The sequence below is a fragment of the Butyrivibrio sp. FC2001 genome (assembly GCF_000424125.1).
GTDB lineage: Bacteria > Bacillota > Clostridia > Lachnospirales > Lachnospiraceae > Butyrivibrio.
This window is the reverse complement of the sequence record NZ_KE384133.1, coordinates 81880-139550: the sequence shown is the minus strand read 5'-3', so window position 1 is coordinate 139550 and position 57671 is coordinate 81880. Positions and strand designations below refer to the sequence as shown.

General features: G+C 42.6%; 47 protein-coding genes and 1 riboswitch (1 of these 48 running past the window's edge). Of the genes, 39 read left to right on the top strand and 8 right to left on the bottom strand.

Going from position 1 to position 57671, the window contains the following annotated elements; genetic code table 11:
- The 18 genes from G601_RS0118300 to G601_RS0118210 form a co-directional block, all read left to right on the top strand.
- Positions 1-1993, top strand: the 3' portion of a protein-coding gene (locus G601_RS0118300) for an Ig-like domain-containing protein (protein ID WP_026666192.1). Its footprint begins 2216 nt before the window's first position; the window shows 1993 of its 4209 coding nt (coding positions 2217-4209); the start codon falls outside the window, past its left edge; it ends in the stop codon at positions 1991-1993.
- A gap of 3 nt (positions 1994-1996) precedes the next feature.
- Positions 1997-2800, top strand: coding sequence for a PP2C family protein-serine/threonine phosphatase (locus G601_RS0118295; RefSeq protein ID WP_026666191.1), 804 nt, complete (start codon positions 1997-1999; stop codon positions 2798-2800).
- Positions 2801-2816: 16 nt separating this feature from the next.
- A complete protein-coding gene (locus G601_RS0118290) occupies positions 2817-4523 on the top strand; it encodes a serine/threonine protein kinase (protein WP_026666190.1) in 1707 nt (568 codons plus the stop codon).
- Positions 4524-4526: 3 nt separating this feature from the next.
- Complete coding sequence (locus G601_RS0118285) at positions 4527-4970, top strand: hypothetical protein (RefSeq protein WP_026666189.1); 444 nt, start codon at positions 4527-4529, stop codon at positions 4968-4970.
- A gap of 20 nt (positions 4971-4990) precedes the next feature.
- Complete coding sequence (locus G601_RS0118280; RefSeq protein ID WP_026666188.1) at positions 4991-6046, top strand: AAA family ATPase; 1056 nt, start codon at positions 4991-4993, stop codon at positions 6044-6046.
- Positions 6047-6064: 18 nt separating this feature from the next.
- Complete coding sequence (locus G601_RS25420) at positions 6065-7807, top strand: DUF6382 domain-containing protein (RefSeq protein ID WP_051206029.1); 1743 nt, start codon at positions 6065-6067, stop codon at positions 7805-7807.
- A 24-nt stretch (positions 7808-7831) separates the two neighbouring features.
- The gene (locus G601_RS0118270; RefSeq protein WP_026666187.1) at positions 7832-8548 is read left to right on the top strand and encodes a prepilin peptidase; all 717 of its coding nucleotides are present in this window, start codon (positions 7832-7834) and stop codon (positions 8546-8548) included.
- Positions 8549-8562: 14 nt separating this feature from the next.
- Positions 8563-9921 (top strand): WG repeat-containing protein, encoded by a 1359-nt coding sequence (locus tag G601_RS0118265; RefSeq protein ID WP_196808922.1) that lies wholly within the window; start codon positions 8563-8565, stop codon positions 9919-9921.
- A 10-nt stretch (positions 9922-9931) separates the two neighbouring features.
- Entirely contained in the window at positions 9932-11170 is a 1239-nt protein-coding gene (locus G601_RS0118260) for a CpaF family protein (protein WP_026666185.1), read from the top strand.
- A 14-nt stretch (positions 11171-11184) separates the two neighbouring features.
- On the top strand, positions 11185-12063 hold the full coding sequence (locus tag G601_RS0118255) for a type II secretion system F family protein (RefSeq protein WP_242834451.1): 879 nt from the start codon (positions 11185-11187) through the stop codon (positions 12061-12063).
- Between the two features lie 13 nt (positions 12064-12076).
- Positions 12077-12946 (top strand): type II secretion system F family protein, encoded by an 870-nt coding sequence (locus tag G601_RS0118250; protein ID WP_035791067.1) that lies wholly within the window; start codon positions 12077-12079, stop codon positions 12944-12946.
- Between the two features lie 70 nt (positions 12947-13016).
- Positions 13017-13229: a Flp1 family type IVb pilin gene (locus G601_RS0118245; protein WP_026666182.1), complete on the top strand. Its 213-nt coding sequence runs from the start codon at positions 13017-13019 to the stop codon at positions 13227-13229.
- Positions 13230-13292: 63 nt separating this feature from the next.
- Positions 13293-13973 (top strand): TadE/TadG family type IV pilus assembly protein, encoded by a 681-nt coding sequence (locus G601_RS0118240; RefSeq protein WP_026666181.1) that lies wholly within the window; start codon positions 13293-13295, stop codon positions 13971-13973.
- Positions 13970-17473: a DUF5702 domain-containing protein gene (locus G601_RS0118235; protein ID WP_026666180.1), complete on the top strand. Its 3504-nt coding sequence runs from the start codon at positions 13970-13972 to the stop codon at positions 17471-17473. Before G601_RS0118240 ends, G601_RS0118235 begins: the two co-directional genes overlap by 4 nt.
- 12 nt (positions 17474-17485) lie before the next feature.
- Positions 17486-18337, top strand: coding sequence for a leucine-rich repeat domain-containing protein (locus G601_RS0118230; protein ID WP_026666179.1), 852 nt, complete (start codon positions 17486-17488; stop codon positions 18335-18337).
- A gap of 42 nt (positions 18338-18379) precedes the next feature.
- Positions 18380-21139 (top strand): polymorphic toxin-type HINT domain-containing protein, encoded by a 2760-nt coding sequence (locus G601_RS25415; RefSeq protein ID WP_051206028.1) that lies wholly within the window; start codon positions 18380-18382, stop codon positions 21137-21139.
- 10 nt (positions 21140-21149) lie between these two features.
- On the top strand, positions 21150-21596 hold the full coding sequence (locus tag G601_RS0118215) for a YrhA family protein (protein WP_026493207.1): 447 nt from the start codon (positions 21150-21152) through the stop codon (positions 21594-21596).
- A gap of 64 nt (positions 21597-21660) precedes the next feature.
- Positions 21661-22161: a GNAT family N-acetyltransferase gene (locus G601_RS0118210; RefSeq protein WP_051206026.1), complete on the top strand. Its 501-nt coding sequence runs from the start codon at positions 21661-21663 to the stop codon at positions 22159-22161.
- 435 nt (positions 22162-22596) lie between these two features.
- Here the strand turns inward: G601_RS0118210 and G601_RS0118205 are convergent, their stop codons facing one another.
- A complete protein-coding gene (locus G601_RS0118205; RefSeq protein WP_026666177.1) occupies positions 22597-23256 on the bottom strand; it encodes a Crp/Fnr family transcriptional regulator in 660 nt (219 codons plus the stop codon).
- Positions 23257-23391: 135 nt separating this feature from the next.
- Here G601_RS0118205 and G601_RS0118200 point away from each other — a divergent pair, with 135 nt between their 5' ends.
- The 6 genes from G601_RS0118200 to G601_RS25880 all read left to right on the top strand — a co-directional run bounded on the left by G601_RS0118200 (position 23392) and on the right by G601_RS25880 (position 28936).
- Positions 23392-24126 carry an ATP-binding protein gene (locus G601_RS0118200; RefSeq protein ID WP_026666176.1) on the top strand — a complete coding sequence of 245 codons (735 nt, stop codon included), beginning with the start codon at positions 23392-23394 and terminating at the stop codon, positions 24124-24126.
- Between the two features lie 35 nt (positions 24127-24161).
- On the top strand, positions 24162-25109 hold the full coding sequence (locus G601_RS0118195) for an L-lactate dehydrogenase (RefSeq protein ID WP_026666175.1): 948 nt from the start codon (positions 24162-24164) through the stop codon (positions 25107-25109).
- A 410-nt stretch (positions 25110-25519) separates the two neighbouring features.
- Positions 25520-26533 (top strand): ribosome small subunit-dependent GTPase A, encoded by a 1014-nt coding sequence (gene rsgA, locus G601_RS24060; RefSeq protein ID WP_035791065.1) that lies wholly within the window; start codon positions 25520-25522, stop codon positions 26531-26533.
- A 16-nt stretch (positions 26534-26549) separates the two neighbouring features.
- On the top strand, positions 26550-27557 hold the full coding sequence (locus tag G601_RS24055) for a GNAT family N-acetyltransferase (protein ID WP_081673618.1): 1008 nt from the start codon (positions 26550-26552) through the stop codon (positions 27555-27557).
- A gap of 543 nt (positions 27558-28100) precedes the next feature.
- A complete protein-coding gene (locus tag G601_RS25885; RefSeq protein ID WP_081673617.1) occupies positions 28101-28769 on the top strand; it encodes a DUF998 domain-containing protein in 669 nt (222 codons plus the stop codon).
- Positions 28769-28936 (top strand): HAD hydrolase-like protein, encoded by a 168-nt coding sequence (locus tag G601_RS25880; RefSeq protein WP_081673616.1) that lies wholly within the window; start codon positions 28769-28771, stop codon positions 28934-28936. The genes G601_RS25885 and G601_RS25880 overlap by 1 nt, the downstream gene beginning before the upstream one ends.
- Before the next feature lie 52 nt (positions 28937-28988).
- On the opposite strand, the gene G601_RS0118165 is transcribed toward G601_RS25880, so the two are convergent.
- On the bottom strand, positions 28989-29282 hold the full coding sequence (locus G601_RS0118165; RefSeq protein ID WP_026666174.1) for a hypothetical protein: 294 nt from the start codon (positions 29280-29282) through the stop codon (positions 28989-28991).
- Positions 29283-29458: 176 nt separating this feature from the next.
- On the opposite strand from G601_RS0118165, the gene G601_RS0118160 reads away from it, so the two are divergent.
- From G601_RS0118160 to G601_RS0118105, 11 genes are all read left to right on the top strand, one after another.
- Entirely contained in the window at positions 29459-29824 is a 366-nt protein-coding gene (locus G601_RS0118160; protein ID WP_026493215.1) for a YccF domain-containing protein, read from the top strand.
- Between the two features lie 16 nt (positions 29825-29840).
- The gene (locus G601_RS0118155) at positions 29841-30059 is read left to right on the top strand and encodes a hypothetical protein (RefSeq protein ID WP_026666173.1); all 219 of its coding nucleotides are present in this window, start codon (positions 29841-29843) and stop codon (positions 30057-30059) included.
- Between the two features lie 194 nt (positions 30060-30253).
- Positions 30254-31006: a hypothetical protein gene (locus G601_RS0118150; RefSeq protein ID WP_155834567.1), complete on the top strand. Its 753-nt coding sequence runs from the start codon at positions 30254-30256 to the stop codon at positions 31004-31006.
- A gap of 36 nt (positions 31007-31042) precedes the next feature.
- A complete protein-coding gene (locus G601_RS0118145; protein ID WP_026666171.1) occupies positions 31043-33100 on the top strand; it encodes a M13-type metalloendopeptidase in 2058 nt (685 codons plus the stop codon).
- A gap of 849 nt (positions 33101-33949) precedes the next feature.
- On the top strand, positions 33950-34888 hold the full coding sequence (locus tag G601_RS0118135) for a hypothetical protein (RefSeq protein WP_242834450.1): 939 nt from the start codon (positions 33950-33952) through the stop codon (positions 34886-34888).
- A gap of 769 nt (positions 34889-35657) precedes the next feature.
- Positions 35658-36026, top strand: coding sequence for a hypothetical protein (locus G601_RS0118130; RefSeq protein ID WP_026493221.1), 369 nt, complete (start codon positions 35658-35660; stop codon positions 36024-36026).
- Between the two features lie 91 nt (positions 36027-36117).
- Positions 36118-37044, top strand: a complete 927-nt coding sequence (cysK, locus tag G601_RS0118125; RefSeq protein ID WP_026666168.1) for a cysteine synthase A — start codon at positions 36118-36120, stop codon at positions 37042-37044.
- Between the two features lie 13 nt (positions 37045-37057).
- Positions 37058-39004 (top strand): ATP-dependent helicase, encoded by a 1947-nt coding sequence (locus G601_RS0118120; RefSeq protein ID WP_026666167.1) that lies wholly within the window; start codon positions 37058-37060, stop codon positions 39002-39004.
- Positions 39005-39067: 63 nt separating this feature from the next.
- Positions 39068-39157: riboswitch (cyclic di-GMP riboswitch) on the top strand.
- 131 nt (positions 39158-39288) lie between these two features.
- Positions 39289-40221, top strand: a complete 933-nt coding sequence (locus tag G601_RS0118115) for a hypothetical protein (protein ID WP_026666166.1) — start codon at positions 39289-39291, stop codon at positions 40219-40221.
- A 162-nt stretch (positions 40222-40383) separates the two neighbouring features.
- Positions 40384-41418 carry a fibronectin type III domain-containing protein gene (locus tag G601_RS0118110; protein WP_196808921.1) on the top strand — a complete coding sequence of 345 codons (1035 nt, stop codon included), beginning with the start codon at positions 40384-40386 and terminating at the stop codon, positions 41416-41418.
- A gap of 123 nt (positions 41419-41541) precedes the next feature.
- A complete protein-coding gene (locus G601_RS0118105) occupies positions 41542-43326 on the top strand; it encodes a sensor domain-containing diguanylate cyclase (RefSeq protein ID WP_026666164.1) in 1785 nt (594 codons plus the stop codon).
- Positions 43327-43443: 117 nt separating this feature from the next.
- Here the strand turns inward: G601_RS0118105 and G601_RS0118100 are convergent, their stop codons facing one another.
- Both G601_RS0118100 and G601_RS0118095 read right to left on the bottom strand, forming a co-directional pair.
- A complete protein-coding gene (locus G601_RS0118100; RefSeq protein ID WP_026666163.1) occupies positions 43444-44049 on the bottom strand; it encodes a hypothetical protein in 606 nt (201 codons plus the stop codon).
- A gap of 58 nt (positions 44050-44107) precedes the next feature.
- Positions 44108-44602 (bottom strand): CinA family protein, encoded by a 495-nt coding sequence (locus G601_RS0118095; protein WP_026666162.1) that lies wholly within the window; start codon positions 44600-44602, stop codon positions 44108-44110.
- Positions 44603-44775: 173 nt separating this feature from the next.
- Here G601_RS0118095 and G601_RS0118090 point away from each other — a divergent pair, with 173 nt between their 5' ends.
- From G601_RS0118090 to G601_RS0118080, 3 genes are all read left to right on the top strand, one after another.
- Positions 44776-45657: a transporter substrate-binding domain-containing protein gene (locus G601_RS0118090; protein ID WP_026666161.1), complete on the top strand. Its 882-nt coding sequence runs from the start codon at positions 44776-44778 to the stop codon at positions 45655-45657.
- Positions 45658-45677: 20 nt separating this feature from the next.
- Positions 45678-46334: an amino acid ABC transporter permease gene (locus G601_RS0118085; protein WP_026493229.1), complete on the top strand. Its 657-nt coding sequence runs from the start codon at positions 45678-45680 to the stop codon at positions 46332-46334.
- A 64-nt stretch (positions 46335-46398) separates the two neighbouring features.
- Positions 46399-47154: an amino acid ABC transporter ATP-binding protein gene (locus G601_RS0118080; protein ID WP_026666160.1), complete on the top strand. Its 756-nt coding sequence runs from the start codon at positions 46399-46401 to the stop codon at positions 47152-47154.
- Here the strand turns inward: G601_RS0118080 and G601_RS0118075 are convergent.
- The 4 genes from G601_RS0118075 to G601_RS24035 all read right to left on the bottom strand — a co-directional run bounded on the left by G601_RS0118075 (position 47151) and on the right by G601_RS24035 (position 56236).
- Positions 47151-48329, bottom strand: coding sequence for a PAS domain-containing sensor histidine kinase (locus tag G601_RS0118075; RefSeq protein WP_026666159.1), 1179 nt, complete (start codon positions 48327-48329; stop codon positions 47151-47153). The two genes, G601_RS0118080 and G601_RS0118075, sit on opposite strands and share 4 nt — an antisense overlap.
- Positions 48330-48454: 125 nt before the next feature.
- On the bottom strand, positions 48455-50572 hold the full coding sequence (locus G601_RS24040; RefSeq protein ID WP_051206022.1) for a TaqI-like C-terminal specificity domain-containing protein: 2118 nt from the start codon (positions 50570-50572) through the stop codon (positions 48455-48457).
- 86 nt (positions 50573-50658) lie between these two features.
- Complete coding sequence (locus tag G601_RS0118065; RefSeq protein WP_026666158.1) at positions 50659-53400, bottom strand: YfhO family protein; 2742 nt, start codon at positions 53398-53400, stop codon at positions 50659-50661.
- Complete coding sequence (locus G601_RS24035) at positions 53393-56236, bottom strand: transglycosylase domain-containing protein (RefSeq protein ID WP_081673613.1); 2844 nt, start codon at positions 56234-56236, stop codon at positions 53393-53395. The genes G601_RS0118065 and G601_RS24035 overlap by 8 nt, the downstream gene beginning before the upstream one ends.
- Before the next feature lie 153 nt (positions 56237-56389).
- Between G601_RS24035 and G601_RS0118055 the strand changes: the two genes are divergently transcribed.
- A complete protein-coding gene (locus tag G601_RS0118055) occupies positions 56390-57022 on the top strand; it encodes a YigZ family protein (RefSeq protein WP_035791060.1) in 633 nt (210 codons plus the stop codon).
- Positions 57023-57671 lie beyond the last annotated feature (649 nt).

Genomic DNA, 57671 nt, shown 5'->3' with positions numbered 1-57671 from the left:
AGAAGCAAACATTGCAGACAACGGTATTTCGGTAGAGATATCCGGAGAGGATTTAAAGGGCGGTGATAAGAGCCATCACCTTTCTCTTTCGGATTTTGAGACAGATGGTGAAAAATACGTTGCTACCTACAATATCACCGAAGAGGGTAAATACTCAGTAACTGCTACAGCAACTGATAAGTGCGGATACAATGCTACAGCAGATGCAGGAAAATTCATCATTGATAAGACAGAGCCCAAGGTTACAGTAAGCTTTGATAATAACGAAGCGGTAAATGAGCACTATTACAAGGCTGCACGAGTAGCAACCATTAAGGTCGAGGATCTGTCCTTTGATGAAGGCAGTGTAGAACTCAATATTGATGCTCTGGGAAATGCTCCCTCTCTTAGCGGATGGTCAGGATCTGAGGGTGAGCACACAGCAACACTTGATTTTAGTCAGGACGGAAAATATAAATTCAGCTTCTCATGTGCAGATAAAGCGGGAAATTTATCGGACACCTTTGAATCTGAAGAGTTTATCATCGACAGAACTGAGCCTAAGATCAAGATCGATTTTGATAACAATGCTGCGGAAAACGAATTCTATTACAACAAGGCTAGAACAGCCACTATCGATATCGAGGATATTTCCTTTGATGATAAGGCGGTTCAGGTGAAACCTATTGAAGGTGAGGAGTGTGATGCACTTCCCGAGGTGGGAGCATTCTCCGGCGGAGACACCAATCACAAGGCCAACATATCATTTGCAGCTGATGGAAAATACGGCTTTGAGGTTACCTGTAAGGACCTTGCAGGCAATGAATCTGAAAAGGTTTCAACCAAGACCTTCATTATCGACACAACAATGCCGGAGGTTACGATTACCGGAGTTGAAGATAAGTCGGCTAACAATGGCGAGGTTGCACCGATCATCACTTACATGGATAAGAATGTTGACACCAACAATTCCGGTGTTACAGCAGTAGGAAAGAATAACGGAGATATCTCAGCTTCAGCATCACTCACAAAAGTTGATGATGGCTACAGAGTACAGATAGCCGATTTTCCTCATGAGAAAAAGTACGACGATGTATATGTCATCACAGCCAAGGTAAGAGACCTTGCAGGTAATGAGACAAATGATGAGATCATGTTCTCCGTGAACAGATTCGGATCTGTCTATTACATCGATGATAATACTGAAAAGGTTATAGAAAATTACTACACAAACGAAGCACCTGAGATTTCCATAACAGAGGTCAACATCGATGAGCTGGAGTGGAAAAATGTCAGCGTGGGACGAGACGGTGATGTAAAGGAGCTCAGATCAGGAAAGGATTACACAGTATCCGAAAATGAAAATGAGAAATCCTGGAACTCATTTACTTACACATTGAAGCCTGCAAATTTTGAGAAGGACGGTAACTACTCAGTTGTTATCTCCTCCAAGGATAAGGCCACAAACGAGCAGGACAACGTGGTAAAGGACAAGGAGATCGAGTTTGCGGTAGACGGTACTGAACCCGGAATTGCGGTATCAGGACTTGAAGATAACGGAATCTACGAGGAAGAAAGTCATCCGATATCCTTCAATGTAACGGATAACATGGGCGTGACAGGAGCCACAGTCTATGAGAATGACAAGGTTCTGGCTGAGTATTCCGAGGAGCAGCTTAAAAACGATGGATTTACAGAGCAGATAGTTCTGGATGCACTGGATAAGAGCCGCAATATCAGAATTGTATCAACCGATGTTGCAGGAAACGAAAGTGCAATGAAGTTTGACAATGTCATCGTTTCACTTAATGCAACTGCAGTTAAGAACTCTGAGGAAGAGGCAGAAGTCCTTGGCGCTAACAGAGACCAGGAAGGCGAGGAAAAGGAAGCAATCCCGAGGAACAAGCACATCCCGGTAGTTCCTGTCGCCGGAGGCTCAACCGCAGCAGTTGTGGGCGGCTACGCACTCTTTGAGTTCCTGAAAAAAAAAAAATCTTTAAGTAAAGACAGGTAGAGCATGAACATTTTTACAGGTGTTAGAACAGATACGGGAACCACGAAGGACCTCAACCAGGATTCATGCCTTCTGAAGGTCGCAAGAATGGTGGACGGAAGACGGATAAGTCTCGCGGTCATCTGCGACGGAATGGGAGGTCTCTCCTGCGGAGAGATGGCAAGTACGGTATTTGTCAGAAGGATGGAGAAATGGTTCTACGAGGAGCTGCCGGAAATATTATCCCAGAAGGCAGTGACAACCCAGCTGGATAACGGCGAGGACGAGAACAGGATATGGGCCAATGTTCAGTACAGCTGGAGCAATATCGTATCGGATATGAACAGGGAAATCGCCGGGTATGGTTCCAGCAGAGGAATAATGCTGGGGACGACAAACGTTTCACAGCTGATCATAGATAACAGATATATAGCCATGTGGATCGGAGACAGCAGAATATATGAGACTTCGGAAAAAGGGATAAAACTCCTGACCCATGACCACAGCCTGGTACAGCATCAGATTGACAGAGGTCAGCTCTCTGAGGAAGAGGCGAAGACCAGCAATCACAAGAGTGTACTTCTTCAGTGCATTGGGGCATCGGAAGAGGTAAGACCTGATTTTATTACAGGCGAGATAGATGATGATGTGTCATACATCCTTTGCTCAGACGGACTTTGGAGAGAGCTTGACAGGGAGGAGCTGCTTACTATTTCAAGGGAAAACAGCAGCCTTAACGCAAGCGCTGATAAGATGATAAGTCTCGTCAAGCAGAGAGGGGAAACAGATAACATCACTGTTGTCCTCATAAATTGTAAAGCGGCATGAGAGGGATAACTTAGAAATGGTTGGAGTTGGAAGTCTTGTAGATGGAAAATACAGAATTCTACATAAGATAGGCCAGGGAGGAATGAGCACCGTTTATCTTGCACTCAACGAGAGGGCAGGTAAGCAGTGGGCTATCAAGGAAGTAAGAAAAAACGGTGTTTCCAATTATCAGGTGGTACGACAGAGTCTGATAGTGGAAACAGAGATGCTAAAGAGCCTCTCTCATCCTTATCTTCCAAGTATCGTGGACATTATCGATGAAGAAGACAGCATTCTCATCGTAATGGATTATATAGAGGGAAACACATTGGGAAAGGCGCTTGAAATCTACGGCGTGCTCTCCCAGGAATATGTAATAGAGTGGGCAAAGCAGCTGTGTGATGTACTGGGATACCTTCATACCAGAAAGCCCGCCATCATATACAGGGACTTAAAGCCGGACAACATCATGCTTCGTCCGGACGGAACAATAACACTTATTGATTTTGGAACAGCCAGAACCTTCAAGGAACAGAACGTATCGGATACCACATATCTGGGAACCAGAGGATATGCGGCACCTGAGCAGTTTGGAGGATATGGGCAGACTGATGCAAGAACGGATATCTACTGTCTGGGAGCAACACTTTATCATTTGGTGACAGGCAGGAATCCATGTCAGCCGCCCTTCGAATTCTTTCCCATAAGGGATATTAATCCGCAGCTGTCACGAGGCCTTGAAAAGATCATTGCAAAGTGCCTGAGGAACAATCCCGATGAGAGATATTCCTCCTGTGCTGAAGTGCTCTACGACTTAGAGCATTACAAGGAGCTGGATACTGTTTACAGGAAAAAGGAAGCGCGAAAGGTTTTTTCATTTGGGATGTGCGCTTGCCTGTCAATTTTCTGTGCAGGCAGTTCTGTTTACACCAGCGTAAAGGCGAAGGATCTTGAAAAGAATTCCTACAAGAAAATGATCGTGGAGGCTGAGGGAACGGACGGCGCACCTAAGCAGGCCGCAACCTATCAGGAGGCCATAACACTTAATCCTTCTGAGCCGGATGCTTATCTGAAGCTGATAAACAGTGTGTATCTGGCGGATGATAACTTTTCACCCGAGGAGGACCAGGAGCTTAGGACGATACTTATCACACCCTATGATGACAAAAGGACCTTCGAAGATGTTCTTATGGAAAACAAGGCAGGCTATGAGGAGGTCGCCTACAACATAGGACTTGCTTATTACTACGACTACAATGAGGACGGCAACAAGGCCATGGCAGTTAAATGGCTGGGAGCGGCAGCAGGCTCTGAGAACCTCGATGAAAATAAAGTGGTGCGTGCAGAGAGACTTGGAAAAATCGCTGAGTACTATTCAGAGCTTGGAAGAGTCAATAAAACAGGAGATCTCAAAGCCGATTATCTCGGATATTGGGATGACCTTAAGTTCATAACAGAGGGAGATATAGCAGAGATAGATAACACCACCACAGCACTGATGATATACAAGGAAATGGTAGGTCAGATCAACACCCACTCAATTGACTTCGTCAAGGCGGGAGTTGCGAAGGAGGATATGACAGGGCAGATAAAGCTCATAGAGACTGCTCTTAATGAAAAAATCCTTGTCCGTGAGGATGCAAAGAGCGAGAGAGTCACAGGGCTTATAGCGGAGCTTACGGATGGAATAGAAAAGGCGAAGGGCGCCGTAGAGAGAGCCTATAAATCATCAGCAGGGGAGTAATGCATGACAGATGCAAAAACACTTATAGAAACAATAAACAGATACAATCAGCTATCGATGATACTGCTTGCGATGGCAGTAATGCTGATGGTTCTGTCAGTGATCCTGTGGCATAAGCTGAACATCAGGAACTCGCTCAGAGTCCTTACGGGAATGGGCGCGGGAAGAGCCGTTGCAAAGCTGAGAGCTGATACCGAGAGAGATGGAATTCACCAGACGGAGAATTTTGACAAGGTATCTCCGGTCATCACCTGGAGCTCACTGTCAGGGCAGATGGTACCACAGCCAGCGCCGCAGATACAGCCCGAAGAGGCGAGACCTGTGGAGCAAAGGAACATTGCGTCCGGTATGAATTTTAATATAAACAAAAATCCTGCCTCAGTGGTTTTTGTAGTTGAACAGGATATTGTATACACAGCAATTTCAAATGTGAATTATGCACAGTAGGAAAAGTTTGGAGGGACTATATGAGATTTAAGGTAGCAATTGTAGATAAGGACAATTTATATCTACAGAGAATCGCAAGAGTTTTCAGTGAGAAATATGCGGACAACATGGATCTGTACTCATTCAGTTCACTGGAGGCATTTGAAAACAGAAATGTGACAGCCAGATTTGATATGGTGCTGTACGGCGAGGGAATCATTCCTGTTGAGGATATACCCAATGGCCAGCATGCAATGTACCTGGTATCACAGGCGGACATCGATAAGGTGGAAGGCGTATCAGCCATCTGCAAGTATCAGAAGCATGAGATACTTTTCAAAAAGATAGTCAGCTTCTGTATCGATCAGGACAACACAAACTACATCAAGAAGAACGTAATGGGCAACGCCTGCAAGGTAATATTGGTAGCAGGAGCCAGCGGTGGAAGTGGAACCACAACAGTGGCGACAGCCCTTTCAAGATTCTATGCAAGAAACGGTAAGAAGGTACTTTATATCACCTTCGAGAAAAATCCCGCAACATCACTTTTCTTCGGATCAGAGAGTGAGAGCAGCTTCAGCGATGTTATCTACATGCTCAAGAGTAAGAAGAGTAACATCATCAGCAGACTTGAGAACATCGTTCAGAGAGACGAGACAGGAGTTTATTTTTTCAATCAGTGCAAGACCATTTTTGATATGGAAGAGCTCACAGACACAGACAAGAAAACTCTCATTGAAGAGATCTGCTCCTTTGGCGAATATGACTACGTTATCATGGATGACTCCATCACCTGCAACAAGTCAGGCTATGCCATCTGCGATTACTCAGACTACATCGTTCTGGTATCAGACGGCAGCAAGCTGAGTGAATTAAAGCTTGATCAGATCAGCACGGTTATCGGAATCTGGGATGCTGAGAAGGATGCGAGATTCAGACCTAAGGCAAGAGTGTTCTACAACGGAAACTTAAATCCGTCAGAGTCCGATGAAGATCGTTTTGTAATAATGGGAGCCGCTCCGAAGTTCGAGGGACTTACAGAAAAGGGAGTATCCGAAAGAGTATCAGAGCTTGGCGTGTTCCAGCAGTTAGCATGACGAATGAGGTGAAAAGGTATGATTACATTTAAAACAGAGACTGAAGGTTTTGAAACATATAGAGTTTGTGAGATAGAGGAAAACGAAGCACTTGATACAGTGGCTATCGGAATGCTCAGGAACAACCATATCAAGGGACTTGCAAGCCTTGCATATTCCAGAATGAACGACAAGAGGGCTCTCAGATATAACGTATCCTCCAAGATATCCCTCAAGCAGTTTTTCATGGGAAGGGTTGATAAAAAGAGATTCCTCACAGTTGTAAGAAATATCGTAGGTGCAGTTGATATCCTTACAGATTACATGATGGATAAAAATCAGCTTATCACCGATAAGAGTGAGATATATGTAAATGTCGGAACACTTGATGTTGAGATGCTCTACTGTCCACTTCTTAAGGAAAACAAGGAGCTTGATCTGACTACACTTGTAAAGAGTCTTATCACAGAGACAGAGTTTGAGAAAAATGATGGCGAGTATGTGGCAGAGCTCATCAACTTCCTGAACAGACCCGGCGGCTTCGCACCGGCTGAGCTTAAGGAATATATCGATACACTTCTTGGAAAGCCGGTTGTTAAGAGAAATGCAGATCCTGCTCCTGTAATGGAGACTGCTCCTCAGGGACAAAGTCTTCAGAGTGCTGCGTCCATGAATATGCAGGGCAGCATGGGAGCTGCTTTCACAGGAAATAGCAGACCTTCCTACGCAGGTGGGGTGACAGGGCAGCAGTTCCAGGCACAGCCCACATATGCGCAGCCATCTTACGCACAGCCTGCATACGCGCAGCCTGCTTATGCACAGCCTGCAAATGCAAAGCCTCAGAGCGCTGTAGTAAGCCAGCCCTTTGCAGTACCGGGAATGCCTGAGGGAATTCAGGGTACAGTTCCTGTTCATACAGAGAAGAAAAATATTTTCTCACTTTTTGGTTCAAAGAAGAAAAAGGATGATACAGATGAAAACGCGGCTGCCAAGAAGGAAAAGAAGGCAGCAAAGTCCAAGGCATCCAAGAAGAAGTCCAAGGATGTTGTCACACCTGAGGGAATTGTTATCCCCGGTGTGCAGGAGAAGGGAAGTCTTCCACTTCCGCCAAAGCCCGCAGGAGCAGCTATCAGACAGGATGCTTCAGCTTATGCAGGAATGCTTAATTCGCAGCCTCAGATGCAGGGTGGAATGCCGCAGTATATGCAGAGCAGTCCTCAGCCTGTGATGCAGAGCAGACCTGAACCTCAGGTTCAGCCTCAGATGCAGCCCCAGGTTCAGCCCACTTATGTATCACAGCCTGTAATGAACCTTGCTAAGTCTGCATACTCACAGCAGCTTGGCTTTGGACATGGTGATAATAATACGACACCTTCAATGAACACAGTTCTTTCCAGAGGCCCCGAGACTACAGTTCTTGGTGGCTCAATGAACAAGGCAGGAGAGACAAGCGTTCTCGCAGAGGGCTACAACACCATGGAGAAAATGAGAAGACCCTATCTCATCAGAAAGAGGACAAACCAGAAGATAGATATCAGCAAGGATATTTTCAGAATCGGAAAAGAGCAGTCCTATGTTGACTACTTCGTAAATGATAACTCTGCAATCAGCAGAAGCCACGCAGACATAGTTAAGAGAGGCGATGAGTACTTCATCATCGATAACAACTCCCTTAACCACACCTATGTAAATGGTGAGCAGATTCAGAGCCAGTGTCCTACACCTCTTAAGGACTTCGACACAGTAACATTAGCCGACGAGTTCTTCGAGTATAGGCTTTAAATTCCGGGGAAGGAACGAATAAATATGGTTATTAGAATGGCCGCAGCGGCAGTTTTTGCCACTGTGTGGAGTATTTTTTGCACTTTTTTAGTAAAAAGTGAACTAAATAAAGTATATAAAAAGTTGTTATCCGGTGAAAATGACACCGAAGATAACACCGAAAAATCACCTGTCGAAGATAAAACCTTCAACAAAAAACAACAGATCACCTTCGGAATAATCACCGCAGTTCTGAACATCCTGTTATCTCTGGTGCTGGTATATGTCTATAAAGATACACCGGTTGCTGAGCATATAAAGAGACTTGGCCTTATCGGCATTATCGAGGTGGCAGCAGTAACTGACAGAAAGTACAACCTCATACCCAATGATCTCATCAAGGTCGGACTTATCTTCAGGGCACTGATGCTTATCTGGGAGATATTCCTTTTCAAAATGGATGTGCTCTCAATCCTCATCTCTGATGGTGTGGGCATCCTTGCAGTTGTGATAATCGTCGTTCTGTGCCTCCTCTTCATGAAGGGAAGCGTTGGAATGGGCGACCTTAAGCTCATGATGCTTATGGCATTGTGTCAGGGGATTGATGGACTTGCTGCTTCCGGAATGCTTTCACTTATAGCTGCCTTTTTTGCTGCTATTTATTATCTCATTACTAAGAAGAAGGAAAGAAAGGATTCCATGGCATTTGCACCATTCCTTGCTGTAGGAACATATTTAGGAATCTTTTTAACAGGATTATAGGAGTAGTAATGAAAATGAAGGGTTTAGATGATTATAAGAAGCTGGCACCAATACTCATGGGAGTTCTTCTTGTAGGAAGTATCTATGGTCGTGTTGATGCAGCGCAGGAAAAATCACTTACATATTCTGATTATGTTACTGAGGCAAGGAATTTCAGAGATGGGAAGATATACGCAACATCTTATGAGAAATATCAGGAAGCATTAAAAATGGATGAGTCGCTGAGTCTTTATTGCGAGACAGCGGAGATGCTTTTGGAAGAAGGCGATACTTATAAGATAGAGAACTTATGCAAAAAGATTACTGATAAGTATCCGAATGAACCGGCAGGCTACGAATATCTGATCAGTCATTATAAGGATATCCAGGATTATAGCGGATGCTTTAAACAATACGAGATTGTGAAGAAGCGACACATAAAGTCTGAAGACATAGAGAACATAATCGCAAGTATCAGATATGAGTACAGGATTGAGCCACATCGATTTGAGGAAATCTCAGATTTTGCATCCGGATATGCAACGGTTTATGAAAATGATAAATGGAGTCTGATTGATGAAAACGGCAAAGAAGTACTGAAAAATCCCTACGTTGATATGGATGCCTGTAATGGCGAATTTGTAGCTGTTACTGATGAATTTGGTGAAAGCTATTTTATTGATCTCGAAGGCAACAGAAGGTTCAATTACCCGAAGGACGTTGACGTAAAGAGACTTGGAAGAATGTATGAAGATATTATTCCTGTCTACACAAATGGAAAGCTCTTTTATTACACAGCGTCAGATGGAAAGCAGGTGCTTGGTCCTTATGAAGACGGATATGGATTTGCCAATGGTGTAGCAGCTGTGGAAGACCAGGGTAAATGGTATCTGATCACTCCTGATGGAACAAAGATTACTGAAGGCTACGAGGGATTCTACGTAAATACAGCAGGTGGTGCCGTTTTTGATAAAAGAATTTTTGCTGACACAGGAAGCGGATATGTGATGCTTAACGAAGAGCTTAATCCTGTAACAGATGCAAAGTATGAAGATGTAAAAGGCTTTGTGGAAAATACAGGCGAGGAAGAGGATTCAGAAGAGAAGAAAGAATCCTACGCTGCAGTAAAGGTTGATGGAAAATGGGGATTTATAGACAGGAATGGTAACTATATCATAAAGCCCCAATACGAAGATGCATGTTCCTTTAGTTGTGGACTTGCTGCGGTTTCTGAAGGCGGTCTGTGGGGATATATAGATGTTAATGGCAGATGGGTAGTAGAGCCATATTTCAGAGAAGCAAGAACCCTCAACAGTAAAGGCTGCGGTTTTGTGGTAGAACCGGAAGAAATAGGTTGGAGCGTAATAGAATTCTGCGAATTTAATTACAATTAGAGGTTAAAAAATGACTAATGAAGAAATGCTGGATTTCGTAAAGGAAACAAAACTTTACGTATATAACAACTTTAATCTGAACGGAATGACAGATGCGGAGCTGGAAGAAGCAGTTGAAAATCTCATCGAAAAACAGGTTGAAGATATTTATATTCCGCTGGAACAAAAGGCACTGATAGTCCAGCAGATTTATTCCTCAATCAGAGGATTTGGAATTCTTGATACGATCATGGCTGATGATGCCATCACTGAAGTTATGATAAATGGTCCTGATGATATTTTTATCGAGAAATCCGGAAAGCTGCAAAAGCTGAATCAGACCTTTGAGAATGAGAGACGTCTTGAGGATATTGTACAAAAGATTGTTGGTATGGCAGGAAGAGAGGTCAATCAGGCTAATCCTATTGTTGATACAAGACTTCCTGACGGATCCCGTGTAAACGTGGTTCTTCCTCCAATCTCGAGAACCGGAGCTATTGTCACCATCCGAAAGTTCTCTAAAACACCTATGACTATAGAGCAATTGATCAAGTTCGGATCTATCACTCAGGACATAGCCAATATTTTAGAGAAGCTTATACATGCAAAGTACAACATATTTATCTGCGGAGGAACGGGATCAGGTAAGACAACATTTTTGAATGCTTTGTCCAATTATATTCCTAAGGGCGAAAGAATTATTACTATCGAGGATTCAGCAGAGCTTCAGATAACAGGTGTTGATAACCTTGTAAGTCTGGAAACAAGAAATTCCAATTCGACTGGTGTTGGACAGATTTCTATAAGGGATTTGATCAAATCTTCCCTTCGTATGCGTCCTGAGAGAATTATAGTCGGTGAGGTTCGAGGCGCTGAGGCGCTTGATATGCTTCAGGCCATGAATACAGGTCATGATGGTTCGCTGTCTACAGGTCACGCCAACTCAACAAAGGATATGCTGTCGAGATTAGAGACCATGGTTCTTCAGGGAGCTGAAGGCCTTCCGCTTCAGGCTGTAAGACAGCAGATAGCATCAGCTATAGACATAATAATTCATTTATCAAGATTAAGAGATCACTCCAGAAAGACAATGGAGATTACTGAGGTAATTGGTTATAAGGACGGCGAAATACAGCTTAACCCATTGTTTGTCTTTGAAGAAGATGAAAACAGCACAATGGAGCATGTATCGGGTTCGCTTAAAAGGACAAGCAATCCTTTAAAGAATGATTTTAAACTGCGTCTCGCAGGTATATATGAAGATTTTTAATGAGGAATTTGGTAATGAAGTTAGATATGTTTGGAATATTTGGGAAAAAAGAAGATAAGGAATTAGAACCACAGTATTACATGTCCAGAACAAATATCAGGACGCTCAATTACAAGGTTTACTACATGAATAAAATTGAGAAAGTTCTGTATTTCCTTGCGGCTTTTATAGTTGGAGCGCTGTGTGGATATTTGTTCTACGGAGGTTTGTTTCCAAATGATTTTGGAGAACCTACTACTGCAACACACATAAGTAACGTGATAATAGCTTCGATTTCCGGAGCTATTGCGGGATTTATTTTCCTCCCTATAAGGGTAAAGCAGATTATAGATAAAAGGCAGAGGATCCTTAAAAGACAATTCAGAGATATGCTTGAGAGTTTATCGACTTCGCTCGGAGCAGGTAAGAACGTAAATGACAGTTTTGAGGCAGTGGCGCAGGATATGCTTCTTCAGTACGATGCGGAAGACTTTATAAACAATGAGCTTAAGGTGATAACTTCAGGTATTCAGAACAACCAGGAAATAGAAGTACTGCTTTATGACTTTGGAAGAAGAAGTGGTGTTAAGGATATCGTGATGTTTGCGAGTATTTTCAGAATTTCATACAGAAAGGGTGGAAATATAAAAGAGATCATCATGAATACGAACACTATTATGAAGGATAAATTTGATATCGCAGAAGAGATTGAAACGGTTATTACTTCCAATAAATCTGAGTTATACGCAATGATGTGCATGCCGGTTATCATGGTGGCATTGTTCAAAGGCATGAGTTCTGATTTTGGAGAAAACTTTGCAACTGTAGCAGGTGTACTCTCAACGACAGTTGCGCTGGTTTTATATGGTGTTGCATTCAAGCTTGGAAGGCAAATCATGAACATCAAGATCTGAGGAGAGAATAAGGATGTTTCTTAGTGTAAAAGATTATATATTTTTTGGTCTTGCAATTTTAAGTTTTGGATTTTGGCTGTACTTATTCTTTCTTGGGAAGAAGTACCAAAACCTGTTTGATGGTCTTGAAGAAAAAGAATATCCCATGAAGGACTTATATGGAATGGGGTATGCATTTCTCGAATTGATCCACTATCCATATCGATTTAAATGGGATAGAAAACTGAAAAATTATTTAGGAATAATGTATACGGATAAATATGTTGAATACTATATTCGCGTTATTTATTCACAGACTGTAACTATAGTTTATACGGCGATAGTGCTGGCTATTTTCTATGGCACATATCTGGGAGAAACATCCCAGGTTTTCACAATTGGTTTTTTAGGTGTTGCTCTCGGAGTATATTTTGTAACTCTTCCAAAGATAAAGATAGACAAAAGATCAGAGGAACTGATTACTGATTATGCGGAGGTTGTTACTAATCTCGCACTGTTAACAAATGCAGGAATGATATTGAGAGAAGCATGGACTGAAGTTGCATATGCAAGTAATGATGAATTTTATCTTGAAATGCAGAAGGTAGTTGATGATCTTAACAATGGTATAGGAGAAACTCAGGCCTACACCGATTTTGGAATAAGATGCGTAATTCCTGAAGCTAAGAAATTCGCATCTACAATAATTCAGGGAATACAGAAGGGTAATAAAGAACTTTCTATGAACCTGCAGGAACAAAGCGCTGAAGTATGGGAACAGAAAAAGCAGCTGGTTAAGAGAAAGGGTGAAAAAGCAGCCAATAGGCTGATAATCCCGGTATTCGTCATGTTTATAGGTATCATCATAATGGTAATTGTACCTATATTCGCTAACTTATTCTGATCATTTTCCCTGATCCGGACAGGGTTTATGATAAATAAATTTTTAATTATTTTTAGAGAGGAGAAAATATATGTATTTAAAGGTTTTAGACGCAGAATTTGCAGTTAAGAGAGCTCTTAACAAGGTATTCAGAGAGGAAAATGGTGATGTAAATATCATTTCAACAGTAATCCTTATCGGAATTGCAGTTGTACTTGCAGGAGTATTCAAGGATAAGATTAAGCCTCTTGTTGAGCAGATGCTTGACACAATTACAACTAAGGCTAAGGCACAGATTCAGTAATAGTGTATCACTAGGCTTGTATGAGGGCAGTTTACTGCCCTCATATTAAAAGAATGGAGCATTATGAATACTAAAAAGACAATGAAGATTATGCGAGATGATAGAGGATATGTGTTTGTCGAAGCGACAATCGTATATCCCATAATGTTTTTTGTAATTATTTTTTTAATTTATATGGGCAATATGTTTTTGCTAAGGGCAAGAATAGACAGTGCTGTGGCTCATGAGGCAATTGTTTATGCAAACTATTTTGCCAATCCCTATGTGAGATATTTGGAAGACAACGATTATAAAATCGAGAATACAGCAAAAAGCAATGATCTGACAAATTCATTGTATAGATATTTATATAAGAATGGAAAATATGCGAATTCAGATGAAGTGGCTACTTTGGAGAAGAGAATAGGACAGATAGGCTTCTTCAATAATGTTTCTCCGGAGAATATAAAGGTATCGGCGCATGGCATAAATAATTATGTCATTTACCAGACTTATGAGGTGGAAGCCAGTTATGAATTAAAGTTTCCAATAAAGTTTATCTTTATGGATGATTACTGGGTTCTTTATATGTCTGCCAGAGAAGAATCGCCGATAACTGATCAATCTGAATTTATTAGAAATATAGATATGGCAGTTGACTATATTGAGCGAACAGAGAAGGGAAATAAGGCAATAGAACAGTTCTCAAAGCTCAAGAATAACTTTGATAAACTTCTAAATAAAATAGGAGGAAAAAAGGAATGACTTGGTTTAGGAAAAGACAACGTGGTGGAGTTACCATTTTTTTAACTATTTTACTGGTTCCCATGATCGTAATATGCACGTTATATATCGATGTCAGCAGAGTGTTTCTGGCTAAAAGTATTGCAACCTCTTCCGTAGATCTTGCGTTAAATACAGTACTTTCACAATACGACATTGATCTTGAACAATATTATGGACTTATGGGTTCGGTTCAGGATATAGATGAAATTTACGAGCCTGCTGAGAATGCCTTCGTATTAAGTATGCAGAGCACGGAGGTTTCACCGACTTATCTTCAGCAAAAAATCACTGAGATTTCAAAGCTCTTTGGAAAAAGTAAAGAGTACGACGATGTGATCGGTGTTGATACTGATCAGACATCAGCAGAAATAGCTAATGTAGAAAATGCTAATCTGGCTAATCCGGGAATGATGCGTCAGCAAATTACAGAATTTATGAAGTATCGAGCACCTATCGATCTGATCGCTGATGTGAAAAATGATAAACAAAAGTATAGTGATTTATTCACAAAAGTATCAAAGGTTGGTGAGAGCGCAACAAATATGCCGTATGAAGCTTTGATACAGGAAAAAAAGCAGGTTTTTTATGAAGCAAAAAGCGATATGCTTATGCAGGCGCTTAAAGTATATGAGGTTTTAAAGAAATACGAGAAATTAAAGATCACTGCAGGATACATCAAAGATACCAAGACCTGCTATGAGAACCTTGAAACTGATTTTGATGATATTCACAAGCATTATTTAGAGTATTGGACTAATGTAGATCACTTATGGTCAGAACCGTTTAAATCCGTAGATACAAACATTACGGAAACTACTGCTGACTTTAGCGGTACGGATGTTTCTTTAGAGACTATAGTTACACTGATGGGAAATATCGATTCAGCTGTAACTGAACATGATAAGCAGCTAGGACCGATCAATGAAAAGCTTGGTGCAATAGAGCACTGTGAAGAAAAGTACCTTGATATGGCAGAGGATAAGGTAAGCCCTGCCAGATACTGGGTTCAGCTTGAGCAGGATTTATCAGAGTCTGATTACAAAACTTATATAAATTCCGTAAAGGATGTAAAGAAAGCACTTGAAAATCTAAACACAGGCTATACAAACAGGCATAAATCGGACAAAGAGGATCCTAAGGATATTGCTGATACCATTATGGAAGATGGAAGAAAACTTAGTGATCATGTTAAGGATGCAGTAGATAAAGCCAATGGTGCACTTAATACTGCAAAGGCTGCTAAGGTAGGAACTGTATCAGCTACTGCTCAAAAATTCTATGATCAGACAATAGGTGATGTAAACAGGGATGCCGCAGATAAGTTTATAAAGGAAAAAGTTCAAAATACTGAGAAATCAGAGACATACGGTGATTCCAATCTTGATAAGGATAAGCTTAAAGAAAGATTTGAAAGAATATTTGATGGTAATGAATTAATAGGAAACGATTATACAAATGATACTCTTCGAAAGGAGATGAAAAAGCTTAAGGACGATATTGCTGATTATAAGCAGGCATACGACGATTGGGGAGATGCCGTAGAGGACGGAAAAAAGCACGGACTGACAGAAGAAAACAGTGATATTTATAAGGATAGTAACGCGGATAGAAGCGGCTATAACCAGACGGATAAAGTTGGTTCGGGAAGTAAGCCTGATCGTGAACATGATAAGGAAGTGGATCTTACAAAAGATGACTGTGAAATCTATGTAAATTACATTAAACGTGTAGGGGAATTATTTGTATCCTACATGGATGTAGCTGAGAAATTAACCTATCACGGAAAAGAAATACTTGGAAATGATATCACATCTAAGCGCAGCCTCATGAAAAAGGGTATCAATACTCTTAAAAATTTTGAGGCAGCAGCTACCAGTGAAGCTACAGCAGGAACAAAAGTGGATAAGGACCAGGTGCCTGTAGGAAAAGATAAGTTAAAGAAGTACGGTGAGGATACCTGGGATTACAACGGTGATGCGATAGCAACACTGAAGGAACTGAATCTTGATTTTTCAACTGACAGTGAGGGATTTGTAAATAGTGCAACTCTTAATTCACCTTGTTCAGCGCAGGCAGATTCATATCCGATTACTGACACAAAAACAAAAATAAAGATACCACAGTTTTTACATTGGCAATTCGATGACACATATGGAGAATGTGACAGCCCTGTTGCAAAAGCATCAGGATTCCTTGATTTCTTAAAGGAGCTGTTTAACAGTGGTTTGGCTGATTTTGAAACCTATAAAAATATCCATAGAGTTGATGCCAACGAGATCATGAATGAAAAGGATCTGCCTTCAGCACTGGCAAAAGCAGCAGCAGATGAGTCACCAATGATATCCGGTGGTGAGAAAAACAGTAAAGATGCGACGAAACAGACCGCAGGTATAACAAGTGCAGCTAAATGGCTTTCTACAATAGCTAATATGTATGAAGGCATGAGAGATGATCTGTATACGACAGATTATCTTATGAGTATGCTGAGCTACGATACTCACTTTATGGAAAAAGTATACGATAAGGCTGCCGGAGTGCAGGATTCTGATACAAATATTTACCAGGTAAAGGACTGGAGTGGAGCAGATATGTATATCCAGCCTGGTACTGCAAGTAAAATATTTGATGCAGAGGAAGCTACGAAATACATGCAGTCTCTGAAAACAACAGATGTATACAACAAATCCATGACCAATAAGGTGATAGCACCTATGAGTGATGATAAAGGTGTTGGATATAACTGGGCATATGGAAATGAAGTAGAGTACATACTTTCAGGAAGCAGTAATGAAAAGAACAGGGCAAGAGTTGATACCATTCTTTACTTCTGCAGATTGGGATTCAATATGGGACCCATTTATACCAGCTATTGGGATGAGTTATGGGTTGAGTCAATAGCAGAGCTGGCATGTGCATTATCAGCAGGAGTCATACCGATCCAGTTAACCAAGTTCCTGATTTGTACAACGATACTTGCATTGGAATCATATGTTGATGAGCAGTATCTTTTAGCTGGTCTGCCGGTTAAGTTGATAAAGAATGCTGATGAAGATGAGCTTTTCGTAGATTTGACAATTGGTGAAGAAGAACTGGAAACATTAGTTTCAAATCAGGAAAGCAAAGGAGATCTTTTCGCAGCCGGAAAACCGAAGGTTACTGCCGGTGATTCACTGGTTCTGTCGTATAGTGATTATCTAAGTCTGGCGGTATTTTTGGAAACAATAGCGATAAAGGACAACCTGTATTTGAGAACTTCAGATGTTGTACAGGTAAATATGTCAAAAAATAAAGATATTGAACAGTACACAGGTACCGGATTCCAAATGGCAAAGGCTCTTACATATTACACCATAGATACTTCGGTAAGAGTTAAACCGATGATGGTGGCGTTGCCATATGGCTCTGAATATGGAGTGCATTCACTTTTGGATACAGACAGTTGGAATACACTGGAGTACAAAGCCGTTCAAGGATATTAAGGAGATGAAATTATGAAAAAGAAGAAAATATTAGCAATTTTGAGCATTTGCGTGCTTACATTGTCAGCATGTGGTTCTAAGGAAAACAGTGTAGACGATAGCACGCAGATTACAGAGACACAGGCAGAAGATGTTACCGAAGAAGCAGGTAATAGCGGGGAGGATGAGTCTAAGATAGAGGATTTTGAGACCTGCGATAACGGTGATGGAACAATTTCGATTTTGAGCTATAACGGTAATGCATCAATCGTAAATATTCCGGAGGAAGTTGACGGACTAAAAGTAACAAGTGTAGCAGGAGTCAGGATGAATGACTCAATAGCAAAGGTAGTCATCCCTGATAGTGTAATTACTATAGAGGATGGTGCATTTAAGGATAATAATAACCTCGAAGAAGTTGTAATGGGAAATAGCGTTGAGGTTATCGGAGAAGGTGCTTTTGAAAGAGATGGGAAATTAGAAACGATATCTCTTCCGGAAACTCTAAAAGAAATTGGCGAAAGTGCATTTGTTTTATCAGGATTAAAAGAGGTTACTATTCCTTCAGGGGTAACAACGTTACCCCATGGAGCTTTTGGAATAACCAATCTTGAAACAATAACTGTTCCGGGAACAGTCAAAGAAATAGGTGATCGTGTTTTTGAAGACTGCCATGAACTAAAAGCAGTAATTATTGAAGAGGGCGTGGAGACAATAGATAAGAGTGCTTTTAATGATACGGAAAATCTGACAAGAGTAGAGCTTCCTTCTTCAATAACAAGCATTGATTGCAAATTTAATGATGGATGCACCATAGTAGCGCCGGCGGGGAGCGCTGCTGAATCTTATGCAAATGAAAAGGGATATACATTTGAGGCTAAATAAGTGAATACTAACAGTTGACAAGAATATAATGGCAGGAATGGTATGAAAAGAAGAAATCATTGGATTAAGAGGGACAAAGAAAAAGGATCTGTTGTAGTCGAGGCAACACTTAGCTTGTCTTGTTTCATGTTCTTTATCGTTACATTACTTACTCTTATCAATATCTGCACTGCTCAGGCTAAAGTAGCTGTTGCGTTAAATGAATCTGCAAAGGAAATATCGCAATACGGATATATATATGGTCTGACAGGATTAAACCAAACTCAGCAAGAGCAATATGGTTACGGGGAAACTAACAGAGCAGATATTGATGATTGTATTGAAGCAGCCAATCAGGTAAAAGATGCTTTAGTTGATATATCAACAGTGCCTACATCTGTGGATGATGCCTGGGACAAATACGAAAAGGCCAAAAATGCGAAGCAAACTGTTACAGGTACAGCAGATACAATATACAAGAATATAAAAAAGAATCCACAAACATATTGTATTGGTTTGCTTAAGACATGCACAAATGAAGCAGAGGAGGGAATAAAAGGAGCCATTGCCGGGGCTATTGCCAAGGGACTTATGTACAAACATCTGTCCAGTGAAACCGGACAGGATCCTGATAAGTATTTAAAACATCTCGGTATAAAAAAAGGAATGGACGGATTAAACCTGATGTCTTCCTCAGTATTTACCAACGGAAGTGATGATATTACTTTTGTTTGTAAATATGATATACAAGTGATCAAACTTCTTAATATTGACTACAACTATCATATTAGCCAGGTAGCCAAGACTATGGCATGGAGCGGAGACTCACTTGTAAGAGACACAGGTTCTTCCGAAAATAGTAATTCCGGAGATGGTGAGGCTACATCTGATGACAATAAACCTGAAGAAGGTGAAGACAAACCTGAGGATGGTGAAGACAAACCTGAAGATGGTGAGGATAAGCCTGAAGAAGGTGAAGACAAACCTGAAGAAGGTGAAGACAAACCTGAGGATGGTGAAGACAAACCCGAAGATGGTGAGGATAAGCCAGAAGAAGGTGAAGACAAACCCGAAGAGGATGATGACAAGCCCAAGGATCCTTACGAAGCCAAGCGCGAAGAGATGGTCAAGAAATATGGCGAAAAAGCTGTAGCAGCTATCGAAAAAGAGTATGGCGATGAGACTAAGGAGTGGGATGATGAAATATGGTCTATAGCAGCAATTATTTATGCTATGGATAATAATTGTCCTGAGATCCTCGATGAAAAAGAGAGATGTGAGTACGAGAAGGAAGTAAATAAACGATATGGAATGTGCTTTGTCGCTGGAATACAGGTAAAGACTGCTGAAGGCAATAAGAACATTGAAGATATTGAAGTTGGAGATAAAGTATTTTCATACGATGTTAATACCGGAGAGCAGGCATTAAACAGTGTTACAACATTGTTTGTGCATGAGGAAGATGAGCTTATTGATATTGAACTGGAAGATGTTGATATTAGTACAACAGCTCCTCATATGTTCTATGTTCTTGGAGAAGGCTTTAAGAAGGCGTCAGATCTGAAAGTTGGAGATAGCTTATATCTTTTAGATGGAACAAGCGCTGATATAGATGAAATTACATACAGGCAGCTTGATGAACCTGTAAATGTCTACAACTTTAGTGTAGAGAATTATCATACTTATTATGTATCAGATGTCGGTGTGTTAGTTCATAACGAATGTCCTGCTGCCATTCGACAGAGAGCGGTTAAAGACTATTCCGAGGATGTTGTAAAGGAATTAGAAAAAACATACGGCGATGACGTTACATCAAAGTGGAATAAGGAGACATGGGATGCAGCGGCAATGGCTGAAGCTTTGAAAAATGGCCGACGCGATATTTTGCCCGATGAACAAAAGGCAGAATATGATAAGATTATTAAGAATGGCGGAACTATCGATGCTTGCTTTGTTGCAGGTACACAGATAAAGACACCCGAGGGAAATAAAAACATAGAAGATATTGAAGTCGGGGATGATGTCTACTCATGCAATTATTGTACCGGAGAGCAAGGAATAAAGGATGTAGCAGATGTATTTGTTCATGATTCTAACATAATCGTTAATGTGGAATTTGATGATGAAAATATCTGTACAACATATGAGCATCCGTTCTATGTTCTGGGAGAAGGCTTTAAAGCAGCTGCAGAGTTGCAGATAGGAGATAGCCTATGTCTTCTCGATGGAACCAACAGAAATGTTGAGAGTATTTCATTTAGTTACTCAGATACTCCTGTCAGGGTATATAATTTTGAGGTTGAGGATTGGCATACATATTATGTTTCTGATACGGGAGTTTTGGTTCATAATAAGTGTAATTTAAAACCTGTGAACAAAGAGGGCGATACAACATTTGTGGGAGAATATAGAAAGGATAATAAACTTGTTATAGAGCCAAATGTTAAGATGGAAACACGGGAGTCAACTATTCCGACACCAGCAGAGAGAAAAAAAGTAGATACAGAGTATAAATCTAGAAAAAAAGAATATCTTAATGATTTAGCTGAAAAACATGCTGATGAGTTGAGAAAAGCAGGAATAACAGACGCAGAAATTGATCTAATGAGACAGGGCAAGAATCCATCTGGATATCAGGTTCACCATATAGTACCAAGAGAATTTGGCGGAGACAATTCGGATGATAATCTTGTTTTGATTAGGACAGATCCTTATCATTTCGCCTTAACGACATATCAATCTGATCAACCAAAAGGTCAGCCAGGTGAGAAAGTGACTAGGACATGGCCTGTACCAAGTGGAACAGTTTATCCACCAAAATAAGGAGAAGAATATGTGGGAAAAAGAAATTGGACAATTAAGGGATTTTTACAGCCAAATAGGAAAAGAATTAAATGCGCCGGCAAAAGATAATGAAATTGCGAAATTTGAATCTGAGGCAAAAAAACGATTGGGCCAAGAAATTCCAGATGAACATATGGCATTATTTAAAATAGTAAATGGTTTTAGTTTTAATGGGGTTAATGTTTATGGAGTTGATGAAGAATTACTCGAAAAAAAGCCTGAAGAAGTATATAGTTTTATTGAATTAAATGAGATGTGGAAAAGGCATTATGAAGGCAATGGATTATATTTGGCTGATACTGATTTGTATTTCTACGTTTTTGATTCAAAGAACGGAGGATATTACCGTTTGACTAATCCTATGGGGGATGAAGATAAAAAATATAATTCCTATGAGGATATGATGAAGGATATATTTGATGAATGTCTGGAATGATAGAAACGGATTTGCATAGCTTATTTGACTCACTGATTGAAAAATAGGAGAAATCTTAAAGAATATGAGGAAGCAAGGGACAATCCTGAATATAGTGCTTGCATCAGAAAGTGATAGAGAGCAGATAATGAAGCTTTATAAAGAGCAGCTTGGAAGAGAGTTTTGTGCATGGACAGATCATTACCCTTCTGAAGAAACTATAGATTATGATCTTTCAAGGGATGCCTTGTTTGTCATGAAAGAGAATGATGAAGTCATAGCAGCAATTTCCATAGATAAAGATGAAGATGTGGAAAGACTTGAATATTGGGATAAAAATCTTGCTCCCGGTGGAGAATTGTCAAGGCTTGCAGTTACACATTCCATGCAGGGGAAAGGCGTAGCCAGACTTATGATGCAGCACGGAATGAAAGCACTTAAAGACAGGGGATACAAGAGCATACATTTTCTTGTGAACAAGTACAACGTGCCCGCACTTCGATCATATGCCAAATTTGGATTCAATGTTGTCGGCGAATGCCATATGTTTGAACAGGACTTTTTGTGCTATGAAAAGGAATTATGAAAGTGAAAAAGGACCCTAATGGACGGAAGAAGTATTGAGGCTGGGAGAATGTACACTAATGTTTGACCTAGGCTTGTGGGAGAACTACGCGTCGAATGCCATAGGGCTAGTAAGTTCGCGTAGACCAAATTGCCATAAGAGCAATAACTACGTGATAAATGACGCTTAAACGGGGATTTGTCACGTAGGAATTGTTCACTTAGAAGCATTCGACTACGTGAAAATTGCTTAGGCATAGATAAGACGCGTAGGAAAGCGTTAATACTAAGGCAGAAACTACGCGATAAATATTAAAATCATTGCTAGGACTAGTAGAAAAGACAATATTGATGCTAAAACCTACGCGAAAATAGTTGAAAGTGAAAAATGTTCAAGTAATAACGGCCTTCCGGGGACCAACAGAGTTATAGATGAAAATGATCCCGGAATAGACTCCTAAGACGTAAGCAGCTTGAAATGACTTTTTCTTGTTTCAATTATCCCTTCTTTTTGCATCTTTCCAAGCTCCTTGGAAAGAGCGCTTCTTTCAAGGTTTAGATAATCAGCGAGCTGCTGTCGGTCAAAGGGAATGTCGAATTCAGTACTTTCATTCTGAAGTGCGAGAGTATTCAGATAAGACATAACACGCTCACGGATTGTCTTAGGGGAAGTATGAAAGCTCCTGCCGGATAGATTTAAGTTTTTCTTTGAAGATATTAACAGAAGATTTCGCAGAAATTTGTAATCCCAGGAATTCTGGCTCTTATCTGAGTTCAGGATTCCTTTTGTTTTAAGCAAGAGTATAGAGCAGCCTTCATTGGCTATGACATCAACCAGCATGGGAACATCCTCAAGAAGGGCATAGGCCTCTGCAAAAAGTCCGCCCTTTTCAATATAGCTGAGGATAGTTCTGTTTCCCCAAATATCATCACTTAAGATTGTGACACTGCCGGATAAAACGATTCCTATGACTCCGGGCTTGGAACCGGCGTGGAGTATACGATCGTTCTTTTCATAAGACTGTTTTCTTGCATCAAGTGCCTTCAATAAAGCGGCAATCTCTTTATCTGTCATTCCTCTGAAAAGAGGTATTTTCTGCAGAACTTCATTATCCATCTAAATTCTCCAAAGAATTCAGAGTCAGGCTCGGAAATGTAAACTCTGAATTTTTTCAAAATGTGGTTATAACAACATACTTATATTTTAAATCATAGTAAACTGACACCAATAAAGCAAGGAGGTCATTTTAATATGGTACGTAAGATAATCAAGATAGATGAGGATAAATGCATCGGTTGTGGGCTTTGTGCAAATGCCTGCCACGAAGGTGCAATAGAAATGGTCGATGGAAAAGCAAAGCTTGTAAGAGAAAATTTCTGTGATGGCTTTGGCGACTGTCTTCCATCTTGTCCTACAGGTGCTATCACATTTGAGGAGAGAGAAGCTCCTGAATACGATGAAGCTGCGGTTAATAAGGCAAAAGAATTAAAGTCCTGTCCTGATGGGCATCATGAGAGTCACACAGGAGGATGCCCCGGCTCGAGATTCATGAAGTTCGAGAAAAAAGAAGAACCGAAAGAGAATAGTAGTGCTACATTGGCAGACAGATTTGTATCACATCCTTCGAGACTTGAGCAGTGGCCCTGCCAGATAAAGCTTCTTCCTACAACAGGAGATTTTTATAAGGGAGCAAAGCTTCTTATCGCTGCAGACTGCACAGCTTATGCCTATGCGAACATGCATGAGGACTTCATGAAGGGTAAGATCACAATGATAGGCTGCCCCAAGCTTGATGAGGGTGACTACACTGAGAAATTGACAAAAATTATCAGTGGCAATGACATCGCAAGTGTTACGATAGTAAGGATGGAAGTGCCTTGCTGCGGAGGACTTCAGAGGGCCGCTGAAAATGCTATAAGAAACAGCGGTAAGTTCCTTCCCTGGCAGGTTGTAACCATCTCCAGAAACGGTGAAGTTATAGAGTAAATCAGTTTTCATTATAAAGAATTGGAGGAAACATCATGGCTGGATTAAATTACAGGAAAGTAGCTGTTATAGGTTGTGGATTTGTAGGTGCTGCATCAGCATTTGCAATCATGGAAAGCGGTCTCTTTTCAGAGATGGTACTGATAGATGCCAATAAGGAAAAAGCTGAAGGCGAAGCGCTGGATATCAGCCATGGACTTCCTTTTGCAAAGCCTATGAAGATATATGCCGGAGAATACAAGGATATAGCTGATGCCTATGTTATCATGGTAACAGCCGGTGCTGGCCAAAAGCCCGGCGAGACAAGACTTGATCTTGTAAAAAAGAATGTCGGCATTTTTAAGTCCATCATTCCCCAGATAGCGGAGGTTAACAAAGATGCTATAATGCTGATAGTCGCTAATCCTGTGGATATCCTCACTTATGCTGCAAAAAAGCTTTCGGGCTATCCTGAAAACAGAGTGTTTGGATCTGGAACTACTCTTGATACTGCCAGATTCAAGTATCTTCTGGGCGAGCATCTTTCTGTGGACAGCAGATCAGTGCATGCTTTCATAATTGGAGAGCATGGCGACAGTGAGATTGCAGCCTGGAGCAGCGCCAATGTTTCAGGGATTCCTATCCATGATTTCTGCGAGATGAGAGGCCACTTTAATCATGATATTGCAATGAAAGAAATCGCTGAGAATGTAAAGAACAGTGCTTATGAGATAATCGAGAAGAAGGGAGCTACCTATTACGGTATTGCAATGTCTGTACGCAGGATTTGCGAAGCAATCGTTCGAGATGAAAAAACTATCCTTCCGGTATCAAGTTTGCAGCATGATAATCATGGCATATCTGATGTGGCCCTGAGCATGCCTGCAATCGTTGGAAAAGATGGTGTCGAGAGCACAGTGCCGATCAGCCTTAATGATGCAGAAACAGAGGCTTTAAGAGCTTCTGCTAACACTTTGAGAAAGGTAATAGAGGAAGTTCTGTAAATGATAAATTGATGAATTACATTAATTCAGGCGACTTAACAGATAGGAGTGATAATCGGTGTAAAACACACCAAAATCAGTGTAACTATTGATATATTTACGTTTTATTGATAAACTCTAAGAGTACTAAATCTAAAAGAAAGCGAGGTAATCATATATGTTTGAAATGAGAATAAGCAGTGTAGAGATTGTAACTGAATATAATGTGAGACCCTCGGCTTATGAGTATCATCAGAAAGAGGCATAATTTTCTTTGTCGTCTTTCGTCATGTAAAAAATTGGCATTTAGCGATTTTAGCCGTGGCATTTTTGTCGCGGCTTTTTCTATGTATACTTAAGCAATATTTCCATAAACAGGGTCTCCGTACAGATGTGACAAATAACTTTAACAAGAAAAAATGGAGACAACAATGAATAATAATGAACAAAACACTTTACCAACAGGAAACAAAGGAAGAATTTCTGAGATTCAAAAAAATACCTACACCATCAGGTTTCAGGGGAAAGAGGTACCTGCAAAACTAAAGGGAAGTTTCAGGGAGGTTGAGGCGAGTCAGCTTCCGGTTGTAGGTGACTATGTAATTTTTGATTACAATCCAATTGGCGATTCTGTAATCGAATCGATTTGTGACCGCAGGAGTTTTCTGCAAAGACCTGATCAGGCAAAGAGCTGCACTATGCAGTATATGCTGGCCAATGCGGATTATACTTTTATCATTACCTCATTAAACGAGGACTACAGCTACAACAGGATTGCAAGATATATCAGTGTTGTATTGCAGGGTGGATCTGTGCCGGTAGTTATACTGACTAAAGCAGACCTATGCAGCAACACAGGCAGATATATAAGAGAGGTGGAGACTATATCTGACAAGGTGAGAGTTCATGCTATATGCGCCCTCTATGATATAGGACTTGAGGAGCTCTCAGAGTACATGAAGAGCGGAACCACCATCGCGCTCTTAGGATCCTCCGGAGCAGGAAAATCAACGCTTCTTAATGCTCTTGCAGGAAAAGAGATCATGAAGACTTCAGAGGTACGTGCTTCCGATTCTACAGGAAAACATACCACTACTTACAGACAGCTCATAGAACTTGAAAATGGCGTTTCAATAATTGACACTCCCGGCATGAGAGAGATTGGAATAGCGAGAGCAGAAGATGGGCTGGAAGATACATTTTCGGATATCGTAGAGTTAGAAGGTATGTGCAGGTTCAGTGATTGCCAGCATGATACTGAGCCCGGATGTGCAATCAAGGCAGCGATTGAAAGTGGAGAGCTGTCTAAGGAGAGATATATGCTCTATAAGTCACTTACAACCGAGAATGTTCGTAACTACGCAAAGAAAAAAGAAATTGCGAAGTGGGCGAAGGTAGCAAAGAAGTTTAAAGAAGCTAATAACAGGTCATATTCACAGGGATAATGCAAGAGAGGAAAGAATGATAATTCAAGACTTTGAACCTAGACATATAGAAGAAGCAATGGGCATTGCCCTTAGTACATACAATTATGAGAGGAAGTTTACACAGGCTCTTCCGGAAATATCAAGCATTCCGATACTAAAACAATTATCAGAAAATGGATTAGGCGTTGCAGCATTTGAAGGCGAGAAGATGGTCGGATTCCTTTGCAGTGTGGAACCGTTTGAGAATGCTTTTCGTTCCACTGATGTGAGAGGTGTTTTTTCACCCATGGGTGCGAATGGTGCAGTCATGGAAAATCACGGCAAGATCTATGCAGCATTGTATCAGGCAGCCGCAAAAAAGTGGGTAAAAGCAGGAGCGTTGACACATTCAATTTGTTTATATGACCATGATGAGGAAGCAAAACAGCAACTTTTTCGTTATGGCTTTGGAATGAGGTGCATGGATGCCATTCGTCCGATGGAACCAATTGACTGCGCCTCATGCGATGGATATGAGTTTTTGGAATTGCCCAAAGAAGATTTTGCATATGTTTATCCGCTTCATTTGGCACTTCATGAACATTACTGCCAAAGCCCTTTTTTTATGAATCGAGGATCGGATACGCTGGAAGAATTTTTGGATTTTGCGGAAAGGAATCATGGACGTTTCTTTGTAGCGAAGAAAGACGGAGAACTATGCGCCTATATGGAAGTGGCAGACGAAGGCGAAACATTTGTTGCATCCGGCGGTGTTTACCGCCATATCACGGGGGCATATTGTTTACCGGAACACAGGGGCAGAGGCGCATATCAGAATCTGTTAAATTTTGTTATTAATACTTTGAAAGCAGAAGGATATACTATACTGGGAGTAGATTTTGAAAGTATCAATCCGGCAGGAAGCGGCTTTTGGCTTAAGTATTTTAATGCTTATACCAATAGTGTTGTGCGCAGGATAGATGAGCGGATTTTACAAAGATTCCCGGAAGGTCGTTATTACTTGAAAAATACTTACTTTCGACTATTTTCGCGTAGGATTTAGCAGCAATATTGTCTTTTCTACTTGTCCCTGCCTGGGTTTTAGTATTTATCAAGTAGTTTCTTCCTTAGTATTAGCTCTTTCCTACGAGTCTTATCTATTCTTAAGCAATTTTCACGTAGTCGATTGCTTTTAGGTGGTCATTTACTACGCGAGAAATCCTTGTTTGACCATTTTTCGCGTAGTTATTGCCTGAATGGCAATTTATGCTACTTGACCTTATTTGCTTTGTGGCATTCGACGTGTAGTTACACTTTTCATCCCCACTAATTCATTAAATCCTTCCGCAAGATAATGTCTGTTTGCATTATTAAGTATAACATACCCCTTCGTTGGGCTTAGCTGCAGATCGGTGGTGCTAAATTAAAAAACAATAGTGCTGAGCAAAGATTAGCACCGGTGCTATCAGACCGAAATAACCAATATGAGTATTATTGGAAATAATCAGTGAGTTTTAGGTCGTTATCGGTGTAGATGACGACCTTTTTTATATTGCGTGATAGGCTTATTTTGCGGATACATTTATCGAAGAAGCAGGAGGGAGTAATGAATAGAAAACTGATTAATTGGATTGGACTTACAGGTCTTGCTGCGCTTATATCTTATGCAGCTGCCGCATATTTTTGCAGAGGTGCATTTCCGGGATATAATTGGATGGAATCTGCTGTAAGTGATCTTTCGGCAGAGACAGCTCCTTCCAGGCAGCTTTGGGACAAACTCTCTGCTGTATACTCAGCAGGAAGCGTGGTATGTGCAACATGTGTTGCTATATATGTTTCTGAAAAAAAGATTTCAAGCAGAATGTTTAGGGTGGGGATTTATTTGTTTACTGTTATGAACTGGATCTCGAAGATTGGATATTCGATGTTTGCTCTTGATGATGCAGGTAAGCAGATATCTTCATTTCAGGAAATTATGCATATGATTGTTACTGCATTTGTGGTAATTTTATCAATAGCATCACTTGTTTTGCTGATCATAACAGGTGTTAGAAATAAAGAAGTAAGAGGCATCGGGATCTGGGCTGCGATATTCTTTGCTATGATGCTGATGGGACCTATAGGCATGCAGGCATTTCCGCCTCAGTATTTTGGCATAGCAGAAAGATTCAGCATATATTCCGCAATAGGATTTAACGCTGTTCTTGGAGTGTATCTTTTCAATGGATTTGGAAATGAAGGAAAGGAAATAATGATCTCAAGAATGAGTGTGTAATGATAGGCGACACCAAATTTGATATAAAAGGAGCTTCAGAGGCAGGTGTAGACAGCATAGCCGTCACTTATGGATATGGCAAAGTGGAGGAGATGAAAGAGGCAGGTGCTACATATATAGCAGACTCTGCGCAGGCAGTTGCTGGTTTCTTAGGTGTCAGCATCTGACAGAAGGAAACCAGGTTTATGCCTGCTTTATGCTGCCTGATCGCTGGTGAACTTATCCCTGCATTCCTGCTGACTGTCTTATCATATCCTCCACAACGATATCGTAGATCTCGCCTACTGTGTTGCAGTATTCGAGAATCTTCCAGGGCTCATTTGTGTGGAAATGTATCTTGATAAGCTCCTCGTCACCTGCGGCAATGAGTGAATTGCCTTCAAAGTGTGTGGTTATGTAGTCGGCAATTTCATCCTCGTCGAGGTCTTTGTCTCTCCTGTCAATAAGGAGCTGTGTATCATATCGATATGCAAACTGATCGTCTTCTGCATCAATGCTCTGAACTGGTTCCATTAAAAAATCCTCCTATATCAAATTAAATTTCGTACTTCACAAATATACCACAATAAAAATGGATTAGAAAATAATAAATTGAGTTACTTTAATGTGATAAAATAGTGATGAATAGATTGGTATTATGACAATGTAAGAAGAACAAAACAAAATACATGTATCAGGAGGAAATGGTTATGCGTTTGATTGGTAATATTCTTTGGTTTATCTTTGGTGGATTTTTCAGCGGAATGTCATGGGTTTTAAGCGGAGTGATCTGGTGCATCACAGTAATCGGAATCCCGTATGGACTTCAGTGCTTCAAGTTTGCAACGCTTTCATTCTTCCCCTTCGGAAAGGATGTCGTGTACGGAGGCGGTGCTGCTTCTACGATAGCCAACATTATCTGGCTCATCTTCTTCGGAGTATGGATGGCTCTTGGTCATGTGATAGTAGGTGCTCTCTGGTGCATCACAATCATAGGAATTCCGTTTGGCAAGCAGTTTTTCAAGCTGGCAAAATTATCCCTCACACCCTTTGGTGCGCAGATTGTTAGTAAGTAAGCGTTGAGGACCGGATATGTTTTTTAATAAAAATAAGAAAGCCGTAAAAACATACGACTCGGTGAATAAGAAACCGATTATCAGAGCAAGTATCTGCAACGGAGAGCAGGTTGCCGGCTTTAAGGACATTAACACAGGTGCCTTCGAAGAGGTGATGCTCATAAGGAACACGGAGGACCTTGTAAGCTTTAAGGAGACGTACGGAATCACCGGCGAAATAGAAAAAACCTATTGATCGCATACACAAACACAATATATAGCCTTCACATTTGATCTCAATCACATGTGGAGGCTAAATTTTATGCCTTTTTAATAATTTTTTCAGAGAAAGTATCGTATGATTAGCATTAGAGGGTGTTTTCAGACGATATAGGTTTCTATGGGATCTGATAGTGTTTAAAAGAAAAGACGAAAAGGAGGGGCTGATAGATGATCGACTTGAAAATGAAACTAATGTCAGTGGTGGCAGTAATTACAGTATCTGCAATGATTATTTCATGCGGTGTCGGTAGCGCTCGCACAGTGGAAGTACCGGAAGCTGCCGTAGCTAAGGCTGCCGGTTTAGCGAAGGCTGAAGAAAAGGCATCTTCAGGCGAGGAATATGCATCAGTTTACCTCGATAAGATTTCTGAATATGACAAGGAAGGAAAAGCTGACAGCTATGCGCTTATCGATGTAAATGATGACGATATCCCTGAGCTTGCGGTAGCCAGTTCGGCGGGCGAGCTGGATGAAGAAGGAAATGCGCATCTCTTTACTGTAAGTGATGGTAAGCTGGTCGAGCTTATGAGCTTATCCTCCGGCTATGATGGAAATCACATTTTTGTTTCAGAGGGTAAGAACGTTATTCTCAGAACAGGTAGTATGTCCGGTAGTGAGACCTATGATGTATATGCTCTTAAGGATGGCGAGCTTGAACAGACCAAGGGGCTGATCGCGCTTTATGACTTTGAAAATGATTCATACATTTATTATGTAGGAGAAAAGATCATAAGCGAGCAGCAGTATACTGAAGAATTTACAGAGTCTATCAGCGAGTACAATTCATATACAGGAATCGACTACGACGGATTAAACAAGACTGATATTACATTGGAAGATGGCTTTACCAATATTGAAACTATATCAACCAAAGCATATATGACCTTTGATGAAATGAAAGAATTACTGGGCAGCAAGTAATTATTCTGGTTTTTTACCGACAGAGGAATTGTATCTATGAAAAAAAGAATATTATCAGTTCTACTAACTTTTTCATTAGTGCTTATGGCAGGTTCTACTGGCACAGTCAATGCGAAGCAGCCTGCGGAAGACAACGTGATTACAGGTGGAAAACCGTGGATAGATTCTGATTTCAAAGAGAATATCTCTGCTGATTTGAAAACAGATCCAAAAGATGATCTTCATTTATATGCTAACAAGGACTGGATTCTGAAAAGTGATATCCCGGATGGGTATACTAACTGGAGCCATTACCTTGAGAGAGAGCTGGATGTCAAACAGCAGTGCATAGGACTTCTCAAGGATGAGAGCCTTAAAAGCCATGATGCTGAATTGATTCAGACCTATAACAGTCTTGTGCTTGATTGGGATGCCAGAAATGAGATAGGCGTATCAGAGCTGCAGGATATGTATGATCAGATATCTGCAATTAAAAGTATTGATGATATCACAAAGTTTATGACAGATAAGAAGACAGCTGATGTAGCGTATGATTTTCTGTCATATTCAGTAAGTGTTGGTTATAATGATCCCGAAAAGTATCTGGTGAGTGTTAGCAGTACACCACTTCTTTTATCAGATTCTGCTGAATATACTAAGCGAACGGAATTAGGCGATCTGTATTACGGATATAAGAAAGATCTGTTTGTTTGTATGGCGGAGAAAATGGGTATGTCTTCCAGGGATGCAGAGGAGTGCTTTGATACTGCAATAGGACTTGAGACAGAACTTGCAAAGAAAATCCTTACCACTGAGGAAAAGCTTAAAGATGACTATGTTGAGAAAACAAACAACGAGATGTCGTTTAAGGAGATGGTTTCGCTTACAAAGGAATTTCCTTTGGAGGATATTTTTACCGGCATGAATATCAAATATGATGGTATTTATATTGTTGAGGAACCTGATTATTTAAAGTGGTTGGATAAGATTTATACGGATGAGAATGTAGAAGCAATGAAGGATCTGATACTAGTTCAGTATCTTTTGAAATATCCAACACGAATCGATAAGGAAACCTTCGATAAGCGTAATGAGATATACAATAAATATGTTGGCACAAGTGGTACGGTTTCAGATGAGGAGATGGCATACATAGAGGTAGTATCACTTTTGCAAATTCCCATGCAGAAAGTTTATGTCGAGAAATATGGCTCTGCTGAGGATAAGAAAAAGATGGAAGACCTTTGTAAGGAGGTTATAGATACTTACAGAGAGCTACTATCTGAAAATGACTGGGCCTCAGATGAGACCAAAGAATACGCAATTGAAAAGCTGGATAAAATAACAATCTATGCTGCATATCCTGAGAAATTCAGGGACACCGCAAATCTTGATATTGAAGGTTGCTCCCTTATAGAGGCGGGCAGGCGAATTGAAAAGTGGAATAACGATTACATGAAGAGCCTTATAGGTACAAACAAGGATCATGAGATGTGGTTTGAGGGATGTAACATTCTGGAATGCAACGCTTATTATGATAGTCAGTCAAATTCAATTAGTATGTTTCTGGGTATGATGGGTGAGCCATTTTTCTCTAAGGATATGAGTACAGAGGAACTCTATGCCAGCATAGCTGCATTCTGGTGTGGTCATGAGATTTCACATGCTTTTGATAACTACGGAGCACAATTTGACGCTTATGGTCAATACAGAGATTGGTGGACAGCGGAAGATAAAAAGGAGTTCCAAAGACGTGTATCCAAGATGTCCGGCTATCTGGATAATATCGTAGCTTTTGGAGATTATCATTTAAATGGAACAAACGTGGTTAGTGAGATGGCTGCTGATATGACAGGTCTTCAATGTGCACTTCGTATGGCTAAGAAGGTAGACGGATTTGATTATGATAAATTCTTTACCAAGTATGCACAAATGAATGTAAACATGGCTGTATATGGAGGTGAGGTCGCCCAAATACTTCAGGGAGAGCATCCGCTTTATTATTCCAGGACTAATGTACCGGTGCAGCAGTTTGAAGAGTTTTACGAGACCTATGATGTTAAGGAGGGGGACGCTATGTACCTCGCTCCGGAGGATAGGCTTGTGATTTGGTAAATTGTGTAGTGGTTGTGATGGTTGTGACAGCGCCCCGATTGTGGGGGCGCTGTTTTTGCTTTTTTGGGGGAGGAGTTTTTTGGACGGTTAGGTTTCTGCAGGGAGGGTTTGTGGGGAGTGGGGGCGCGGGGGGGTACGTCTGTTTGGGAGTGGGAGAGATTTTGGTTGCATGGATTGAGGCGTTGTTGATGGACGTTAAGTCAATGGGGCTTTGATCTAATATATTGGTTGCAGTGTGGATTGTGCTTTCTGAGATGTGTTGCGTCTATAGGGTACTGTATTTGATTATCGGTTGCTCTGCGGGATGTATTTTCAGGAGGGAGTTGCGTCAAGTCGCGAACAAGTTATCTCATAGACTGCAAGCGCGGAATGTTGTTCGCGCATGAGTTCAACCTAAATTGAGACAGTCGCGCTTCCTGGGCTAATGAGGTATCACTTGGCGGTTGTTCCAGGGTAACCGGTAGAAGGATTTGTTCGCGGATAGACGCAACGGCTTTATGGCAGCACTTCCCGCGAGGCAACCGGTAGAAGGATTTGTTCGCGGATAGACGCAACGGCTTTATGGCGGCACTTCCCGCGAGGCAACCGGTAGAAGGATTTGTTCGCGGATAGACGCAACGGCTTTATGGCAGCACTTCCCGCGAGGCAACCGGTAGAGAGAATGGTTCGTTAGTAGGCGTAACATCTTTTGAATAGATAATTACTTGATATGCAGGATGTTTATCGCACACTGACTAGCTTGTATATAGAAACTGAACTTTGTACAATTATTCTTGTTATATCGTTTTTGATTAGTAACCTGAAATAGCTAGTATGAAAGAAGTTGTGTTCAAGGGGAGTATCGTAAATATGAATATTATTGTAAAGCCAATGGAAACAGACGAGGAGAAAAAGGGGAAAGCTTACTATCACTTGCCTGGATTATTTGAGTTTTATGAATTATATAAAGTGTTTTTGCCGCTTTTCAGGGAGCATAGGGAATATTTCTATGATTGGTGTGAGATAGGCTCAATCTATGGAGCACCAGGAGACTGTATTTGGGGCGGTGGCCGTGTGGGTTTCGGGGATGAAGACCCTGCGGATGTGGCTTCGCTTATGGCAGAATATGGTATTTCTGCAAGGCTGACCTTCAGCAATTCACTGCTTAGAGAAGAGCATCTTGCGGATAAGCGGTGTAATGATTTGTGCAGAATGTTTGAGAAAAGCGGTAATGCAGAGAATGGCATAATTGTTCATTCGGATTTACTGCTTGATTATCTTAGGAGAACCTATCCCGGTTTTTATTTTGTGTCTTCCACAACAAAGGTGTTGACAGACTTTGAGGAGCTTAAGGCAGAGCTCGACCGTGAAGAATTCCGTTTTGTAGTTCCTGATTTCAGACTTAATAAAGAGTTGGATAAGCTTAAAGGTCTATCCGATACGCAGAAGCAGAAGGTTGAGTTTCTGTGTAATGAATGTTGCTGGTTTGGCTGCTACGACAGGAAGAAGTGCTACGAGAATGTCAGTCGCAAGAGCCTTGGTGAGAAGTGTGAAGATCACATCTGTGTTTCTCCTGATGCAGGGAGAGGCTATAGATTCTCTGATGCTATGAAGAATCCGGGATTTATAGGCATAGATGACATTCAAAATACCTATATGCCTGCGGGCTTTTCTCACTTTAAGATTGAGGGAAGAAGCCTTGGCAGCGCGATAATCCTTGAGTTCCTGCTGTATTACATGACCAAGCCTGAGTATTGGCTGAATGTCAGAGAAGAGATTTATCTGGATAGTATGTTGGATCTGTTCTGAATTAAATATAGTCTCATGTATGTTGAAGGCTGACTTGCTAGATTATCTAGTTGCGGCCTTTTGTTTTGGATTTTAGCTTTAGGGAGTTCAATCAGTAGGCTAGAATAATCTAAATTGGATGAACAGTAAAGTTGCTGTCAAAAGATGGTTCAACCAGTTGGAAGAAATTCACTCAAATAGGTTGATATGCGGGAAGTGCGTACAGGAGTGAGTTGCGTCTAACCGCGAACAAATTAGATCATAGACGTAAGGGATGAGCGACTTCAATTAAGGGAGTTCATCCGGTTGGAGAGAAATCATCTGAATTGACTGAACAGAAGAAGCGTCCTCCAACAACAAGTTCAACCAATATGAACAGAACCACCTGAACTGGTTGAACGGCAGCAGCACTTCCAAAAGATTAGTTCAACCGGTAAGGTGTGATTCAACAAAATAGGTTGATGTGCGGGAGAAATGTAGAGGGAAGAGTTACGTCGACCCGCGAACAAATTAGAATATAGACGCAACGGCTCCCCAAAACATGGTATCAAGGTGCAACCGGAATGTCAGAAATAAAACCTACCGGCGTAACAGCCCCGAAACAGGAAGAAAAAAGTTAGACCAGAAAGAAAGCAAGTTTGCGAGCAGACGTAACGCCATCCGCCCCCCGCGCACACCGCGAGGTAATGGTTCACGAAAATTCAGCCAGAAAAAAATATTGTTCATGAATCGGCGTAACTCATCCCAAATATGCTATATTAAAAAGAAAAAACAGAGAGGTTTGAAATACATGTTAGGAGGATTATTTGGCCCCAAGGAAGTGGAGCAGGTCGTACATTTTGATTTGTTTCAGTCCGAGGACGGAAAAGCAAACAAGTACTTTACCATCGCCTTTGATGCTAAGGTATTAGACAGAGATCTCAAGTGTGAGATTACCTGCTGGGAGGATCTTGATGGAGACAACCGTGCGGATTGTAAGCCCATCATGGATGCCCTGGACAGAGGGTTCCCTGATAGAACAATGCCGGTGTACTTTTACGTTAAGAACAACGATATAGTCGATTTTAATTTTGACATGAGTCTTCTGGTTGAACAGACAGGAGATGAAAGAGTAGAGAATATGGACTATGACTATAATTTCAAGGGTACTCAGTTTTGAGTACCTTTTTTGTTATTGTTGCCGCAAATCTCTTGGTATAAAATGTATGAGTGTGCTTGCACAAAACAGATGTAGAGGAGTTACTTTTTCGATGATATATGATAATGTACTTGAGGCAGTTGGACATACGCCCATGATAAGGCTTAACCGTATGGTTGATGCAGACAGTGCGCAGATACTGGTTAAGTTTGAAGGAACTAATATCGGCGGATCAATTAAGACAAGAACTGCCCTCAATATGATAAATGAAGCGGAGAAGGCCGGTCTTATAAAGGAAGATACAATTATCGTCGAGCCCACCAGCGGTAATCAGGGCATTGGCCTTGCGCTTGTAGGTGCGGTAAGAGGATATAAGACCAGAATAATCATGCCTGATTCTGTCAGCGAGGAGCGCAGGAAGCTCATAGAGCATTACGGCGCAGAGGTTGTGCTGATACATGATGATGGCGACATCGGAGCCTGCATCGATGAATGCTTGCATACAGCGCTCAGAATGAGGAATGAGAATCCTAATGTCTTCGTACCGCAGCAGTTTGAGAATCCTGCTAACACTATGGCTCATAAAAATGGCACGGTGAAGGAGATTCTCGAGCAGGTGGATGGACCGATACATGGCTTCTGCTCAGGAATTGGAACAGGCGGAACCCTCACAGGAATAGGTGAAGTCCTGAAGGAAGAATATCCTTTTATCAAGATATGGGCAGCAGAGCCTGAGAATGCAGCAATTCTTGCTGGAGGTAATGTTGGAACACATCTTCAGATGGGCATCGGAGACGGCATTATTCCTGAGATTTTGAACCAGACCATCTATGACGATATTTGTGTGGTGTCCGATAAAGAGGCCATTGAGACCTCCAAGAATCTTGCAAAGCTTGAAGGCCTTATGTGCGGAATCTCCAGCGGAACCAATGTGGCAGCAGCTATTAAGCTTGCTAAGAAGCTTGGACCCGGGAAAACTGTGGTGACCATACTTCCCGACACTGCGGAGAGATATTTTTCCACACCATTATTTTCGTAGGAATTAGCAGGACATGAATTACAATGAGTTTTATGAAAGATACTTATCGCATCTTAGCGATCAGCAGCTTGATGCGGTAAGGACCACCGAAGGACCGGTGCTTCTTCTGGCAGTTCCTGGAAGCGGCAAGACCACGGTCCTGGTGAACAGGCTTGGATATATGCTTTATTGTAAAGGGATAGATCCTCAGCATGTGCTCACGCTGACCTACACCGTAGCCGCCACGAAGGATATGGCTGACAGGTTTAAATCAGTGTTCGGCGAGGATTTATCCTTTTTGCTGGAATTCAGGACCATAAACGGAATATGTGCCAAGATCATCCAGCATTACGGCAGGCTGATCGGGAAGAAGGCATACGATCTTGTGACCGATGAAAAGCTGATCGGCAAGATCCTCACCGACATTTTTATCAAGGTTAAAAAGGAATATCCCACGGAGAGCGACATAAAGGGAGTGAGAACCCTCATAACCTATTGCAAGAATATGTTGCTCACAAATGATGAGATAAAAAAGCTCGACAACGACATGGATATAGACATCCTTCCTGTATATGAGGCCTACAATGCGGAGCTCAAAAGGCGCGGGCTCATGGACTACGATGACCAGATGGTCTACGCCTACAGGATGCTCAAGGGCTCGCCGGAGCTCCTTAAGTTTTATCAGGATAAGTACAGATACATTTGCGTGGACGAGGCGCAGGATACTTCCAAGGTCCAGCACATGATAATAGGTCTTTTATCAGGAAAAGATGGCAACCTTTTCATGGTCGGTGATGAGGATCAGAGTATCTATGGCTTCAGGGCGGCATATCCTGAGGCGCTCCTTAATTTTGAAAAGGATCATCCCGGTGCGAAGGTCCTTATAATGGATCAGAACTTCAGATCAAATGCAGCGATAGTGTCTGCTGCTGATGTTTTTATAAGACATAACGATATGCGCCATGATAAGCATATGCAGGCGGCCCGGGGAAGAGATTCGGAGATTAACTACATCCAGCTAAACAGCAGGAGAAATCAGTACAATTATCTTGCTAAGGTTGCGGATGATGTGAAAAATCAGACGGCGGTGCTCTACAGGGATAACGAGAGCATCATTCCTCTTGTGGATATCCTTGAGAGGCAGGGCATTCCTTATCGCGTAAGGAATGCAGACATGGGATTTTTTACGCACAGAGTCGTGATGGATGTGGAGAGCATCCTGAAATTCTGCATGGATCCTTATGATGAAGAGAACTTCATGAAGATATATTTTAAGTGCCAGACGTATCTTAAGAAGACACAGGCGGAGAGACTGTGCAGACTTGCTGCAAGTTCGGACCTTCCGATTCTTGATGCAGTGGAGGAGACCGATATGCTGGGAGCCCATGTGAAGGCAAAGTGCAGGTCCCTCAGGACACACCTTTACAACATGAGGCATGAGACGCCTCTTAAGGCACTTAACAGGATTGAGCGCTTCATGGGATACGGCGAATATCTGGAGAATAATCATATCGATACGAATAAGCTTTTCATCCTGAAAATGATAGCTGCTAATGAGGAGACCATAGGCGGCCTTATGAGAAGGCTTGATGATCTGCAGATTATTTTCAGGGATAAGGAGCCGGACTACAGGGCAAAGCTCATTCTTTCGACGATTCATTCCAGTAAGGGACTGGAGTATGACGAGGTTTACCTGATGGATGCCTGCGATGGAGTTTTTCCAAACAAGGTTATCGGGAATAAGAAGTTCGCGGACAGGCAGGAGCTTCGGGAATTTGAGGAAGAGCGCAGGATATTCTATGTAGGAATGACGAGGGCAAGGAATAAACTTAACATCCTTACCTACAATGATGAGGATTCGACTTTTGTTAAGGAGATATCTTCAGTTTCCGCGAAGGACAGGAAAAAAGAGCATAAGTCCGACAAGAATCGCCCCAAGGCCTCTGTTAAGAAGATGATAAGACCGAAATTTACGCGCTAAAAGAGGTTTTAATCAGAGCTAAATTGCGGTATAATTATAATTTGTGAGGGGACACAATTGAATGTACGTTGGGGGCAAACATACAGTGATGTATGGACGCAAAGTTGTAAATCTTTTGGGGAATGATTTATTAAAGATGGTTTGACTGCAAACAGTGACGGAGAGATTCGTTACTATTTGCAGTTTTTTATTCTATAATATTGTCTTAAATTCTGGAAGTTTCTTTGCTATCCGGTCTGTTCTGATCGCTGTATTCCCGAAAAAAGGAGAGGAGAGCTATACACATGGAAGAGAGAAAAAAGTATGCGAAAGAAATTCAGAAGATGTTCGACAAGAGGCTGACACCTTTACTTCTGATACTTGGAGGTATTCTTTTGGTAGGACTTGCCGGATGCCTGATACCCAATATCGTGGTTAAGATCATAGGCTTTATTGTACTTGCCGTCATCTACTTTGTTGTTATGGGAGCGGCTGACCGCCTCGAGTATGGTAAGAAGATCATGTACTGCCGTGCACTAGTAGGCAAGGAAATATCTGATGATCCGGTAAGCGAAGGACTTGAGAGAGTAAGAACCTTCGGCAGAAAAAACCTTAAGAGATACAGAAGAGAGTGTGGCCGAGTTTTCTATACAGTAGGCAGAGGCGCATTGACAGTTGGTGACATGATGGATCAGGTTCCTTACCTTAACAAGCTGTCACACGTATATAAGAAGCTCGTTAAAAGACTCATCGAGAATTCTTCAAAGATCCTTATCACCTATCAGCTTGGCTGCTATGATGAGGCAGACCAGGAGCAGTTTTATGATCTTGTAACTTACTTTGTACAGGATGGTAAGAACTTCCTTCTTAAGACAGTTAAGTCTGAGTTCAAGGATTTCATCAAGAGTGAGGTCAGCTGGATCATTATGCTTCCTGCGCTTCTTGCATTTGCATTTACAAAGAACTATCTTTTCGCCATCATCGCACTGGTAATCATGATAGTTAGCATAGTGCTTTCATACAACGAGGATGACTTCGAGATTCTTTGCGATTACATCGAGTATGTTGATACACATGAGCTCAACGTTGATCTTAAGAACAAGCTTGTAGTTGGAATGAAGACAGGTAACACAATCCTTGACTTCACTAAGGTATACAATAATCCCACAGACTACAACATGCGCAGAGCAGTTAACGGTGCTGAGGACCTCATGGGTAATATCGAGAACAGACTCTGATTTTTTGAGGAAAATTTGGGAAATTAAAACAGTCTATTTTGCGTCATCATATATTTAATAAACCGTTGATGAACTTTATAGTTTAGTTATGAAAAGCAGATAAAAACTCTATATATGCATGCATAGAGATTTTTATAAAAAAACAAGAGAGGAATGAAAAAAGTGAAGAGAAAAGTTTTTACAAGAATCGCTGCAGCAGTTCTTTCAACTGCTATAGCACTCGGGGGAGTTTTTGTGGCACCGCAGACAGCACAGACTGTACATGCTATGAGTGCTGAGATCAAACAGGTTAATCCCAGCCAGACATCAATTACAGTTAACTGGACAAAGTATTCTGAGGTTTCAGATACAAAAATCAATAAGATGCACATTGGTATCGCTACAACTTTGGAAGGCGCAAGAGCCATGACAAAGGCTAAGAAAATTTCAATCGATCCTAATTCAACATCTTACACATTTAATAACCTTACACCCGGAAGCCGTTATTATGTAAATATTACTGTTGATTACAGAAAGTATGGTCTTGATTGGGATGATTACGGATATTTATGTGATCCCTTCTACACAACACCTGCTAAATCATCAGCACCTTTCCAGACACATAACTGGAGAAATCTTGGAAGCTTCAGCTTTGACTGGGCAGAGATGCCTGATGTTTCAGGATATGAGTACGAGGTATATGAAGGCAATACCCTTGTAAAGAATGATGACACAGGTACCGGCGTATTCCGCGGAGGCAGCTTTGGAGATGCTAAGGATAAGAAGAAGTACTATGTTCAGGTAAGAGCCTTCACAGAGATTAACGATGTAAAGTATTACGGAGACTGGTCTGACCAGACTCAGCTTCTTGTAAACTCTGAGATCAAAAGAACCAAGAAGGGCTACGATGTTAAGATCAAGAAGGGCAAGCTCAATGTAAGCTGGATGAAGACAAAGGGCGCAGATGGATACATCGTATATGTTTCTACACAGGAGAAAGTCGGCTATAAAGCATACAAGATTAAGGGCGGCAAAAAGAAGTCTGCTGTTGTAAAGAAGTTTAACGGTAGCAAGTTCAAGAAGAACATGGGCTATTATGTAGCTGTAATGCCTTACAAAAAGATGGGTGACAGAATCGTTTACGGTACCATCGGTGGTAAGGTTTATGTAAAAGGAAAGATCACAAGATATTGCCAGACTGACGAGCTTGGAAACTAAATAATAACGTGCATTATTCAGCCACACCTTAGGGTGTGGCTGTTTTTATTTTAGCTATGAAGAATGTTATAAATGTTATAAAATAAAAGGTAGGACAATTGTTTTTTTATGAGGGCCACAAATATGAAACAGATACTTGTGGAATTAAAGGATAAGCCTGAACTGTTTGTTCAGATAGAAGGAATACTTTCTGCCTGGAAATCCGGAAATTACAAGCAGATGCTTCTCCACATATACAGCGGACTCGAAGGCGAGAAGTTCACGGAATACGTTGCGAAAACACTCAGCATAATATTTCCGGAGGCGGATATTGTAGGCACAATGTCAGCAGGAGAGATCATGGAAGGACACCTCATGGACAGAGGTATCCTTATTGGTGCGCTTTTCTTTGAGAGCACCAATGTGGAGGTGTTCCGCTATGACAATGTGAAGGGCAATGAAAGGGCTGTAGGCAGGCAGATCTGTCAGCAGCTTGACAGCATCCCGGGTATCAAGGCAGCTGAGTTTTTGCTTCCCGGAACTGAGTTTGAGACAAAACCACTATTCGACGAGATCGATGAATGTGATAAGGATATACATATTTTCGGTGGATATTCAGGCGGACATATGCTGAATTCCCCGGTTCATTACGTGTTCGACGCCAAAGGTATCACCTATGATTCCATACTGGTCACAACCTTTGCGGGTGATGATTTTCATGTGGATGTGGACAAGGTCATAGGATGGGAGCCTCTGGGTGTTCCCTTCAGGGTCACCAAGGCTGACGGTCACAAGCTGGTAGAGCTTAATGGAAGACATGCTTCCGAGATATATGAAAAGTTCCTGCAGATCGACAGAAAGGTCCACGACAATGCGATGGAGGGCTATACCTTCCCGCTCCTTGCCGAGTACAAGGGAGAGCAGTGGCTAAGAAGTGCCATTCATATAGAAGAGGATGGCTCACTTAATATGCACGGTACCATTATGGAGGGCATGGATATTCAGCTGTCCTACGGCAATCCTGCGACGATTGTCAGCCAGGTAAACGATAGACTTAAGAGAGTCCGTGCGTTTAAGCCACAGGCGGTTCTTCTGTATTCATGTATTGTCCGTAAGGCTTTCTGGGAGCGCTATGTAGATATGGAGCTTGAGCCATTTGCGCAGCTTTGCTCCACCTCCGGGTTTTACACCTGGGGCGAGCTGATCAGGAACTGTGAAACCGGAGAGATTGTTGAGCATAATGTAACACAGCTTTCCATCGCAATGAGAGAGGGAGAGCCTTCCTCGGCAGAGCTTCCTGATGTACTTGTTGATGACTCCGTTTTGCGCGGACCTGCGGCTCAGATGCGAAGACTGACAAGTCTTGTTTACACCACCATGGAGGATCTGCAGAAGGCTCAGAGTGACCTTCGCGTTCTGAATGAGAAGCTAAGACTCATGGCAGAGACTGATGCCCTGACAGGGCTTATTAACAGAGGAAAAACGGAAGAGGCGATAAATAACCTTCTTCAGGAGTCTGCTACGAAGAATACACCGGTCAGTCTCCTGATGATAGATATCGACCACTTCAAGAGCGTAAATGACAATTACAGCCATGAAATCGGCGATGTGGTACTTAAGGAGACGGCAGCTATTTTGAAGGAAGCCGCTCATGAGCACCGGGACGGAAGAGCCGGACGTTGGGGAGGCGAGGAGTTCTTTGTAATTCTTCCTCTCGTGGAGAATGAAGAGGCCATGGAGATAGCCGAGTCCCTAAGAAAAAGGGTTGAGGATCATGTCTTCCCTGAGGTGGGACATCTCACCATAAGTATGGGGGTTATCACTATTAAGGGTGATGTGCAGGGTAAGGACATTTTCCTGTGCGTTGATAAAGCACTTTATGAAGCCAAGGAAAGCGGAAGAAACCGCATAGTAAGAGCTGAGATTTGAGAGTGTGAGTTTTAGTTTTTGGATATGAGATTTTGGTAAAATGAAAAGAAGTCTGCTCCTTTGAATGTGGAGCAGGCTTCTGTTTAGTTTCATGAAAAATCGATTTGTGTTTTCGGATTATAAGATTCTCTCGTAATGATCGCCCTTTTCAACAAAGCCTGTCTTTGCAAGATAAGCCTTGTGATTCTCGTCTGAGCCTTTGTAGATCAGCTTGTCGATGCCCTCATGAACGAGGTTGGCCATAAGGAACTCACCAATAGAGAAATCGCGGTACTGAGGCACTGAGTAGTCGAGCTTGATATCCAGGGTGTGTTCCTTTAAGTTACCAAGCATGATCCCCACAGGCTTACCCTCGTGGCAAACGACGAAGCCGGCGTTGACCTTGCTGAAGTCCATTGAGATACCGGGGAAGCATTTGGCGATGTCATCCTTGTTGCGGTCGATGGTGTACCTGGTCAGACCGTCGTCACCCGAAACCCTTACAAGATCGTAGTTCTTCTCGGTGTTAAGCATCTTGCCAAGATAGTAGACATTGATGGCAACCAGAGCTACGTTCATAATAACCGTGGGATATGCGTTGATAAGAATACCGTAGATAACGCAGAACAAGCTTCCGATAGTATTTACAATTCTCAGCTTGTACACTGACACCATCATAAATGACAGAAGTACAAGAGCAGAACCGATGTAACCGATGATTTCAAAGATAGTAGCTGTACTCACCTGGAATCCCCTCCTTTGTCTGTTAACAGCATAAGAAAATGTATATCTTTATATTAAATCATAAAAGGATTTTTAGCAATTCATCTGCGATAAGGTCTGACACAATCAGCTTGTACTCATGCCTTGATGGAGCGGAAGGAAGTGTGAAGCTGAAGGTGCGGCTTATATCTGAAAAGATTATGCCAAGGTGTACCTCACCGGGAACGCTGTCGGCATTTTCAGGGTCGGTGTTTCCAAGGGTGCCGGTCACTCCAAGGCCGATGTCAGCGCCGTAGGAATCCATGCAGGCTTTTGCCATTGATAGGGCGGTCTCCCTGGAATAGACACCGTTTATCTCGATGATATCTGCAGGAACTCCCTGCTTTATCTTGGCCTCGTTGGAGTAGGTTATATATGCTCCCTTCATTATAGAAGAGGACCCTTCCGTGTCCGTAAGAAAATTTGCAACCATTCCGGCGGTGCAGCTTTCCATTGTACTTATGGTAAGTTTCTCTTTTATAAGATGTTTCGTAATTCGCTCGTATTTTTGTATTACATCAGTTTCGTTGATCATTGATTTTTCCTGCCCGAACATAAGTATTTTTCAAAAATATCATAACAATAGTGTTTGCATAAAACAATTTAGTGTGATAAAGTGGTAGAGAATGAAACTGTTTTTCTTATCAAAAGTGAAAATTTAATTGTATTGAATTAATTTGGATACTAATTTTTTAACAGGAGGCTATTATGAAAAGAAAATTTATCGCAGGATTGCTTACAACAGTTATGACAATTTCAATGACAGCTTGCGGACAGGCAGCAGGTGCAGACACTGCTACAAATGCAAGCTCTGAGGAAGTGGCAGCAGATACAGCCAAGAGCACTACAGAGGAGACAGCAGACGCAGCTGAGAGCAGCGATGAGTCAGATGTTGACTACATCAAGGGCAAGGGCAAGCTCATCGTTGGTATCACAGATTTTGCTCCCATGGATTTCAAGGATGACAACGGCGACTGGATCGGCTTTGATGCTGATCTTGCCAAGAAGGTTGCAGAGTCTCTCGGCGTTGAGTGTGAGTTCGTTGAGATCGACTGGGATAACAAGATCCTTGAGCTTCAGAACAAGTCAATCGACGTTGTTTGGAACGGTATGACTCTTACAAGCGAGGTTACAAGCTCCATGGAGTGCACCAATCCTTACCTTAACAACGCACAGGTTGTAGTTGTTTCCAAGGACCTTGCAGGCGACGTTGCAACTGTTGAGGATGCTGCAAAGCTCAGCTACGCAGTTGAGGCAGGTTCTGCAGGTGAGCAGGCTGCTACCGATAACAGCTTTGATTTCATATCTGTAACATCTCAGGCAGATGCAGTTATGGAGGTTCAGGCCGGAACATCAGGTGCATGCATCATCGACCTTCTTATGGCAGGAGCTATGATCGGTGAGGGCACAAGCTATCCTGATCTTACACACACAGTTGAGCTCACAACTGAGGAGTATGGCATCGGATGCCGTAAGGGCTCTGATCTTGCAGCTTATATCAACGATCAGCTCAAGAGCATGTACGATGACGGAAGCATGGTTGAGACAGCTAAGGTATACGGCGTTCAGGACGCTATCATTGCACAGTAAGGATTTATTAAGGATAAAATATGTTTGCAACAGTAACGTTATCCCTTCTTGAAGGGTTTCTTGGAACATTAAAATTATTTGCGCTGACGCTGATTTTTTCATTGCCGCTTGGGCTTCTCATAAGCTTCGGATCAATGAACAAGGCGCCGGTAATAAAGCTTCCCATCAGATTTATCATATGGGTGGTTCGCGGAACACCGCTGATGCTTCAGTTACTAATCATATATTATGGCCCCGGAATTTTTCTGGGGCTTAATGTATGGGGAACAGGTGGAAACGGAAGATTCATCGCAGCGCTGGTGGCATTTGTGTTTAACTACGCCTGCTATTTTTCAGAGATCTTCAGAGGTGGTATTCAGTCCATCCCCGTTGGCCAGTATGAGGCAGGTCAGGTGCTTGGTATGACCAAGAGCCAGATTTTTAAAAAGGTCATTCTGCTTCAGGTAATAAAGCGCATAGTGCCGCCCATTTCTAATGAGGTCATCACCCTTGTAAAGGATACTTCCCTTGCGAGGGTTATCGCCGTTTATGAGATTATCTGGAACGGTCAGGCCTTCATCAAGAGCAGCGGTATCATCTGGCCTCTTTTCTACACAGGCGCATTTTACCTTGTGTTCAGTGGTCTTCTGACCTTGTTGTTCGGATTTATTGAAAAGAAGCTCAGCTATTTTAGATGATGAGCGGAACACTTAGTGATTATTGCTAAGCAGAGCATAGTTTTTATTTGAAAAAGGAATTAGTATGCCGATACTTGAAGTTAACAATATAAAAAAGAGTTTTGATAATCACCAGATTCTTAAGGGAATCAGCTTTAGCATGGAAGAGGGCCAGGCCATTTCCATCATCGGTTCCTCGGGAAGTGGTAAGACCACGTTCCTGCGCTGCCTCAATTTCCTTGAGAGACCTGATGAGGGCACCATAACAGTTAAGGGAGAGCAGCTTTTTGACGCGGCTAATCCTGAGATGAATGCTAAGAAGCTCCGTGAAAACAGACTGCATTTTGGTATGGTTTTCCAGCAGTTCAATCTGTTTCCCCAGTACACAGCTCTTGATAATGTAACCCTTGCACCCAAGCTTCTCGCAGAGGGCAAGAGTGATGCTGATATAGAGAGAAGGGGAAAAGAGCTCCTTGATCAGATGGGACTGTCCGATAGAATGGACAATTACCCGCACCAGCTTTCAGGTGGTCAGCAGCAGAGAGTAGCCATAGCAAGAGCCCTTGCTTTAAAGCCGGATATTCTGTGCTTCGACGAGCCTACTTCGGCTCTTGATCCTGAGCTTACAGGTGAAGTTTTGAGAGTAATAAGGAATCTTGCTGATAAGCATACGACAATGATAATAGTCACCCATGAGATGGCATTTGCCAGAGATGTGGCAGATGAAGTCATTTTCATGGATGATGGAATAATTCTTGAGAAGGGACCTGCGCAGCAGGTTATCAATAACCCCAGAGAAGAACGTACAAAGCAGTTTTTATCAAGCCTTAATAATTCTTAAGGCTCGATCGGAACAGCTTCGAGATTTATTGTAGCGGTGAAGGTACTTCCGAGGCCTTCTTCACTTTCCGCTGTGATATCACCCTTCATAAGGCAAGCTAAACGCTTTGCAACAGACAGTCCCAGCCCGGTACCTGTACCGTACTTGCTGGGATTCCTTTTTTCCTGGGAAAAGGTTCTGAAAAGACTGGGCATGAAAGCTGTGCTGATTCCGCAGCCTTCATCCTTAACTGTGAAGGTGATATGGTAGTGGGTACCCTGTTTTCTTGAGGCTACGGTGATCTCAACAGTATCTCCGCGCTCACTGAATTTAACAGCATTGTTGGTCAGATTTATGACCATCTGCTGGGTTCTTCCGAGGTCGCAGATTACCTGAGGGTTAGCTCTGTAATTTCTGTTTACGACTATCTTTACATCCTTTTCCTTGGCGAAGGCACAGGTTATCTGCTCAACGCCGTCAACAATGTCATCAAGGGAAGTTTTCTTGGGATCAAGATTTAAGTTTCCACCGTCGATTTTATCAATATCAAGAATGTCACTCATGAGCCTTGAAAGGTAGTGACTTGAGGTGTAGATCTTGCGCATGTCGCTTCTTAATACATTTACGTCCTCCTGGGTCATGCCGAGGTATGAGAGGGCAGAGATAGCGTTCATGGGTGTTTTTATCTCATTACTCATGCGTGAGAGGAATTCAGACATACGTCTGTTGGCGCGCTTCTCGTTTTCAAGAAGCTGGTCGTTTAATTTATTAAGGCGTTCGATCTTGGCGATGCGTTCCTGTTCCTCTGTGACATCCATAAAGGAACCAACGAAGCCGATGATGACGCCCTCATCGTAAATGGGAGTTTTGGTGGCGATGATTTCGCGAACTTCACCTCTGATAATACACTGGCCATGAACATTGTGAGTGCTCTCGCCCTTGAGGACTCTGAGCTCGTCCTCCATAAAGGGCTTCGGATTCGGATGCCACTGCATATCCTCATCTGTCTTGCCGATTACTTCATCCGCTGTATCAAAACCGAAGAAATCCAGGAATGCCTGATTAACACCAACGAATCTGCGCTCTGTGTCTTTCCAGAAAATGCAGTCCTGAGTGGTGTTGATGATCTTATCAAACAGCTGATCAGCGTGCTCGCTCAATGATATGGTCTTTAATTTCTCGTTCTTATCACCCATGATTACCTCTAAATAAATCTTAAATATTCAGACCCAAAGCCTGCATAAGCATAACCGAAACGGGAAAATGACATGCAAATGCAAGGGTCTGAATAGAACCATTATATCACGAAATAACGTAAATGCTAGAGTGGAAGGAATAAGTTTTCAGTTTTAACTAATTGTTTTATAAGTGCAATTTTTTCAGGTGTGAGTTTAAAGAGCTCAAAACATATTTCGTCGATCTCGTTATAGAGCTCTTTAACCTTCACGGAAGCGTCCAGTTCATCTGTGCTTGTTTTATAAACGTTTCTTGAAAACGTTAATATTTGGTCGATTTTTGATTCTATATTTTTTTGCGTTTCTTTATCCGCATAGGGGATAGGAAGCTTTTCAATGTGAGACCTTAGAATCTTTACGGAACGAAATCTCTTCCTGAAAAAGTATTCCGAAACACTTGAATTCAGTATTGCCAAAATGTACTTGGTACTTAGGTTTTCAATGTTCGGAATAACGATATTACAACTATTTAATGACAGTGTTTTTTTGTCGTCATAGGCAAATACAAGGTGTCCTCCGATGAATCTGTAGAGGAGCTTTTCCGGTGCTCTGTACATGGATATGGGTGCAACCTGCTGCCACTTTTCTGGGGCGAAGGCTATGTAGCACTTGGGCTCTTTAAATGAATATCTGAAGATATCCGTGCCCTTCAGGATGATCTCGTTCTTAGGGCTCTTCCGTGATTTTAGCATGTCTTTGTTGGCGCCTGTTACGATACCAAGAGCGAACTCTGCGTTACCCTCAAGAAAGCGGACATCAGGGAGACTTGCCAGTGATTCCAGAAGAGCATACTCCTCATCGGGAACCAGGAAATCAAATCCGGTGTCCGATATTTTTCTCTCCGAAGTTATCTGATAGGAGGCGTCGCCGTCGTATATCACAGGGTGCTTACTCAGGAAGGACTCCTCTGCATCCTTCTTTTCAGTCTGAAGGATGATGGAGGGGCACTGAACATGGTCAAACACATCCCCCAGGTACTCAAGGTGTGTGAGCTTCGTCTTTTCAAGAAGAAGTCTCCTTGAGAGGGTGTGGGACTTAACAAGCAGAACCGACTCCGGAAGCACCAGTGACAATGCGCCGCCGTTTTTCAGAAGGCGGATGCCTTGCTCTATGAAAAGGTCGTAGGAGTCCAGGGACCTCTCTGCAGCGGTTCCGTACTCATCCTTGAGGAACGCTCTCTCCTCCGGGCTAAAGGTTGAGCCCCAGGGCGGATTACCAAGGATGATATCAAATTGCTTTGCTTCGGGATCCTGGTGAAGGAAGTCTGCGATTGATATGTGCTCCTGCCAGAATGCCATGTCGGGAAGCCTGTATTTCAGGGCCAGGTTGAGGCGGGAGAGCTTAACGCTGATTTCGTCCGTATCGTACCCATAGATATTCTCTGCGGGAATTCCGGGCGGAAGACACAGAAGGAAATTGCCTGAGCCACAGCCGGGATCAAGGATCACCTTGTCCTGACCATCAGTTAGGATGGCGGCCTCGAATAGATGCCCTAAAAGTCTCTGAACGATCTTTCCCGGGGTGTAATAAGCGCCTGTGCTTTTCCTGGTCTGCAGGTGCTTAAGTGAGATGTAGATAAGCCCCAAGGTGTCTTCTCCTGCCACGTAGGTAAGAGGCGCGGAGGCGAGGCCCAGTTTATCGATAATGGGAGCGAGGTCAGCGGTTAGATTTGCATCATCGTTGCTGGAATTATTTTCCGGTGTATCTGATGTGGTACTTTTCCGGTTGATATCGTCTAACAGCTCTTTGTATTTATAGTAATCCTCAGTGGAAATGCGGCTTGAAATAAGCCCCTTCGCACACTCTGATAAAATCGCGCAGAGGAATCGGTCATCTGACAGAAGATCAGTATTTATGCTGTTTTCATTTGTGGTATCACCTTCAGAATCTGCCGCAGCACTCTCAGAATGAAGTGCAGCTATGTCCATGACAAGCTTCTGGACGATGGGAAGGTTCGGCGATGAGTCTGCGATATAAGAGCTGTATAGGAGATTTCCCGATACATAGCTCTTATTTCGTCTGCTTCTTAGAGATTTAAGCTTTCCGCTTTCGAGGTCCGCCTTAAGTGAGCGCACGTATTCATCTGAAAAGGTAAAGGTGCGGCCCTTCTTCCCTTCAGGTTTGATTTTTCCAAGTTTAACCCAGTTTCTGCCGGTGGCGGGTGTTATAGACAATTCCGTACATAGCTCAGTGAGTGTAAACATATGCGTTCCTCTTTTTCAAATTACGCTTTGCTCATGCCGGGGATTAGAAGTTTGAATCATAATTCCCGGATGAGACTTAGAAAAGATCAGTGCGCTCTTTTTCGAAGCACTATAAGTAGTATAAATCCAAATGCTGTAAGTATAAAGCCTGCAAGGAGACCAGGTGTGTGATATACCAGTCTTATGTCGTGGTGACCTGCTGTAAGCTCAAGTGCGCTAAACATGGTATCAGCAGGAATGAGCTCGGTTTTCTTGCCGTCTACGTATGCCTTCCAGCCCTTGGTATAGGGGATGGAGAGGAAGAGAACTTCTGAATCCGTGGTGTCGATACTTCCTGTGATCTCGTTTGTCGCAAAGGAAATCGGATTCTTGTGGAGATCTACGTCAGTTAAAGTGTGCTCTTTTAATGCTGCGAGCTGCGGGTGCATGGTTGAAAGAGTTCTGGTGTATACTGCGAGCTCGTCGAAGGAATAGGTCCCCTTATCGCTGAAGGTGAGCCTGATCTGAGTCTTGGCAGTGTCGGAATAGCCAAGGTCAACGATGAAGTCATGCCATCCGGAGTAGTACCAGGATCTCTCGGATTTGTAGTCGATGTTCTTCTGTATTGAGGTGCCGTCAGGGAGCTGAGTGGACACGTTTATAGCAAGAATATCGTTATTGCTCTTTACGTTCAGGTTTTTGAATAATACCAGTGTCTCAGCGTTGGGAGTTCCCTCAAAGGTGAGTATTGCAGCAGCGCCGGCTTCCTTAACCTTAAAGCCGCCTTCTACTTCCTTGATTTTGCCCTCGAAGGTGATCTCGTAGGGCTTGTTCTCTGAGGTGTAGGTGGGCTCTGCTTCAGGATAGGCAGCAGCCTTTTCATCAGGAAGAACAACGCCGTAGAGGAGAGCTTCCTCGCGCTCAATTGGCGTAAGGGCATTAAAATCGCTCTCTGAAATTGCCTGGCTGTACGTGAAGCCAAGAGGCATTGCTTCGGGATTCTCATAGATTCCGAAGTTGAACTTTTCATAAGAAGGTGCATAACCATAGGGCACGAAGGCCTGCTGGTCAGGTGTGTTGTAGCGAAGTGAGTAGTACCTTACGCCTGCGATGGAATTGAGGATAGCGCGGTCATCCAGGGCAAAGTACGCAAAGTTCTGCTGGTCGTTGTTGGCCATGAGCTTGAAGTATTCGGATACTCTTTTATCAGCAAGACTCCAGAAAAACTGGGTGGAGGATATGCCGTCAAGCATCGCAGCGTTCCACACCAGGTCTCTTCCTGAATAGCGGTAGAAGGAGCCTGAAACGTCAAGTCCGTCTGCAGCAGCGTTTTCCTCAACAACCTGAACCTCGGTGCTCTGGAGCTGTGCGTACATCTCCTCGGGAGTGCAGGTATCCATATAATCCTTGACCATGTTGCCCTCCTCGGGAGAGTAGGCGATGCGGCCATTTTTGATGATGCAGGATAATGTGATAACGAGTATAACTGCGCTGAGTACACCTCCTAAAAGTCTGTTTCCTTCAGATTTATTCTTATCAATAAGACCTGTGATCTTTTCTGAAATGAAATCTGCAAATTCTGCTGTCACAAAGCCTGCAAAGAGTGCACAGGCAAAGGCCCATCTGTTAACTGCGTAGGAAAATGCTGCAAATACGTAGCCGCAGAAGGGCAAGCACAGAAATGCGGTGATAAGAAGGGCAAAAACAAGCTCCTGATAGAGGCAGCGTGTTTTCATGTATTCAGAGGGCTCATCCCAGGCAATGAATACGCTGGAGGGACCTTCTGTGTCCTTAAGGAGTTCCTTCTTCTTTTTGCTTATTTCGATGGTGGTAGTGATGAGCTTATAGATGCTTCGTACAACAACCAGGAAAAGTGCTGCCACAAATACAGGCGTAAAGCCGAGCTGTGTATCATTTTCTCCGTGATATACGAAGGTGTAGACGTTTTTAATAAGCTCCCTGTAGTAATTTGCGGGATAGAGGAAGGGAATCTCTATTCCTGAGCCGGATCTGGGGTTATTTGGGAACGCCAGGAGCACCGGGAGCAGGATGAACATGCTCATGAGGGTTCCTGTGATTCCGTATAAAAAGAAGGTGCCGATGGTCTTAAGCGCCTCTGAAAATGGATTCTCTACTTTATGGGCACCAACGTATGTGAAGATGAGCCTTACTACAACATAGATGATAGTAAGGAGCACGATTATGTAAAAGAAATAGAAGTTGTTGGTTCCTGCAAGGAAGATGGAAACCGCAAAGAATGTGGGCTTCTTTTCCTTCAATATCTTCTCAGCGCCAAGGAGCACAAGAGGAAGATAGATCAGCGGGTTGGCAAAGAACGGATGCCACAGTCCCAGGTACATGAAGTATGAGCCGAAGCTGTAGGTGAACATTCCTGTAAGAAGGGCTGCCGGGGTCATGTCTTTTCTCAGATATTTTGCATATAAAGAAAATGTTATACCGGCAAGATATGCACGAAGTAACATTACAACCTGGAAATAGATATGGATGTATTCAGTTTTTACAAATGCGGAAAACAGGTTGAGAATGTCGCCCAGTGCGTAGTACTGCAGCGTGGGATACATGTCGCTTCCGTAGCCTATTCCAAAGGCAAAGGTCTGGAAGGATAAGCTGTGATCATGGATTATGTGATAGAACACGCCGCGTAACCATTTTGAGTAATAGGCGGCAGCCTTAAGATGCTGCCGCCAGGTATCGCCTTCACATATAAGAGTTTTGCCGTTTTTAAGGAAGTAGCCGTAAACCAGATAAGATACAACGGCAAAGAGAGCTGTGTAAAAAATATAGAAGAGTGCAGTGCTCTGCACGGATTTTTTTGAATTGTTACTCATCATCCTCTTCCTCGTCGTCATCCTCTTCGTTATTGGCTTCATTAGTGGCCTCAGGCTGAGGAGCCTCTGGAGCCGGTGCTTCCGGAGCGGGCGTAGCCTGTTCTGCAGGAGCCTCTGCCGCGGGCTGCTCGGCTGCGGGCTGTTCTGCCGCAGGTGCTGCAGGTACTGCCGCGTTAGGATCAGCCGGTGTACCGGAGTACTGAGTATTTACAATACCCTGCTGGATAAGCGCTGTCTCCTGGGCCAGAATCTCCTGAATATTGGGCTGAGCCATGAACTCAGGGGTATGATGACAGGTAACCGTAGGAGTAACCACCGTATTACCGAATTCATCCGTTGTAGTTGTAAATCCGCTGGAACCTGCACCTCCGTTAGGTGACTGTGCCTGCAATGCTGCGGGTTCAGCAGGAATAAGCTCAAACACACCGGTTATCTTGAACGGACACTGCTCTGAAGCAGGGTGCTGATCTGACTGACAGATTGTTCCTGCATAGTGAACGTTACAGCTTTCTGTAGGAACTGTTCCCTCCTCAAAGTACTCGGAAAGGTGAGTTCCATCGCAAAGACCACCGATAGGCAGTTTTCCTGATCTTGAACATACCGTAGCGGATATTACTGAATCAGGCTTGGTGAACTGGGTTGACGGAAGATTCTCATGAATCTTGGACATAACCGCGCGCCAAAGCGTCTTCGCAAGCTGCTGCTCGGGCTTGGTTGTAAGGTCTACGTTGTTGTCGTAGCCGGCCCATGTTGTAGCAGTGTAGTAGGTTGTGTAGCCTGCAAACCAAACGTCGTTTTCGTCTGATGTTGTTCCGGTCTTACCTGCGATAGCAGTTGTTCCGAAGTTAACAGCTGTACCTGTTCCGCTTGTTACAACGTCCTGCATTGCGCTTGTGAGCAGGTATGCTGTTGATTCCTTAAGGATTCTTGTGGAATCAACCTTGGTGTTGTCGAGGATTGTGTTACCCTCGTGGTCAACTACCTTGGTGTAGAGCTTGGGCTTTATATAAACACCGCCATTAGCGATTGTTGCATAAGCTGCGTTAAGCTCCATGTTTGTAACACCGTGTGTCAGACCACCGAGTGCTGTGGGCAGCTGATTATCTGTGTAAATCTTACCGTTTATCTCTTCATTGTCAGCAAGTGTTGTGAAGCCGAAGTTTTTCAGGTAGTCAAAACCAAGCTGAGGAGTGATGACCGTCAGAGTCTTAACTGCAATGACGTTCATGGAATCCTTGATGGCGTTTCTGATGGTTGTAAGTCCTCTGTAGGATTCGCCGTACCAGTTGTTAACGGGGCGTCCGTCAGGATAGTTAAACGGTGCGTCGTTGAATACTGTTGCAAGCGTAAGTCCGCCGCTGTCAAGAGCGGGAGCGTAGGTTGAAAGCACCTTGAAGGTTGAACCGGGCTGACGAACTGTGTCAGTTGCGCGGTTAAGTGTTCTTGATGCAGTCTTACTTCCACGACCACCGACCATAGCTACAACGTAGCCCTGCTGGTGATCCTCGATGGTAAGTGATACCTGAGGCTGAGGTGTGAGGTTTATTGTCTCACCTTCAACTGTGTTGCTTCCTACTACAGCAGCTTTGTATTCTTCAATCTTGGCCTCTGCTTCCTCTCTTGAAGTGAAGAGCATGTTGAAGCCTTTGGATTCCTGCTGGAAGTAGCTTTTCATCATCTCTGAGCTGTAGTTGGTTCTGTTGCCCTCAGCGTCCACTGTGGTAAGTGCATACTCGAGAAGATACTTGGTTCCCTCAGGGTAGTTAGCTTCATCACTGAAAACTGAATCTGCAATCTCCTGAATGTGAGGATCCTGAGTTGAGTAGATCTTAAGACCGCCACTGTACAGAAGTGAGTAAGCCTGAGTCTCGTTATAGCCTGCATCGATGAGGTCATCGATAAGCTGATTGGTAAGGGCATCGACGAAGTAGGAGTTAGGACTTGAATCTGTGTTTTCCTCGTCTACGACCTGGATTCTTGAATAAACATCATCGTTAATTGCTTCATCATACTCAATCTGAGTGATGTAGCCATGCTTGAGCATGTTGTTCAGAACCTTTTCACGGCGCTTCGCGTTGTTCTCCGGATGTGTGATGGGATTGAAGCGGCTGGGGTTCTGTGTAATACCTGCGATTACCGCGCACTCTGAAAGTGTCAGGTTGGTAACAGGCTTATTGAAATAACGAAGAGAAGCAGCCTGCACACCAAGTGTGTTACTTCCAAGGTTGATGGTGTTCAGATAGTTAAGAAGGATCTCGTCCTTGCTCATGTTTTTTTCAAGCTGAATAGCAAGGTACTGCTCCTGTATCTTTCTCTTAATCTTGGCGATGTCTGAATTCTCACTGGTCCAACCTGTAAATACGTTGTTTTTCAGAAGCTGCTGGGTGATGGTACTGGCACCCTGTGACAGGTCGTGGCTTGTGATTCCGACATACGCTGCTCTGAAAATACCCTGGATATCGATTCCGTTGTGCTGATAAAAACGCTCATCCTCGATAGCTACGAATGCATGAGCGAGGTTCTCGGGAATCATGTCCCAGGTTACCGGGATACGGTTGGAATCAGTGGATACGAGCTTCGCTGTCTGGTTACCTTCCGTGTCATATACAAAGGTTGAAAAACCTGTAGGAGTTACGCTGATATTTCCAATCTCAGGAGCGGTGTCGATTATACCTCTGAAGACGCCAATGCCTGCGCACACGCCGATAACTCCAAGTCCAATGCAAGCAATGAGTATGAGCTCAAAGGATATGAGGGAAATTTTCTTTCCCCACTTTGTGGTACTTGAGACAATATTATGCTGTTGATCTCGTATACCTTTTCTGCCAAAATTCATATTTTCCTCCGATTGATGTTTGATGATATAATGAACGGGTGATCTTCGCAGGAGCGGAGCGTTTCGTATATCACTTATTTTTTTGCATGGTAATTCATTTTCAAATTACAATTATACCAAATTAGAATAATAAAGGGTAGTTTCAATAGAATTATGGGAAAGACAGACAATTATAAGGTTATTCTTACGCCTGGATGCGATGAGATAGTTGAGAAGAAATCAAGGTTCATAGCTAACGTTTTACCTGTTACAAGCGTGCAGGAGGCAGAGGAGCAGATAGCGGCCTTTCAGAAGAAATTCTGGGACGCAAGGCACAACTGCTACGCCTTCATGATCGGATCAGACTTCGGAACCACACGCTTCAGCGACAACGGAGAGCCCTCCGGCACCGCCGGCAAGCCTATTCTCGAGGTCATAAAGGGCGCCGGAGTCACAAACGTTCTTATTATAGTAACAAGATATTTCGGTGGAGTTCTTCTTGGAACCGGTGGCCTTGTCCGTGCCTACACTCAGGCAGCCCAGGCCGGCCTAGCTGCCTCCGAGATCGGTGAGATGGTGTACGGCAAGCGCTATCACCTCACGGCGGACTACACCCTTATCAACAATATTCAGTACTATCTTCGCCAGGAGGAGATTCCGCTGGAGAACGAGACCTACACTGACAAGGTCGAGTACGACATCACTGTCCGCATGGAGGATTCTTCCAGAATCGTTGAGGGCCTCACCCAGAAGACGGAAGGAAGATTGGGAATTGAGGAGATCGAAGAGGGATATTTCGCATTTTGATGGGATGATGATTTAGGAGCGCCTGATAGAGCGCTGTTGATAATACAGATATGAGTGAGATTATGGTAGGAGCGCCTTTGGGCGCTCTTTTTGTGATGTTTTGCGCTTTTTTTGCGCTGTTTTAGGAGGCTTCTAGGAGGCTTTTTGTAGAAATGGGTCTTTATGAACTACCATGACCGATGACATCGGAAATGGTTTCAACAATACCTTGCGGTATAGTAAGGCACGTTCACGGTGCCACTACTCCGTCAGGCAAAGCCCTTCGGCATACTTGAAAATGTTATTTGATGCGCCTATGGCGCGTGGGAACTAACACCTTGTATATTTTACGCACCACAGGTTCTTGGTTTGTTAGATTCGTGGTACAACCCTATATATACAGTTTTCAAGGTTCCGATTGACTTATTCTATCGCGAACAACTGTTTGTGTAAAGGCGATTCATCCCACGACCGACTTCATCGGAAGGGGTTTTCTCGCTGAATTTTATGATAGAGCGGGACAACTAGGCGGAAGATTTATGTAGAAATAGTTGTCTTGGAAAAAAATCAGAACAACTAAGTAGTGAATTTTTGCTGAAATAGTTGTTCGGAAAAATAATCAGAACAACTAAGTAGTGAATTTTTGCAGAAATAGTTGTCTTGGAAAAAA

Excerpts from the sequence above, each read along its gene's own strand:
- G601_RS0118285 (WP_026666189.1), top strand. The coding sequence starts at position 4,527 with ATGACAGATGCAAAAACACTTATAGAAACAATAAACAGATACAATCAG.
- G601_RS0118195 (WP_026666175.1), top strand. The coding sequence starts at position 24,162 with ATGGCTGGATTAAATTACAGGAAAGTAGCTGTTATAGGTTGTGGATTT.
- G601_RS0118260 (WP_026666185.1), top strand. The coding sequence starts at position 9,932 with ATGACTAATGAAGAAATGCTGGATTTCGTAAAGGAAACAAAACTTTAC.
- G601_RS0118095 (WP_026666162.1), bottom strand. The coding sequence starts at position 44,602 with ATGATCAACGAAACTGATGTAATACAAAAATACGAGCGAATTACGAAA.
- G601_RS0118080 (WP_026666160.1), top strand. The coding sequence starts at position 46,399 with ATGCCGATACTTGAAGTTAACAATATAAAAAAGAGTTTTGATAATCAC.
- G601_RS25420 (WP_051206029.1), top strand. The coding sequence starts at position 6,065 with ATGATTACATTTAAAACAGAGACTGAAGGTTTTGAAACATATAGAGTT.
- G601_RS24035 (WP_081673613.1), bottom strand. The coding sequence starts at position 56,236 with ATGAATTTTGGCAGAAAAGGTATACGAGATCAACAGCATAATATTGTC.
- G601_RS24040 (WP_051206022.1), bottom strand. The coding sequence starts at position 50,572 with ATGTTTACACTCACTGAGCTATGTACGGAATTGTCTATAACACCCGCC.
- G601_RS0118205 (WP_026666177.1), bottom strand. The coding sequence starts at position 23,256 with ATGGATAATGAAGTTCTGCAGAAAATACCTCTTTTCAGAGGAATGACA.
- G601_RS0118245 (WP_026666182.1), top strand. The coding sequence starts at position 13,017 with ATGTATTTAAAGGTTTTAGACGCAGAATTTGCAGTTAAGAGAGCTCTT.
- G601_RS0118145 (WP_026666171.1), top strand. The coding sequence starts at position 31,043 with ATGAAAAAAAGAATATTATCAGTTCTACTAACTTTTTCATTAGTGCTT.
- G601_RS0118130 (WP_026493221.1), top strand. The coding sequence starts at position 35,658 with ATGTTAGGAGGATTATTTGGCCCCAAGGAAGTGGAGCAGGTCGTACAT.
- G601_RS0118240 (WP_026666181.1), top strand. The coding sequence starts at position 13,293 with ATGAATACTAAAAAGACAATGAAGATTATGCGAGATGATAGAGGATAT.
- G601_RS0118230 (WP_026666179.1), top strand. The coding sequence starts at position 17,486 with ATGAAAAAGAAGAAAATATTAGCAATTTTGAGCATTTGCGTGCTTACA.
- G601_RS0118055 (WP_035791060.1), top strand. The coding sequence starts at position 56,390 with ATGGGAAAGACAGACAATTATAAGGTTATTCTTACGCCTGGATGCGAT.
- G601_RS24055 (WP_081673618.1), top strand. The coding sequence starts at position 26,550 with ATGATAATTCAAGACTTTGAACCTAGACATATAGAAGAAGCAATGGGC.
- cysK (WP_026666168.1), top strand. The coding sequence starts at position 36,118 with ATGATATATGATAATGTACTTGAGGCAGTTGGACATACGCCCATGATA.
- G601_RS0118290 (WP_026666190.1), top strand. The coding sequence starts at position 2,817 with ATGGTTGGAGTTGGAAGTCTTGTAGATGGAAAATACAGAATTCTACAT.
- G601_RS25880 (WP_081673616.1), top strand. The coding sequence starts at position 28,769 with ATGATAGGCGACACCAAATTTGATATAAAAGGAGCTTCAGAGGCAGGT.
- G601_RS0118280 (WP_026666188.1), top strand. The coding sequence starts at position 4,991 with ATGAGATTTAAGGTAGCAATTGTAGATAAGGACAATTTATATCTACAG.
- G601_RS0118235 (WP_026666180.1), top strand. The coding sequence starts at position 13,970 with ATGACTTGGTTTAGGAAAAGACAACGTGGTGGAGTTACCATTTTTTTA.
- G601_RS0118160 (WP_026493215.1), top strand. The coding sequence starts at position 29,459 with ATGCGTTTGATTGGTAATATTCTTTGGTTTATCTTTGGTGGATTTTTC.
- G601_RS0118065 (WP_026666158.1), bottom strand. The coding sequence starts at position 53,400 with ATGAGTAACAATTCAAAAAAATCCGTGCAGAGCACTGCACTCTTCTAT.
- G601_RS0118250 (WP_035791067.1), top strand. The coding sequence starts at position 12,077 with ATGTTTCTTAGTGTAAAAGATTATATATTTTTTGGTCTTGCAATTTTA.
- G601_RS0118270 (WP_026666187.1), top strand. The coding sequence starts at position 7,832 with ATGGTTATTAGAATGGCCGCAGCGGCAGTTTTTGCCACTGTGTGGAGT.
- G601_RS0118150 (WP_155834567.1), top strand. The coding sequence starts at position 30,254 with ATGATCGACTTGAAAATGAAACTAATGTCAGTGGTGGCAGTAATTACA.
- G601_RS0118105 (WP_026666164.1), top strand. The coding sequence starts at position 41,542 with ATGAAACAGATACTTGTGGAATTAAAGGATAAGCCTGAACTGTTTGTT.
- G601_RS0118120 (WP_026666167.1), top strand. The coding sequence starts at position 37,058 with ATGAATTACAATGAGTTTTATGAAAGATACTTATCGCATCTTAGCGAT.
- G601_RS0118135 (WP_242834450.1), top strand. The coding sequence starts at position 33,950 with ATGAATATTATTGTAAAGCCAATGGAAACAGACGAGGAGAAAAAGGGG.
- G601_RS0118265 (WP_196808922.1), top strand. The coding sequence starts at position 8,563 with ATGAAGGGTTTAGATGATTATAAGAAGCTGGCACCAATACTCATGGGA.
- G601_RS0118295 (WP_026666191.1), top strand. The coding sequence starts at position 1,997 with ATGAACATTTTTACAGGTGTTAGAACAGATACGGGAACCACGAAGGAC.
- G601_RS0118155 (WP_026666173.1), top strand. The coding sequence starts at position 29,841 with ATGTTTTTTAATAAAAATAAGAAAGCCGTAAAAACATACGACTCGGTG.
- G601_RS0118090 (WP_026666161.1), top strand. The coding sequence starts at position 44,776 with ATGAAAAGAAAATTTATCGCAGGATTGCTTACAACAGTTATGACAATT.
- G601_RS0118215 (WP_026493207.1), top strand. The coding sequence starts at position 21,150 with ATGTGGGAAAAAGAAATTGGACAATTAAGGGATTTTTACAGCCAAATA.
- G601_RS0118075 (WP_026666159.1), bottom strand. The coding sequence starts at position 48,329 with ATGGGTGATAAGAACGAGAAATTAAAGACCATATCATTGAGCGAGCAC.
- G601_RS0118210 (WP_051206026.1), top strand. The coding sequence starts at position 21,661 with ATGAGGAAGCAAGGGACAATCCTGAATATAGTGCTTGCATCAGAAAGT.
- G601_RS0118255 (WP_242834451.1), top strand. The coding sequence starts at position 11,185 with ATGAAGTTAGATATGTTTGGAATATTTGGGAAAAAAGAAGATAAGGAA.
- rsgA (WP_035791065.1), top strand. The coding sequence starts at position 25,520 with ATGAATAATAATGAACAAAACACTTTACCAACAGGAAACAAAGGAAGA.
- G601_RS25885 (WP_081673617.1), top strand. The coding sequence starts at position 28,101 with ATGAATAGAAAACTGATTAATTGGATTGGACTTACAGGTCTTGCTGCG.
- G601_RS0118200 (WP_026666176.1), top strand. The coding sequence starts at position 23,392 with ATGGTACGTAAGATAATCAAGATAGATGAGGATAAATGCATCGGTTGT.
- G601_RS0118085 (WP_026493229.1), top strand. The coding sequence starts at position 45,678 with ATGTTTGCAACAGTAACGTTATCCCTTCTTGAAGGGTTTCTTGGAACA.
- G601_RS0118115 (WP_026666166.1), top strand. The coding sequence starts at position 39,289 with ATGGAAGAGAGAAAAAAGTATGCGAAAGAAATTCAGAAGATGTTCGAC.
- G601_RS0118165 (WP_026666174.1), bottom strand. The coding sequence starts at position 29,282 with ATGGAACCAGTTCAGAGCATTGATGCAGAAGACGATCAGTTTGCATAT.
- G601_RS25415 (WP_051206028.1), top strand. The coding sequence starts at position 18,380 with ATGAAAAGAAGAAATCATTGGATTAAGAGGGACAAAGAAAAAGGATCT.